56 protein-coding genes and 1 pseudogene are annotated in these 57,671 nt (G+C 32.9%); 28 read left to right on the top strand and 29 right to left on the bottom strand.

Annotated features, from left to right (window positions below):
- Positions 1-64: 64 nt before the first annotated feature.
- From Q0929_RS01455 to Q0929_RS01400, 12 genes are all read left to right on the top strand, one after another.
- Positions 65-1,102, top strand: a complete 1,038-nt coding sequence (locus Q0929_RS01455) for a rod shape-determining protein (RefSeq protein ID WP_299237813.1) — start codon at positions 65-67, stop codon at positions 1,100-1,102.
- Positions 1,103-1,115: 13 nt separating this feature from the next.
- Positions 1,116-1,898: a rod shape-determining protein MreC gene (mreC, locus tag Q0929_RS01450; protein WP_299237812.1), complete on the top strand. Its 783-nt coding sequence runs from the start codon at positions 1,116-1,118 to the stop codon at positions 1,896-1,898.
- Positions 1,895-2,371: a hypothetical protein gene (locus tag Q0929_RS01445; protein ID WP_299237811.1), complete on the top strand. Its 477-nt coding sequence runs from the start codon at positions 1,895-1,897 to the stop codon at positions 2,369-2,371. Before mreC ends, Q0929_RS01445 begins: the two co-directional genes overlap by 4 nt.
- Positions 2,368-4,167 carry a penicillin-binding protein 2 gene (gene mrdA, locus Q0929_RS01440; RefSeq protein ID WP_299237810.1) on the top strand — a complete coding sequence of 600 codons (1,800 nt, stop codon included), beginning with the start codon at positions 2,368-2,370 and terminating at the stop codon, positions 4,165-4,167. Before Q0929_RS01445 ends, mrdA begins: the two co-directional genes overlap by 4 nt.
- A complete protein-coding gene (gene rodA, locus Q0929_RS01435; protein ID WP_299237809.1) occupies positions 4,164-5,291 on the top strand; it encodes a rod shape-determining protein RodA in 1,128 nt (375 codons plus the stop codon). The genes mrdA and rodA overlap by 4 nt, the downstream gene beginning before the upstream one ends.
- A 39-nt stretch (positions 5,292-5,330) precedes the next feature.
- Positions 5,331-6,011 (top strand): endonuclease V, encoded by a 681-nt coding sequence (locus tag Q0929_RS01430; protein WP_299237808.1) that lies wholly within the window; start codon positions 5,331-5,333, stop codon positions 6,009-6,011.
- Between the two features lie 104 nt (positions 6,012-6,115).
- On the top strand, positions 6,116-7,813 hold the full coding sequence (locus Q0929_RS01425; RefSeq protein WP_299237807.1) for an IS200/IS605 family accessory protein TnpB-related protein: 1,698 nt from the start codon (positions 6,116-6,118) through the stop codon (positions 7,811-7,813).
- Positions 7,814-7,823: 10 nt separating this feature from the next.
- Entirely contained in the window at positions 7,824-8,207 is a 384-nt protein-coding gene (locus tag Q0929_RS01420; RefSeq protein ID WP_299237806.1) for an OsmC family protein, read from the top strand.
- A gap of 13 nt (positions 8,208-8,220) precedes the next feature.
- Entirely contained in the window at positions 8,221-8,451 is a 231-nt protein-coding gene (locus Q0929_RS01415) for a hypothetical protein (protein ID WP_299237805.1), read from the top strand.
- Entirely contained in the window at positions 8,448-8,738 is a 291-nt protein-coding gene (locus Q0929_RS01410) for a phosphohydrolase (RefSeq protein WP_299237804.1), read from the top strand. The genes Q0929_RS01415 and Q0929_RS01410 overlap by 4 nt, the downstream gene beginning before the upstream one ends.
- 12 nt (positions 8,739-8,750) lie before the next feature.
- Positions 8,751-9,044, top strand: coding sequence for a YtxH domain-containing protein (locus Q0929_RS01405; protein ID WP_299237803.1), 294 nt, complete (start codon positions 8,751-8,753; stop codon positions 9,042-9,044).
- Positions 9,025-9,933: a YhjD/YihY/BrkB family envelope integrity protein gene (locus tag Q0929_RS01400; RefSeq protein WP_299237802.1), complete on the top strand. Its 909-nt coding sequence runs from the start codon at positions 9,025-9,027 to the stop codon at positions 9,931-9,933. The genes Q0929_RS01405 and Q0929_RS01400 overlap by 20 nt, the downstream gene beginning before the upstream one ends.
- Before the next feature lie 166 nt (positions 9,934-10,099).
- On the opposite strand, the gene trpB is transcribed toward Q0929_RS01400, so the two are convergent.
- Both trpB and Q0929_RS01390 read right to left on the bottom strand, forming a co-directional pair.
- Positions 10,100-11,344, bottom strand: coding sequence for a tryptophan synthase subunit beta (trpB, locus tag Q0929_RS01395; protein ID WP_299237801.1), 1,245 nt, complete (start codon positions 11,342-11,344; stop codon positions 10,100-10,102).
- A gap of 14 nt (positions 11,345-11,358) precedes the next feature.
- On the bottom strand, positions 11,359-13,749 hold the full coding sequence (locus Q0929_RS01390; RefSeq protein WP_299237800.1) for a PBP1A family penicillin-binding protein: 2,391 nt from the start codon (positions 13,747-13,749) through the stop codon (positions 11,359-11,361).
- An 81-nt stretch (positions 13,750-13,830) separates the two neighbouring features.
- Between Q0929_RS01390 and Q0929_RS01385 the strand changes: the two genes are divergently transcribed.
- The 3 genes from Q0929_RS01385 (at position 13,831) to Q0929_RS01375 (ending at position 19,093) form a co-directional block, all read left to right on the top strand.
- Complete coding sequence (locus Q0929_RS01385) at positions 13,831-13,971, top strand: hypothetical protein (RefSeq protein WP_299237799.1); 141 nt, start codon at positions 13,831-13,833, stop codon at positions 13,969-13,971.
- A gap of 48 nt (positions 13,972-14,019) precedes the next feature.
- Positions 14,020-15,795, top strand: a complete 1,776-nt coding sequence (lepA, locus tag Q0929_RS01380; protein WP_299237798.1) for a translation elongation factor 4 — start codon at positions 14,020-14,022, stop codon at positions 15,793-15,795.
- 556 nt (positions 15,796-16,351) lie between these two features.
- The gene (locus Q0929_RS01375; protein ID WP_299237797.1) at positions 16,352-19,093 is read left to right on the top strand and encodes a DEAD/DEAH box helicase; all 2,742 of its coding nucleotides are present in this window, start codon (positions 16,352-16,354) and stop codon (positions 19,091-19,093) included.
- A gap of 149 nt (positions 19,094-19,242) precedes the next feature.
- On the opposite strand, the gene ffh is transcribed toward Q0929_RS01375, so the two are convergent.
- The 5 genes from ffh to dnaE form a co-directional block, all read right to left on the bottom strand.
- Positions 19,243-20,577, bottom strand: a complete 1,335-nt coding sequence (gene ffh / locus Q0929_RS01370) for a signal recognition particle protein (protein ID WP_299237796.1) — start codon at positions 20,575-20,577, stop codon at positions 19,243-19,245.
- Positions 20,578-20,591: 14 nt separating this feature from the next.
- Positions 20,592-20,978, bottom strand: a complete 387-nt coding sequence (locus Q0929_RS01365; RefSeq protein ID WP_299227457.1) for a hypothetical protein — start codon at positions 20,976-20,978, stop codon at positions 20,592-20,594.
- 17 nt (positions 20,979-20,995) lie between these two features.
- Positions 20,996-21,508 carry a 5-(carboxyamino)imidazole ribonucleotide mutase gene (purE, locus tag Q0929_RS01360; protein WP_299237795.1) on the bottom strand — a complete coding sequence of 171 codons (513 nt, stop codon included), beginning with the start codon at positions 21,506-21,508 and terminating at the stop codon, positions 20,996-20,998.
- The gene (locus Q0929_RS01355; protein ID WP_299237794.1) at positions 21,505-22,659 is read right to left on the bottom strand and encodes a 5-(carboxyamino)imidazole ribonucleotide synthase; all 1,155 of its coding nucleotides are present in this window, start codon (positions 22,657-22,659) and stop codon (positions 21,505-21,507) included. The genes purE and Q0929_RS01355 overlap by 4 nt, the downstream gene beginning before the upstream one ends.
- A gap of 222 nt (positions 22,660-22,881) precedes the next feature.
- Entirely contained in the window at positions 22,882-26,382 is a 3,501-nt protein-coding gene (dnaE, locus tag Q0929_RS01350; RefSeq protein WP_299237793.1) for a DNA polymerase III subunit alpha, read from the bottom strand.
- 222 nt (positions 26,383-26,604) lie between these two features.
- On the opposite strand from dnaE, the gene Q0929_RS01345 reads away from it, so the two are divergent.
- From Q0929_RS01345 to Q0929_RS01330, 4 genes are all read left to right on the top strand, one after another.
- On the top strand, positions 26,605-26,979 hold the full coding sequence (locus tag Q0929_RS01345; RefSeq protein ID WP_299237792.1) for a CZB domain-containing protein: 375 nt from the start codon (positions 26,605-26,607) through the stop codon (positions 26,977-26,979).
- A gap of 136 nt (positions 26,980-27,115) precedes the next feature.
- Positions 27,116-27,595 carry a BCAM0308 family protein gene (locus Q0929_RS01340; protein ID WP_299237791.1) on the top strand — a complete coding sequence of 160 codons (480 nt, stop codon included), beginning with the start codon at positions 27,116-27,118 and terminating at the stop codon, positions 27,593-27,595.
- Entirely contained in the window at positions 27,592-28,281 is a 690-nt protein-coding gene (gene radC / locus Q0929_RS01335) for a DNA repair protein RadC (RefSeq protein WP_299237790.1), read from the top strand. The genes Q0929_RS01340 and radC overlap by 4 nt, the downstream gene beginning before the upstream one ends.
- Positions 28,282-28,902, top strand: a complete 621-nt coding sequence (locus Q0929_RS01330; RefSeq protein ID WP_299237789.1) for a hypothetical protein — start codon at positions 28,282-28,284, stop codon at positions 28,900-28,902.
- Between the two features lie 235 nt (positions 28,903-29,137).
- Here the strand turns inward: Q0929_RS01330 and sucD are convergent, their stop codons facing one another.
- The 19 genes from sucD to Q0929_RS01235 all read right to left on the bottom strand — a co-directional run bounded on the left by sucD (position 29,138) and on the right by Q0929_RS01235 (position 45,747).
- Positions 29,138-30,019: a succinate--CoA ligase subunit alpha gene (sucD, locus tag Q0929_RS01325; protein ID WP_299237788.1), complete on the bottom strand. Its 882-nt coding sequence runs from the start codon at positions 30,017-30,019 to the stop codon at positions 29,138-29,140.
- 12 nt (positions 30,020-30,031) lie between these two features.
- Entirely contained in the window at positions 30,032-31,201 is a 1,170-nt protein-coding gene (gene sucC, locus Q0929_RS01320) for an ADP-forming succinate--CoA ligase subunit beta (protein WP_299237787.1), read from the bottom strand.
- Between the two features lie 24 nt (positions 31,202-31,225).
- Positions 31,226-32,335 (bottom strand): chordopoxvirus fusion protein, encoded by a 1,110-nt coding sequence (locus Q0929_RS01315; RefSeq protein WP_299237786.1) that lies wholly within the window; start codon positions 32,333-32,335, stop codon positions 31,226-31,228.
- Positions 32,336-32,380: 45 nt separating this feature from the next.
- The gene (locus Q0929_RS01310; RefSeq protein ID WP_299237785.1) at positions 32,381-32,944 is read right to left on the bottom strand and encodes a Fe-S-containing hydro-lyase; all 564 of its coding nucleotides are present in this window, start codon (positions 32,942-32,944) and stop codon (positions 32,381-32,383) included.
- Between the two features lie 10 nt (positions 32,945-32,954).
- The gene (locus tag Q0929_RS01305; RefSeq protein ID WP_299237784.1) at positions 32,955-33,800 is read right to left on the bottom strand and encodes a fumarate hydratase; all 846 of its coding nucleotides are present in this window, start codon (positions 33,798-33,800) and stop codon (positions 32,955-32,957) included.
- A gap of 28 nt (positions 33,801-33,828) precedes the next feature.
- Positions 33,829-34,827, bottom strand: coding sequence for a malate dehydrogenase (locus Q0929_RS01300; RefSeq protein ID WP_299237783.1), 999 nt, complete (start codon positions 34,825-34,827; stop codon positions 33,829-33,831).
- Between the two features lie 321 nt (positions 34,828-35,148).
- Positions 35,149-35,520, bottom strand: a complete 372-nt coding sequence (locus tag Q0929_RS01295; RefSeq protein ID WP_299237782.1) for a competence protein comp — start codon at positions 35,518-35,520, stop codon at positions 35,149-35,151.
- 1 nt (position 35,521) lies between these two features.
- Entirely contained in the window at positions 35,522-36,676 is a 1,155-nt protein-coding gene (locus Q0929_RS01290) for an SAM-dependent methyltransferase (protein ID WP_299237781.1), read from the bottom strand.
- Positions 36,677-37,369: an NADH-quinone oxidoreductase subunit I gene (locus tag Q0929_RS01285; RefSeq protein ID WP_299237780.1), complete on the bottom strand. Its 693-nt coding sequence runs from the start codon at positions 37,367-37,369 to the stop codon at positions 36,677-36,679.
- A gap of 12 nt (positions 37,370-37,381) precedes the next feature.
- A complete protein-coding gene (locus Q0929_RS01280; protein WP_299237779.1) occupies positions 37,382-39,112 on the bottom strand; it encodes an NADH-quinone oxidoreductase subunit D in 1,731 nt (576 codons plus the stop codon).
- A gap of 575 nt (positions 39,113-39,687) precedes the next feature.
- Positions 39,688-40,101: a secondary thiamine-phosphate synthase enzyme YjbQ gene (locus Q0929_RS01275; RefSeq protein ID WP_299228006.1), complete on the bottom strand. Its 414-nt coding sequence runs from the start codon at positions 40,099-40,101 to the stop codon at positions 39,688-39,690.
- 5 nt (positions 40,102-40,106) lie between these two features.
- Complete coding sequence (gene aroE / locus Q0929_RS01270) at positions 40,107-40,946, bottom strand: shikimate dehydrogenase (protein WP_299237778.1); 840 nt, start codon at positions 40,944-40,946, stop codon at positions 40,107-40,109.
- Complete coding sequence (locus Q0929_RS01265; RefSeq protein WP_299228010.1) at positions 40,943-41,197, bottom strand: NifU family protein; 255 nt, start codon at positions 41,195-41,197, stop codon at positions 40,943-40,945. Before Q0929_RS01265 ends, aroE begins: the two co-directional genes overlap by 4 nt.
- Before the next feature lie 11 nt (positions 41,198-41,208).
- Positions 41,209-41,430, bottom strand: coding sequence for a hypothetical protein (locus Q0929_RS01260; protein WP_299237777.1), 222 nt, complete (start codon positions 41,428-41,430; stop codon positions 41,209-41,211).
- The gene (locus Q0929_RS01255; protein WP_007547323.1) at positions 41,430-41,663 is read right to left on the bottom strand and encodes a sulfurtransferase TusA family protein; all 234 of its coding nucleotides are present in this window, start codon (positions 41,661-41,663) and stop codon (positions 41,430-41,432) included. Before Q0929_RS01255 ends, Q0929_RS01260 begins: the two co-directional genes overlap by 1 nt.
- Positions 41,635-42,702: a hypothetical protein gene (locus Q0929_RS01250; protein ID WP_299237776.1), complete on the bottom strand. Its 1,068-nt coding sequence runs from the start codon at positions 42,700-42,702 to the stop codon at positions 41,635-41,637. Before Q0929_RS01250 ends, Q0929_RS01255 begins: the two co-directional genes overlap by 29 nt.
- Entirely contained in the window at positions 42,702-43,163 is a 462-nt protein-coding gene (locus Q0929_RS01245) for an iron-sulfur cluster assembly scaffold protein (RefSeq protein ID WP_299237775.1), read from the bottom strand. The genes Q0929_RS01250 and Q0929_RS01245 overlap by 1 nt, the downstream gene beginning before the upstream one ends.
- 280 nt (positions 43,164-43,443) lie before the next feature.
- Positions 43,444-44,655 (bottom strand): cysteine desulfurase family protein, encoded by a 1,212-nt coding sequence (locus Q0929_RS01240; RefSeq protein WP_299237774.1) that lies wholly within the window; start codon positions 44,653-44,655, stop codon positions 43,444-43,446.
- 12 nt (positions 44,656-44,667) lie between these two features.
- Complete coding sequence (locus Q0929_RS01235) at positions 44,668-45,747, bottom strand: Mrp/NBP35 family ATP-binding protein (protein ID WP_299237773.1); 1,080 nt, start codon at positions 45,745-45,747, stop codon at positions 44,668-44,670.
- Positions 45,748-46,058: 311 nt separating this feature from the next.
- Here Q0929_RS01235 and topA point away from each other — a divergent pair, with 311 nt between their 5' ends.
- The 9 genes from topA to Q0929_RS01190 all read left to right on the top strand — a co-directional run bounded on the left by topA (position 46,059) and on the right by Q0929_RS01190 (position 56,521).
- A complete protein-coding gene (gene topA / locus Q0929_RS01230; RefSeq protein WP_299237772.1) occupies positions 46,059-48,092 on the top strand; it encodes a type I DNA topoisomerase in 2,034 nt (677 codons plus the stop codon).
- A 127-nt stretch (positions 48,093-48,219) separates the two neighbouring features.
- A complete protein-coding gene (gatC, locus tag Q0929_RS01225; protein WP_299237771.1) occupies positions 48,220-48,519 on the top strand; it encodes an Asp-tRNA(Asn)/Glu-tRNA(Gln) amidotransferase subunit GatC in 300 nt (99 codons plus the stop codon).
- A gap of 262 nt (positions 48,520-48,781) precedes the next feature.
- Positions 48,782-49,801 (top strand): recombinase RecA, encoded by a 1,020-nt coding sequence (gene recA / locus Q0929_RS01220; RefSeq protein WP_299237770.1) that lies wholly within the window; start codon positions 48,782-48,784, stop codon positions 49,799-49,801.
- A complete protein-coding gene (locus Q0929_RS01215) occupies positions 49,791-50,897 on the top strand; it encodes a type IV pilus twitching motility protein PilT (protein WP_299237769.1) in 1,107 nt (368 codons plus the stop codon). Before recA ends, Q0929_RS01215 begins: the two co-directional genes overlap by 11 nt.
- Positions 50,881-51,300 carry a regulatory protein RecX gene (locus Q0929_RS01210; RefSeq protein ID WP_299237768.1) on the top strand — a complete coding sequence of 140 codons (420 nt, stop codon included), beginning with the start codon at positions 50,881-50,883 and terminating at the stop codon, positions 51,298-51,300. The genes Q0929_RS01215 and Q0929_RS01210 overlap by 17 nt, the downstream gene beginning before the upstream one ends.
- Positions 51,297-52,217, top strand: a complete 921-nt coding sequence (locus Q0929_RS01205) for a bifunctional riboflavin kinase/FAD synthetase (RefSeq protein ID WP_299237767.1) — start codon at positions 51,297-51,299, stop codon at positions 52,215-52,217. Before Q0929_RS01210 ends, Q0929_RS01205 begins: the two co-directional genes overlap by 4 nt.
- Positions 52,207-55,005, top strand: a complete 2,799-nt coding sequence (locus Q0929_RS01200; RefSeq protein WP_299237766.1) for a tetratricopeptide repeat protein — start codon at positions 52,207-52,209, stop codon at positions 55,003-55,005. The genes Q0929_RS01205 and Q0929_RS01200 overlap by 11 nt, the downstream gene beginning before the upstream one ends.
- A gap of 4 nt (positions 55,006-55,009) precedes the next feature.
- Complete coding sequence (rimM, locus tag Q0929_RS01195; RefSeq protein WP_299237765.1) at positions 55,010-55,510, top strand: ribosome maturation factor RimM; 501 nt, start codon at positions 55,010-55,012, stop codon at positions 55,508-55,510.
- The gene (locus Q0929_RS01190; RefSeq protein WP_299237764.1) at positions 55,511-56,521 is read left to right on the top strand and encodes an LptF/LptG family permease; all 1,011 of its coding nucleotides are present in this window, start codon (positions 55,511-55,513) and stop codon (positions 56,519-56,521) included.
- A 28-nt stretch (positions 56,522-56,549) separates the two neighbouring features.
- Here the strand turns inward: Q0929_RS01190 and Q0929_RS01185 are convergent.
- The 3 genes and pseudogenes from Q0929_RS01185 to Q0929_RS01175 all read right to left on the bottom strand — a co-directional run.
- Positions 56,550-56,809: pseudogene (locus tag Q0929_RS01185) on the bottom strand (ZIP family metal transporter); the annotation flags it as partial.
- Positions 56,806-57,297, bottom strand: coding sequence for a TlpA disulfide reductase family protein (locus Q0929_RS01180; RefSeq protein ID WP_299237762.1), 492 nt, complete (start codon positions 57,295-57,297; stop codon positions 56,806-56,808). The pseudogene Q0929_RS01185 and the gene Q0929_RS01180, both read right to left, overlap by 4 nt.
- A 126-nt stretch (positions 57,298-57,423) precedes the next feature.
- Positions 57,424-57,671 (bottom strand): transposase (locus Q0929_RS01175; RefSeq protein ID WP_299237761.1); only part of this gene is annotated, 248 nt, incomplete at its 5' end.

Raw genomic sequence — 57,671 nt, 5'->3', positions numbered from 1 at the left:
ACGGTTCTCTTGGTACAATATTACCGTTTATATTAACTAAAAAATAAACAGTAAGGAGAAAGCAATGTTAGATAAACTGCTTGGATATTTTTCAAATGATATAGGAATAGATTTAGGTACTGCAAATACGTTAATATTTGTTAAAGGTAAAGGTATAGTTCTAACAGAACCTTCTATTGTCGCTATAGATAAAACTGCCAACAAAGTATTAGCTATTGGTAAAGAAGCAAAAGAAATGATAGGTAAAACGCCGGAGCATATACAAGTTATTAGACCGTTAAAAGATGGAGTTATTGCAGACTTTGATACTACACAAGCAATGTTGAAGTACTTCATACAAAAAGTTCACACAAGCTTTCCATTGGCAAGTTTGACAAATCCAAGACCAAGAGTAGTGGTCGGCGTTCCATCTGGAATTACAACGGTTGAAAAAAGAGCAGTTATAGATGCAGCAAAGCAAGCTGGAGCAAGAGAAGTATATTTAATTGCAGAGCCCATGGCGGCAGCAATTGGCGCCGGTCTACCTATAGACCAGCCCGGTGGTAATATGATTGTAGATATCGGCGGTGGTACTTCTGAAATAGCGGTTATATCTTTATCCGGCTTAGTAATCTCAAGCTCTATTAGAGTTGCCGGTGATGAGATGAATGAAGCTATAATAAACTATCTTAAAAGAAATTACCATATTTTGATAGGTGAGCAAACAGCAGAAAATGTAAAAATAAACTTAGGTTCTGCTACAGCATCAGACAGAGACGAGAAAAAAATGGAAATACGCGGAAGAGACATGACCGGAATGCCAAGAAGTATAGTGATTTATGGAAAAGACATTAGAGAAGCCTTGGAAGATGTTATTATACAAATAGTAAATGCGGTTAAATCAACCTTAGAAAAAACTCCACCTGAGCTTGCTGCAGATATTGTTGAAAGGGGAATAGTCCTTGCAGGTGGTGGTTCTTTAATATATAGTCTTGATAAAAGATTGATGGAAGAAACAAATCTTCCTGTTGTATACTGTGAAGACCCTCTTACTGCAGTAGCACGCGGAATAGGAAAAGCTTTACAGAACTTAGACCTTATAAGAAGAGTATCGATGAAGTAAAGATGGAAAAAACTTGAAAAGGATTGTTAATAAGAAATTATTATTAGTCATTTCTCTAATAACAGTTTTCTTCATTCTGTCATCAGACTTCTTTAAATCTAAAAGTTTAGATGCTTTATATCCAATTCAAAAGGGAATTTCTCTCGCCCATGATGTATGGTCTTACATACACCACTTTTTCTATGACAGAAACTTTACATATCGTAAAATAAAGAATCTTGAGGAAGAAAATCAAAAACTAAAAGCAGAAATATTAAAATATAAAAATCAAATTTCGGAAATAGAAAAAACCTATCCAATTTTAGATTTTGTAAAGAAGTATCAAATTCAAAATTATGAAATTGCAAAAGTTATAGGAATATCTTCAGACAACTGGTCTGATTTTTTCTTTATAGACAAGGGCAGAAAAGATGGAATAAAGATAGGTGATTTAGTTTTAAAAGATGGATTTTTGATAGGAGTAGTTAAAAATGTTGGAGATTTTTCTTCAGAGGTTTTAACGGTTTCGGATGAAAACTTTAAAATAACTGTAAGAACGAGAAAAACTCAAGAAATTAGCTTTTTCCAAGGTTTAGAAAAAAACAAAGGAATTTTAAAATACGTCCGTCCAGAGCAAGATATAAGAATTGGGGATATTGTAGAAACAACAGTAATTAATTCACAAGCCGTAGAAGGAGTTCCGATTGGTATTATAAGAAAAATATCTCCTAAGGAAGGAGAGTTTTTTAGAGAAGTGGAAGTTGAAACATTCTATTATCCATACAACTTAGACATCGTGCTGGTAGTTAAAAGATGATTTATTATTTAAAATATATTCTGATAGCTTTTATAATTGTTGCAATAGAATCTTCTCTAATTTTTAAAAACATGTTTAATTTATATATTACTCCAGACCTATTTTTAGTTTATATTTTTTGGCTATCTATCTATGATAAAGAAGATGTAGCTTTAATTACGACTTTGATCGGTGGCTTACTTTTGGATTTATTGATGCCATTTAAAAGTTTTGTAAATGTATTAATTTATTTATCTGTAGCATTTACAATCTTTCGGTTAAAAGAAAAGTTTTTAATATCAAACATACTTATGAAATTTTTGATAATAACAGGCATTAGCTTTTTTATAATATTGATAAAAGAATCGTATGGATTTATGACATCAAAGTTTTTTATTTTAGATACAAATCTTATAATCTTCTACTGGCTCAGTAATATAGTTTTGATATATCTTATTTACTATCTAAAGGAAATACTAGAAAGTAAGATATGATAAAGTTTAACAGATTAACTATTCTGATTTTAGTTCTAACAGGATTTTATTTTGCTTTGGTAGGAAGGCTGTTTTATCTTCAGGTCATTAAGGGAGAATATTACAGAGAAATTTCAGATAGAAACTATATAAAAATCTTCTATTCAAACCCACCAAGAGGTAAAATTTACGATAGAAATGGAGTCTTGTTAGCTTACGACGTTCCAACCTATAGCTTGATAGCATTCCCATACATAGTTAAGAAAAATTATACTGTGCAAGAACTAAAGGAAAATCTAAAAAATTATCTTAACATTGAATTAGACGAGAAAACTTTAAATATCATTGAAAAAAACTTATATCCAAGCGTTGTTATAAAAAAAGATTTAACTCAAAAAGATATAGAAAATTTTTATAACTATAACCATCTATTCAATGGATTCTATCTTGAAGTTGTTCCCAAGAGAGTTTACACAGAAGAAGCAAATTATCTTGCACATATAATTGGATACGTTGGATACCCTTCAGAGAAAGAGCTAAAAGAAAATCCAAATCTTTCTCCGAATATTCTTGTAGGAAAAGCGGGAGTAGAAAAAATTTACGATTCACTGCTAAGGGGTGAATCTGGACAAAAGGCAGTATTAGTTGATGCATTTGGTAGACAGAAAAAAGTTTTATGGGAAAAAGACCCGAGAAAAGGAAATGATATTTATTTATCAATAGATATAAGAATACAAAAAATAGCCTTTGAAGCCTTTAGCTCTTCAAAACATCCATCAGGAGCTGTTGTCTTGGTAGACCCAAACACTTATGAAATCTTAGCTTTATTAAGCTATCCAACCTATAACCTGCAAAAATTTTATGAAGGTTTTTCTCGGGAAGAATGGAAAGAATTAACGGAAAATAAGTATAAGCCTTTAATGAATAAAGTGTTCTTAGGGAAATATCCACCCGGGTCTATCTATAAACCTTTGGTAAGTATAGCTGCATTGGAAGAAGGTGTGATAACTCCTGAGACAAGGATAAGCAGTGGTTCTGAGTTTAGAATAGGAAAATGGGTTTATAGAAACTGGAATAAAAGGGGTTGTGGATTTGTAAATGTATCTGAAGCTTTGGAAACATCCTGCGACACCTTCTTCTATCAAGTTGGATTAAAGCTTGGTGTAGAGAATATTGTAAAATATTCAAAGCTATTTGGATTAGGAGAAAAATTGAATCCAGACTTAGAAGTTAAAGTTGCAACAGTTCCAAGCAAAGAATGGAAGAAAAAAGTTTTAAAGCAAAACTGGTTTCACGGAGATACAGTAAACCTTAGCATAGGACAGGGATACATTACAATAACACCTTTTGATGCAACAAAAATAGTTGTACCAATTGCAAATGGCGGATATGTACTAAAACCTCATATATTAAAGGCTTACTTTGACAATAAGTCTCAAAAATTGGTTCATACAAACCCAGAAGTGATAAGAAAGATAAATATAAAAAAATGGAATTTAAATGCGGTAAGGTATGGCATGTATCTTGTTGTTTATGGACCAAGCGGAACAGCAAAAGCTTTGAAAAGGGTTCCTGTACTAAATGCCGGAAAAACAGGAACAGCGCAAGTGTATTCTTATGACACGAGAAAAAAACGTCATCATGCATGGGATTTTAGAGACCATGCTTGGTTTATAGATTATGCACCATATAATAAACCTAAAATAGCCGGCGTGGTATTTATTGAACACGGTGAAAGTGGTGGAAAAGTGGCTGCTCCGTTAATGGCATACATATTAAAAAGAATTTTTAAAGAAAAAATCATCGAGACCGAATGATGTTTAATTTATTCAAAAAAATTAAGCAAACAGACCTAATTGTTTATTTATCTACAGCCTTTTTACTGATTTGGAGTGTTATTAACATTTACAGTGCATCTTATCATGAGTATTCAAATTTATACATAAAGCAGATTGTTTTCGTTTCTATTGCTTTCTTTATAATTACTTTTTTGCCTTTTTTGATAGAATACAGGAAGTTTGGATATATATCTTTTTATTTATACTTAGTAAGCGTTATTCTTCTTATCTTGGTCAAATTTTTTGGTGTTTCTATTCTTGGAGCTAAAAGATGGATAAATTTAGGTTTTTTCCAACTTCAACCGTCAGAAGTAGCAAAATTTTCAACGATCATCTTTTCAGCGTATTTTATATCTAACACAAAACTTCCTCTATCTTTTAAAGACTTTCTAAAAATAATGGGACTATCGGCTATCCCCTTCATGCTAATTTATTCTCAACCAGACCTTGGAAGCGCGATTCTTGTTGTTTTGCCAGTTTTGGTCATGGTATTTTTAGCAAAGTTTAACATTAAATATATAATTGGATTTGTATTGATAGGAATAATTTTAAGTCCTTTTATATGGACACATTTAAAAGATTATCAAAAAAATAGAATTATAGCTTTTTTAAATCCGGAAAGCGACCCAAAAGGAACAGCCTATCACATTATTCAGTCTAAAATTGCAATTGGTTCTGGAATGCTAACCGGAAAAGGATATCTTCAAGGCTCACAGTCTAAATATTACTTCTTGCCAGAACAGCACACGGACTTTATATATGCAACTATTGGAGAAGAGTGGGGCTTTGTAGTTTCATTTTTAATTTTAACAGTCTACTTTATTTTAAGTTTAAGAATTTTTTATATAGGAATGAAGACTAATGAACTATTTGGAAAGTTTTTGTGCTATGGAATTGCTTCAATCATCGGATTTCAAGCATTTATAAATATTGCGATGAATGTAGGAATGGCACCTGTTGTTGGCGTTCCATTGCCATTTTTAAGCTACGGTGGAACCGCCTTAATAATGTTTAGTCTAATGATAATGATTGTTTTAAACATTGAATACATAAACAAAAAAGAAGGTTTTAGATTTCACAGTCAAGACGCTTTAAATTATTAAAAGAAAATGGACAAGTTTAAGCATTTTGTGGAGTTAAAAATGGAAATAGATTTAGAAAGCCTGAAAAAACAACAAATAGAGCTGTCTAAAAAATTAAACTTAAAAGATAAAATAAATATTGACGAAATAAGATATATTGCAGGGATAGATACAACGTTTTTGAATCCTTATCAAAATCCAACCTTAGCCATTTCTTCGATTGTAGTAATAGATATAAAATCATTTGAGATTGTAGAAAAAGTATTGGCAGAGAAAGAGATGGATTTTCCTTACGTTCCCACTTTCTTAGCCTTTAGAGAACTGCCGGTTATCATAGAAGCTTATAAAAAACTTAAGATAAAGGTTGACGTTTTTATCCTTGATGGACAGGGAATATTACATCCAAGGAGAATGGGTATTGCATCACATTTTGGAGTTATTACTGATACGGTTTCTGTTGGATGTGGCAAAACACCTCTCTACGGAAAGTATCAAGACCCACCAAATCAAGATTTGGCATATAATTTTATATATGACCCAAAAACTAATGAAAAAATAGGCTATGTTTTAAGAACTAAGAAAAACACTAAACCAATATTTATATCACCGGGAAATAACATTTCAATAGAAAATTCTCTTTATGTTATAATAAAGTCATTGAATGGATATAAACTTCCTGAACCAGTCAGATTAGCACACAATTTTTTATCTGATTATAGAAAGAAGTTAATGGGAGGTTAACAACAGTTGCTATTTTCTGTAAAAAAGTGTAAAAAAGCGTATGTTGATAATATAAAAACAAAAAGTTTAAAATTGTAAATAGTAAGAAAAGAGAGTAATTAAAGATGACAACACTCCAATGCCTGATTGAATTTCAAAATATGCAAGACAAAAAGATTGTATTAGATTTGATGCGTAGATTTTCATCTGCTATGAGATATTCTTATCAAAGGTTATTAGAAGGTGAAAAAAGAAAAGATTTAAAAAAGCATTTATCAAGACTATTTAGCATAAACACAAGATACTCAGATGATGCTATATTTTTAGCACAATCAATGATTTCATCATGCGAAGAAAGAGGTCAAAATCCAAAAAAGCTTATCTTTGGCTCAAGGAAAGTGTTTGAGCAACTAAAGAAAAACCATTTGACAGGTAAAAGAAGAAAACAGCTAAAGACAAAATGGAAAGAAAGCAGACAGGGAAATTTGTATTCAAGAGGAGATAAATCTAAACAAGGAAATCTAAATTTAAGATTTCAGTGGATTGATAATGAGCTATATTTGAGAATAAATACAGGGAATAGACAATATATCTACGCAAAAGTAATTAGAGATGTTAAAAGAAAAAATGACAAATGGATATATTTTATGTTCATGCTTGAAAATGCATATAAATACAGAGAATGGTTTCCATACTCAGTCAGACTAAAAGTAAAAAACGGTAATGTATACGCTTTTATATCTATAGAAGAGAAAACACCACCTATCACAATCAAAAAAGACAATGGAATAATAGGCATAGATGTAAACGCATATCCATTTCATTTAGCGTTAGCTTTTACAAGTAAAGACGGAAATTTAGAAAAGTATAAAAGCATTAATTTAAACGAATTATTAGAAGCAAACTCAGAAAAAAGACAGTATTTAGAATGGCAAATAGCACATAGGATAATAGAGATAGCAAAGGAAGAGAAAAAAGCAATATCTATCGAAAACTTAAACAAACTACCAAAAGGCAAAAGAGGAGATGGATTTGCAAAATTAAGAAGAAGACTACAAAAATGGAGCTATAAAAGACTGTTAAACAAAATAGAGATACTGGCAAAAAGAAACGGGATAGAAATAATAAAAGTCAATCCTGCGTATACATCAGTAATTGGAAAACTCAAATACGCACCACAATACAACATAGACAAAGACATAGCAGGAGCTTACGTAATATCAAGAAGAGGATTGGGATATAAAGAGAGACTGCCTAAAAATTACAAAGAGCTGTTAAACGATACTGATTTTCTATCATACACTATAGCAAGAATTGAAGATAACATTAAAAAACTAAAACAAAAGTTAAAAGAAGAGAAAAACGAATACAAAAGAAACAAACTAAAAAGCACATTAGCAAAATTAAGAAAAAACCTAAAAACATTACAAAACCACGTCTCACGTCTCACGTTGAACGTTGAACGTTTCACGTTGGACGTTGAACGTTTAGAAAGTGGAAAGAGCAAGACAGCTACCCAACAGCCTGTCAACCAACGGAAGGAACAGGTGAGGGGTCTGCCTACAAGCGGACATAAAAGCTGGCAAGTTCTTTCCATAGCCTTAGCCTTCTGCTGTCTTGAAAGATTGTATAGAGATCTTTCTCCTTTGAAGCGTGTAATCGTTTCAAAGGATTGGATAGCAGTGGCTAACAGGTTAGTTCCTGTGCTTGGTACAGGGACTATGACACTTCCAAAATACCGCCTGTCAGGGTCGGAAGTGTCTGAAATGGCGGAATACAAATACCCTGACCCAAGCTGTGCAAGATTTGTACAGTTTGGTTGACCAGGTTAAAATGGCAGAAGAAAAAAAGGCAATAGTAGAACTGACAGATAAAGGTTTTTTAGGAAAAATGGAAAATAAAGATTTTGTTTTAAATTTATCAGATACTACTTTCAACGCAACAGATTTAATGCTAATATCCATCGGATACTGCTTTGGTATAACAGTTGATGCTTATGCAAAACATAAGGGGCTTAATATATCAAATTTGAAAATTAGTATTCATGGCAAAAAGCATGAAACAGAAAATAGATATGAATATATAACCTTAGAAGTATCATTTGATGGAGATTTAACACCGGAGCAAAGAGAGAGGGTTATTGTCATTGGAAAAAGAGGTTGTACTGTTAGCAACTCAATGTTAAAAGCACCAGAGATAGAAGTTAAATTAGTATAGAGGTTTTATTAAGATGGAAGCTGTATTTTTAGGAATAATTGCAACTTCAATGATATTTATGGCAATTTTTGCCTTAATAAGAACTATAGTTTGGATACTTGTTTTGATAAAACTAATGACCTTGATTAATGATATAAGGAATGATTATAAAACCATTTCTCCAAAAATTATAGGATTTATTCAAGGCTTTCAGGTTATGGGCAGATTTTTGGGGTTTATGAGAATGTTTAGGAGAAGGAAATGAAAAACAAAAACTTTCTATTAGGGTTAATTGCTTTTATTTTAGGAGCGTTATTTGGATATGTTGTTGCTGATAGAAAGAAAGAGATTTTAGAAAAAATAGGAAATCTTGAAAAGAAAATAAAAGATAACGATTTAACAAGTGAAATCAAAGACAAGGCAAAGGATGTAATAGAGTCAGTGAAGTCGTTTTTGGATAAATCTGAAAAGGTTGCAAAAGAGGAAGAAGAGGATATACTTAATATTGTGGAAGAAAAAATAAAAAAGTTAGAAAAGATATTACAATCATAGGAGGTAAGCAAAATGAAAAAGTCAACACTATTAATTGCGGTAGGTTCTGTTCTTGGAGCAGTAGGAGCATATTTTGCATACAAAAGAAAGGATGAAATTTTAGCAAAATTATCAGAAATCCAAGAAAATCTAAAAGAAGCTGAACTTACAGAAAAAGCAAAAACGGCGGTTAATGATTTAATTGAAAGGTTAACTTCTTTGATCAAAAAAGAAGAAACTTTAACAAAAGAAGAAAAAGAAAAAACCTTGGCTGAAATTGAAGAGAAAGTTAGAAAATTAGAAGAAGTTGTTAAAGCAGAAAGTTGATAACAAAGTAGGGGTTGTAAAAACCCCTTTTAAAATTCTGTATCTATCATTAAAAGACTATATAGCAAATAATTACGCTTACCATTCTTCAGCCTTAACATTCTATTTCTTAATGACAATTTTTCCTTTATTATTTTTCATAATATCTGTAATTTCTTTAATTGCAATTATCAATATTTCTGAAATTTATTTCATCCTTTATAAAATCTTTCCTAATTCTGCAGAAAGTTTTTTGAATACTGTTTTAAAACTCTCACAATATCAAGTTGCTCAAAAGTCTATCGTTATAACTATTCTTCTTTCTATATTTTTTTCAAAAGACTTGTTTGTAGCTATATCTCAAGCTTTTAGTTATATATACGAGGCAAAGGTTGCCGAGGGTAAAGTAATTTTAATCATATCCATGTTAGCCTTACCTTTCTTGGTTACATTAATTCTTGTCTTCTATGTTTTTTTATTTATCGTAAAATTTTTATTTTCTAATATAGAAAAAATTTCTTCCGATGTAAGTAAAGATATTCTTTTTATTGAAAGAATTAAAAATTTCCTTGAATTCATTAATAATAAATTAGGTTTGCTTCAGATAATTTTAAATCTTTCTGAAATATTTATTTTTGCTCTTATAATATGGCTTATTTACTATTTTTTTACGCCCGTCCAAGAAAAAAGGAAGAATTTTATTAAACATGTTCTAACAATTTCAATTTTTATAAGTATGCTCGTGTTTCTTTTAAAAATCGCATTTACTTTTTTAATTTTAAACTTTTTTTCAGCCAATCCTCTTTATTTGACCATGGGCTCTATCTTTACATTTATTATATGGGTAAAGTTATGTTTCGATATTTTATTGATTGGAGAAAGGATGATTTATTACTTAGAGAAAGTTTAGGTCTTGCAAAATGATTGGTGGATAGTTAAGAATTGATAAGTAAGCAAGTGCTTCTATTCTTTTCAAATCAACATTAGGATGATAAAGTTACCTAATGTTATCATTCTGCAGCCGTGCAAAGAATCTCATACTTTTATTAAATTTCTCATCCGACGTATAGAGAGTTTCAAACCCCATACTTTTCTTTTAATCTGCTTAGCAATCTTTCATACAACTCTTTATCTGTATCAAGAAGATTTTTTACCGATTGAACGTCTTTATCTCCTCTGCCTGATAGATTTATAACAACAGATTTAGATTTGTCTAAGCTTTTTGCAATTTCTACCGCTTTTATAACAGCATGGGAGCTTTCTAACGCAGGTATTATCCCCTCTGTTCTTGATAGCAATAAAAACCCTTCTAATGCTTCTTCATCTGTTGCGGTAATATACTCTGCTCTTTTAATTTCTTTCAAAAATGCATGCTCCGGACCAACACCAGGATAGTCTAATCCGGCAGAAATTGAATGGGTTGTTTCTATTTGTCCCCACTCATCTTGAATAAAGTAAGATTTCATTCCGTGAAGTACTCCAATGGTACCGCCGTTTATGCTGGCTGCATGCATGCCGGTTTCTATTCCATAACCGCCCGCTTCTACTCCAACAAGTCTAACCTGCGTGTCTTCAATAAAAGGATAAAAAATACCTATTGCATTACTTCCCCCGCCAACGCATGCAACTATAACATCAGGCAATTTTCCTTCTATTTCAAGTATTTGCTGTTTTACTTCTTCGCCTATCACAGATTGAAAATCTCTAACAATCATCGGAAAAGGATGGGGTCCAAGTGCTGAACCAATGATATAATGAGTTGTCTTAACGTTAGTAACCCAATCTCTCAATGCTTCATTAACAGCATCTTTTAATGTTCTACTGCCGGCTTTAACTATTTTAACTTCTGCTCCAAGCAGCTTCATTCTAAAAACGTTTAACGCTTGTCTTTCTGCGTCTTCTTCACCCATATAAATAGTACATTCTAAACCAAACAAAGATGCTGCTGTTGCCGTAGAAACACCGTGTTGTCCTGCTCCAGTTTCTGCAATGATTCTTTTTTTGCCAATTTTTTTTGTAAGCAAAACCTGTCCAAGTGTATTATTTATCTTATGGGCTCCTGTATGTAACAAGTCTTCTCTTTTTAAATAAATTTTTGCTCCACCAACAACATTGGTTAATCGTGATGCAAAATATAAAGGCGTTGGTCTACCTGCATACTCTGTAAGATAGTATAAAAGTTGTCTTTTAAAGTCCCCATCGTTTTTGATTTTTAAATACTGCTGTTCTAACTCTTCTAAAGCTGGCATGAGAGTTTCTGGTAAGTATTTACCGCCAAATATTCCAAAGTATCCCTTTTCATTTGGATATGCATATTTCATTTCAAAAGCTCCTTTTACTGATTTTTCTTTATTATATTGATTATCTCTTCACTATCAACCGTGTTCTTATCAGAAGGAGACGAACTTTTATCCTTTGGTGTTTCTGGATTTATAGTATCTGGTGGTGGAGTATTTTCTTGTGGTTGCTCAGGTTGTGTTTCAGTAGGATTTTCTGATGGTGGTTCTTGTGGTGGAGGTGGATAAATTTTGCTTAAATCTACAGGGTTTCCATCACAATCAACCTGAGGATATGTTCCATCGACAAAAAGGAAGAATCTTCCGGGACAGTTTCCATTAGATACTTTTAACGTAATTGGGTCAATTGGTATGTATATAGTTCCTTCCACCTTAGGAAATTGTTTGTAAGACATACCTCTATTTGCATACAGCATAACATCCATCCAAAGTGGTAAAGCTCCTTCTGCTCCTGCTATACCTTTTCCTATTTGCTTTCTTCTATCATAACCAATCCATACCAAAGTTGTTAAATCTGGGTCAAATCCTACAAACCATGCGTCTGCATAATCGTTTGTTGTTCCGGTTTTTCCTGCTGTTTGGAATGGTAAAGATGCTGCTCTTGCTGCTGTTCCTTCGGTTGTTACGGCTCTAAGTAAATCTACCATAACGGCGTTTTCTGGTTTTGGATATACGTCTTCACATCTTGGCTCTTGCTGATAAAGTATGTTTCCGTTTCTATCTACTACTTTCCTAATATAGTAAGGTTCGCATCTTGTCCCTTGATTTCCAAAGGTTGCATAAACAGTTGCAAGCTCTATGGGTGTTAGTTCTACAGAACCAAGAGCAAGAGAATAATATTTTGGTAGTTTTTGTTTTATTCCTAATCTATAGGCTGTAGCAATTACAGGGTCAAAATCTAACTGAGATAGTAAATAAACAGTTGCAGCGTTTAAACTTTTGGCTAATGCGGTTCTTAGTATTACGTTTCCTCTGTATATTCCATCGTAATTCTTAGGTACCCATTCTTTATTTTGACTGTAATCCCAAAACGAGATAGGCTCGTCTTTTAAAATGGAGATTTGGGTGTATCCGTTTTGTATCGCGGTTGCATATATAATCGGCTTTATAGCAGAGCCTGGCTGTCTTTTGCTTTGTAGTGCTCTGTTAAACTGGGACTTTCTAAATTCATATCCACCAACTATTACCCTTATGCCACCTGTTTTAGAATCTATACTTAACACTACTCCTTCTAAAAATGGTAAGACTTTAAACTTTCTATCCTCTGTATATTTTACATATACATAGCCGTCTTTTTGTAAATTTGCTGTGCTACCTTTAACAGATGCTTCACCCTCTACTTCGTCTATCGTGAAAGTTATTTTATTTTTTGAAACAGACTTTATTTTAGCTACATAGATACTATTTGCTATTAATGTCTCTGGACTGACATTTTGAGATTCGTATTTTTGTTTTAAACTTTCAATCTCATCTTTAAAAAGCTTTGGAAATCCAACACGTGCCTGCATCTCTTCAAGCCAATTTTGAAGTCTTTTTTGTGCATAATAATGTAAATCTCTGTCTATGGTTGTATAAATTTTTAAACCACCTTGAGAGATAGCATCTTCGCCGTACCTTTCAACAACCCACTGTCTAATAAGCTCTACAAAATAATCGTTAAATGTATCTGTCTTTACAATTCCAGCAAGCCTTATAGGTTTTTCAACGCATCTTTGATATTGATGCTCATCTATATAGCCTTCTTCTAACATTCGCATTAGAACGACTTTCTTTCTTTTTTCAGCAAGGTCTAAATTTTGGTATGGATTATACTTTGTGGGTGCTTTTGGAAGTCCGGCTAATACAGCAGCATCGCAAACATCCAACTGCCATACATGTTTTCCAAAATATGTTTGGGCTGCCGCTTCTACACCATAACTTCCTTGTCCTAAATAAATTTGATTAAGATACATCTCAAGTATTTTGTCTTTTGAATAAACTTTGTTTAATCTAAGCGCCAAGACTATTTCTTTAATTTTTCTGTTTATACTTCTTTCCGGTGTTAAGAATAAGTTTTTAGCAAGCTGTTGAGAAATTGTACTTCCACCTTCTACAACGCCGCCGCTGAAAATATTCCTAATAAAAGCTCTTAGTATTCCAAAAAAATCTATCCCAGGATTTTCGTAGAATGTTTTATCTTCTACGGCTATAAATGCTTTTTTTACATAGTCCGGAATTTTATCAATAGAAACGTAGTATCTTTTTTGAACGTAAAGCTCTGAAAATACTCTATCTTTATAATCGTAGATTACAGATGCTTCCGGAGGTTTCCAGTTTTCAAGCTCTTTTACATTTGGTAGGTCTCTTGTAATGATAAAAACGTACAAGCCAAAAATAAGTGTAAATAAAAAGATAAAGCCTATCAGCCCTAAAATAATTTTTTTCTTCAAAATCTGTCCTTTTAGTTGAAAGTTAATAGATTATAATATTATACAATTTTGCCAAAGAGGTGTAGGAATTTGAGCGAGATAATGGAAAAAATTAGAAACTTTTCTATAATAGCCCTGGTGGTCATTGGAAAATCAACCTTGGCATACGGCTTATTGAGTTTTAAAGGTGGATGCAAAAAAAGAGAAATGAAAGAGCAACTCTTAGATACTTTTATAGTATAGAAAGAGAAAGAGGAATTACTGTTGAGGTGTAGGAATTTGAGCGAGAGAATGGAAAAAATCAGAAACTTTTCTATAATAGCCCATGTAGACCATGGAAAATCAACCTTGGCAGATAGACTTATTGAGTTTACAGGTGGGTTAGAAAAAAGAGAAATGAAAGAACAGCTTTTAGACACCCTTGACATAGAAAGAGAAAGAGGAATCACTATAAAACTCCAAGCAGTTAGATTAAAGTATAAAGATTATACACTACATTTGATAGATACACCCGGACACGTAGACTTTGGATATGAAGTATCAAGGTCATTAGCAGCTTGCGAAGGAGCATTATTACTCATAGATGCAACCCAAGGAATTGAAGCCCAAACCATAGCTACATTTTGGCAAGCATTAAACCTAAACCTTGAAATAATACCGGTCATAAACAAAATAGACCTTCCATCTGCTGACGTAGAAAGAATAAAAACGCAGATTGCAGAAGTTTTAGGACTTGACCCAGAAGGAGCAATTTTAGCATCAGGGAAGGCAGGCATAGGAATAGAGGATATATTAGAAGCAATAGTCAAAAGAATACCACCACCAAAAGGCGATGAAAATAAACCATTAAAAGCTTTAATCTTTGACTCTTACTACGACCCATACAGAGGAGCTGTAGCATTCATAAGAGTTATTGATGGGGAAGTCAAAGTAGGAACAAGAATTAGATTAATGTCAACAGGAAAAGAGTTTGAAGTCACAGAGGTTGGAGCACAAACACCGAAAATGACAAAGCTTGATGGCCTAAAAGCCGGAGATGTTGGTTACGTTGCAGCAGCTATCAAAGACGTTAGAGATATCAGAGTTGGAGACACTATAACAGATGCAAAAAGACCAACAGATAAACCGGTTGAAGGATTTAGACCGGCAAAGCCTATGGTATACGCCGGATTGTATCCAACCGGAAACACAACCTTTGAAGATATGAGAGATGCATTAGAAAGATACTCTATAAATGATGCAGCATTAACCTACGAAGTAGAATCTTCTCCAGCACTTGGAATGGGATTTAGATGTGGATTTTTAGGTCTGCTTCATCTTGAAATTGTTCAAGAAAGACTTGAAAGAGAGTATGATATAGAACTAATCACAACTGCACCAAACGTTATTTATAAAGTAATCACAACAAAAGGAAAGGAAATAGAAGTAAGAAATCCATCTCAACTTCCAAATCCAAACGAAATAGACAAAATTTTAGAGCCATACATAGAAGCAAGCATCATTACACCAAATGATTATGTTGGTTCAATTATGCAGCTTGTACAAGAAAAAAGAGGAATTCAAAAAGGCTTTGAATACATAGACCAAAAAACAGTTTTACTTAGATACGAAATTCCACTTGGAGAGGTTTTGTTTGACTTTCATGATAAACTAAAAACAGTTTCAAGAGGTTATGCATCTTTTGATTATGAATTTATAGGCTATAGAGAAGGTGATTTAGTCAAAATGGACATTCTCATCAACGGCGAGCCGGTAGATGCTTTGTCATTCATAGTTCACAGAGATAAGGCATACAGAGTAGGAAGAAATTTAGTTGATAAAATGAAAGAAGTTATTCCAAGACAGCTTTTTGAAGTAAAAATACAGGCAGCGATAGGTTCAAAAATTATCGCATCAAACAGGGTAGCACCACTTAGAAGTGATGTATTGGCAAAATGTTATGGTGGAGATATTACAAGGAAGAAAAAACTCCTCGAAAAACAAAAAGAGGGTAAAAAAAGAATGAAACAGTTTGGTAAAGTAGAACTTCCACAAGAGGCATTTTTAAGCATACTAAAAGCAGATTGAAATGAGGAAGTTTTTTAAAGTTGTTTTAAAATTTTTAGAATGACGTCATCGGTTCTTTTGTCATCCAACAAGAAGTTTCGTGACGGCTTTAGAATGACAGCATGGATTCTTGCAAGCAGTTTCATCCTCCAAGAATATATTGGATTAAAAATGAGATTCATCGAACTGAAATCCTCAGAATTATAGGAAAAGGTTGAATGATAAGCATCAGGGAAAGGATAACCTTATTCTGCAGCCGGCAAAAAATCTCATTTTTTCTTATTTTTAAAAGAGGAGATCCTTCGGGCTAAAGCCCTCAGGAGGACACGAAAAGGTAAGCTTACGAAAATTTTTACAGCACTCTTATTGAGCTTTTTAAAGTCTTTTTAATAATGAAGAAAAAGGCGGAGATTCTTTGCTTGGAAAAGAGTTATACTCTCAAAAGATTAATCTTTAGACAATATAAATTTTTGATAAAATGCTTGTATTTAATGTATAATAGCATGTTATGAAAGTATACACAGGCAACAGTTCATATTGTGAATATTTGCTTACTCAAAAAGAGAAGCCTTTATTTTTGATAACAGGCTCTGAAAAGTCTGCAAAAGAAAGCTTTTTAAATCTTAAGGCTTATAAGGATTTCTTCAAAAAAGACTTTGAAATTATTCATTTTCCATCTTCTCAAGAAAAATTGGACCTTTTAAGTCAGATTGAGAGAAATTATGCTATCTATAAAATCTTAGCAGGAAAAAGTTGGATTTTGGTATTTTCCAAAGATGCTTTAAGTGTAAAGGTTAGAACAAAAGAAAATTTCTTAAAAAACATCATCAATATAAAGAAAAACGGAGAATTAAACAGAGAGTTTTTGATAGAAAAGCTTTATAAACTTGGATACATAAGAGAAGATTTTCCGGAAAATGAAGGGGAATTTTCTGTAAAAGGTGGCTTTTTATCTATAAACATTCCCAAGGTAGGTATAGTAGATATAGATTTTTTCGGTGATACAATAGAAAACATCTTTCTAAAATCAAAAATCTTAACAAGAAAAGAAATAGAAGAAATATTCATTTTGCCGCTTTATGACTTTAACATCAAATCACAAGCACCACTTATTTTTGAAGATCAGGAAAATAGCCTTTTTAGAGATTATTTAAAAAACGATGTTTATACCTTAGATATATATGAAGACTTAAATTTACCTGTCAAAAGCCAATTTTTCTCAAAATTTTCTAATCCTGAGGTTGGAACTATAAAAGATATTACACAAGAGTTTGCTGTCTATAAAATTCCGTTAAAAAAAGAGCTTGTACTACTTAACGAAAAAACAGCTTTCCTGCCAGAGGTTGAAGAGAAGTTAGAGTTAGACGTTGAGCCGTTAAAAGAAGGTGATTATATAATTCATGAGGATTTTGGGATAGGTATCTACAGAGGGATAGAGACAAGAGAGATTAGAGGAAAAGTTTATGATTTTATGATTCTTGAGTATGCAGGCGATGAGAAGGTTTATGTATCATACCTTCATTTTGATAAAATTCATAAATATAAAACCAACTCTATCATTCAGATTGATAAAATCGGTGGTACTTCTTGGAGAAATCTAAAGAAAAAAGTTAAAGAGTCTTTGAAAAATATTGCAAAAAATCTGTTAGAGATCTATTCAAAAAGACAAAATACATACAGACCCCCATTAAAAACAGATGATGAGCTAATAAGCAAGTTTGAAAGAGAGTTTCCATTTGTAGAAACACCAGACCAAATAAAAGCCATAAAAGACATAAAAAGCGATTTTTCAAAGCCAAAGCCAATGGAAAGGCTAATATGCGGAGATGTTGGCTTTGGTAAAACAGAAGTAGCCATCAGAGGTATTTTTATATCTGTAATAAATGGATACCAAGCTTTGCTTTTGGTTCCAACTACTGTCCTTGCTTATCAGCATTATAAAAAATTAAAAGAAAGGCTTGAACCTTACGGAATAATCGTAGAAAATCTTTCAAGATTAAAATCAAAAAAGGAAAATGATAGTACAATAAAAGCTTTTGAAGAAGGAAAAATAGACGTTTTGGTAGCAACTCATAAAATCTTACATACTAACTTATCTTTTAATAAGCTTGGGCTCCTTGTGATTGATGAGGAGCATAGATTTGGAGTAAAAGCAAAAGAAAAAATAAGACAGATAAGAGAAAGTGTAGATACTTTATACTTAACTGCAACGCCAATTCCAAGAACGTTAAACATGGCACTTTCAGGATTAAAAGATATATCAGTTTTAAACACACCGCCGGAAGGACGGTATGAGATAAAAACATATGTCTCAAATTTTGATGAAGAGCTTATAAAAAAAGCTATTGAATTTGAAATAGACAGAAACGGACAGGTTTTTTATCTACATAACAGAATAGAGACAATCAAAGAAACAGTAGATTTTTTAAAAAACTTAGTCAAAAAAGCAAAAATAGACTTTATACATGGTAAAATGAAGCCCTCCGAGATAGAAAAAAAGATTATCGATTTCTTAGAAGGAAAAACAAACGTTTTAGTTTCTACTTCTATTATTGAAACAGGAATAGACATTCCAACAGCTAACACGTTAATCGTAGATAGAGCTGATTTGTTTGGACTTGCACAGCTTTATCATTTAAGAGGAAGAGTTGGAAGAGGTAATATCCAAGCTTACTGCTATTTGATAGTTCCAAAAGAAATAACAAAAGATGCAAAAAGAAGAATCGATACACTTTTAAAACTAACAAGACCGGGTTCAGGCTTAAAAGTATCTATTGAAGATATGCAAATAAGAGGACCAGGAAATATTCTCGGGGTTGAACAAAGCGGTTTTATAAAATCCTTAGGCTTTGATTACTACGTTAAACTTTTAAAGGAAGCTATCAACGAGGAAATGGGAGAAAAAGAGTTTGAAACCGAAATAGAGATAGATTTTGATTATTACATTCCACAAGATTTTATTAAAGACCCAACAGAAAGGCTAAACATATACATGGCTGTATCAAAAGCAGAAGATTATGAAGAGATAGAAAAATTAAGAAAATACCTAAAAGAATTCTACAATGATTTACCAAAAGCATTCGATTTATACTTAGTTGCCTCGGAGATAAAAAAACTACTATCCCAGTTAAAAATAAAAAAACTTCATATGAAATCAGATTTAGCTTACTTACAACTATCAGACCAAACAAATCCGGAAGTAATATTAAAGCTTATAGAAAATCTAAATCCTATCAAAATTGAAAAAGAAAAAATCATTTTTCATGTAGAAAGCTTAGAAGAGCTAAAAGAGAAAATATTGGAAGGTGTAAAAAACTAAGAGTGATAGATATTCTGCAGTCAAGCGAAGAATCTCGTATTTTATCAATTTTTAAAAGAGGAGATCCTTCGGCTTACAGCCTTAAGATGACACGGAAAGGTAAACTTACAAAAATTTTAAATCTCCTACTTATTCTTTCTGTAAGTTAATCAAAATGGCAATTTAAACGGTAGATTAAGCCCTCCGCCTTTAGATATTTTTTTCATTTTCTTCATCATTTTTCTCATCTCTTCATACTGTTTTAAAACTTTGTTAACATCTAAAATCGTAGTTCCGCTACCTCTTGCTATTCTTCTCTTTCTGCTACTGTTTATTATGTATGGTTTCGCTCTTTCTTCTGGAGTCATTGAATTGATAATAGCTTCTATTTTTACAAGCTGTTTTTCATCTACTTTTAAATCTTTTATCTTACTTCCCACGCCTGGAATCATCTTTAAAATCTGCTCTATAGGTCCAAGATTTCTAATCATTCTAATTTGGTCTCTTAAATCTTCTAAAGTAAATTCTGCATTCATAATTTTTTCTGCCATTTGTTTGGCTTTGTCTTCTTCAATAGCAGCCTGCATTTTTTCAATCAATGTTTGTATGTCACCAAGACCAAGTATTCTTTGAGCTATTCTATCTGGATAAAATGGCTCTAAATTTTCAATTTTTTCTCCTGTTCCAATAAATTTGATTGGAACTCCAAGAACTTTCCTAACCGATAGAGCGATACCACCTTTTGCATCACCATCGAGCTTTGTTAGGATTACGCCGGTAAGTCCAACGGCTTTATGAAATTCTTCTGCGGTCGTGATTGCATCTTGACCTTGCATTGCGTCTGCTACGTATAAAACTTCAGCCGGTTTGACTTTTTCTTTTATTTTCCTTAACTCTTCCATTAATTCTTGGTCTATATGTAATCTTCCGGCAGTGTCTAATATTATGTAAGAAAATCCTTGTTTTTTAGCATCTTGGATAACTTTTTCTGTAAGTTTTAATACATCTTTTTCTTCCTCATCAACAAAACAAGGTATATCTATAGATTGGGCAAGGGTGCATAACTGCTTTGCTGCCGCCGGTCTTCTTACGTCTGTAGAAGCAACACCGACCCTATAACCTTTTGATTTAAGATATTTTGCAAGCTTACCTGCTGTTGTAGTTTTTCCGGTACCTTGCAGACCAACCAACATTATTATTGCCGGTGGATTGTCTGGTTTTGCAAGCGTTGGTGGCTCTTCTCCACCAAGAATTTTTATTGTTTCATCATAGATTAGTTTAATAATTGTCTCACCGACAGAAAGACCCTTTATAAGTTCTTGCCCAAGAACTTTTTGTTTTATATCAGAGATAAACTCTTTTACAACATCAACATTAACATCAGCCTCTAATAAAGCTGTTCTTATATCTTTAAGTGCTTCATCAAGAGTTTTTTCATCTATTTTTTTAACGCCTCTTAATTTTTCAACTACTGAGCTAAACTTTTCTGTTAAAAGTTCAAACATTTATAACCTCCTGTTTATTTTATAATCCCAAAAAGCTTTCCTAAAAGCTCTAAGGCGTTTGGATTAAAAATTATGTTTATTATTACTATTATAGCTATAAGTCTGATTTCCATAATCTTCATGTCTTTTCTTACTAAGTCAATTTCTTTCCTAACTAAATCAATCTCTTTTCTTACTAAGTCAATTTCTTTTTTAAGTTCAACTTCTGAAATTTTTAAATCATACTTAGTAGCAAGCTCTTTTTTAAGCTCTTCGGAAATTTCTACTTTTAAAGATTCCTTTGTGTTCATAAGCTCGTTGGAGATATGAGTTGATAAAACTTCTACCAATGCCTGGGCTTTCTCTTTTCCAAGTGCATCTTCAAGTATTTGATATGCTTTTAATGGAATTACATCACTCATAGTCCAATCCTCTATTTTCAAATTCCCATCTCTTCAATATATGATTTATAACCAATCTCTTCAAGTTTTTTGGCTTTTTCTTCTACTTTATTTTTTAGCTCTTCCTTATATTGCTTTAATTTATCTGCAATATTCTTATCAAAGGTAGATAGTATAGATAAAGCAAGTAATGCAGCGTTTTCTGCGTTGTTTATGGCTACTGTTGCAACCGGTATTCCTGCCGGCATTTGAACGATTGATAACAAAGAATCAAGACCATTTAAAGAAGAAGTTTTTACCGGAACGCCAATTACAGGAAGATGTGTTAATGATGCAACCATTCCAGGAAGATGGGCTGCACCACCTGCTCCGGCTATGATTACTTTAATACCTCTTTCTTCTGCTGTTTTTGCATACTGATACATTCTGTCCGGCGTTCTGTGAGCTGATACGATTGTTATCTCATAAGGAACTTCAAATTTATCTAATATAGCAGCTGCTTTTGACATTACAGGTAAATCTGAATCACTTCCCATGATAATTCCTATCATATCTGAACTTCTCCTTTTACTTTGATTAAATCTTTCACTACTTTTGCTTTTTCTATAAGTCTGTTTTTGTCATAATCTATTATTGTAATGTGCCCCATCTTTCTAAGCGGAAATGTTTCTAATTTTCCGTAAATATGAACGTATACACCATCTATCGCGAGAACTTTGTCTAAATTTTCATAAATTGGCTTTCCTTTGTAGCCTTTTTCTCCAAGTAAATTTATCATTACAGCCGGTAAATACTGATTTGTTAAGCCAAGGGGTAGGTTTGTTAATACTCTGACAAGCTGTTCAAACTGACTTGTCTCGCAGGCTTCTATTGTATAGTGTCCTGAGTTATGAACTCTTGGTGCTATTTCGTTTAAAAGTATTTTTCCATCTTTTGTAAGGAATAACTCAACACCAAAAACTCCAACACCTTCCAAAGCTTCAACAGCTGAAATTGATATTTCCTGTGCAAGTTTATAATGTTTTTCATCAATATTTGCCGGCACTAAAAGATATTCAAGCAGATTTCCCTCCGGATTAAATACCATTTCAACAACTGGATAAATCCTAATATCTCCATTAATATTTCTAACTACTATGACAGCAATTTCTTTTTCTATGTCTACTAATGATTCTATATAAGATTCTTCTTTTAACGCTTTATTTAAATCCTCTTCTGATTTGATAACAACTACACCTCTGCCATCATACCCACCTTTTTTTATCTTTTGAACGCACGGAATATGTTTTTTTATTTCTGAAATATCTTTTATTTCTAAAAATTCCGGCTGAGGAATGTTATATTTTTTAAAAAACATTCTTTGCTTGTATTTGTCTTGCAGGATTTCAAGAGTTGTTAGTGATGGATAAATTTTGTCTGTCGGAATTGTTTCTTTTAAAGAATCTATATTTATATGTTCAATTTCGTATGTGATAATGTTTGATATATTGTTTAATTTTGCCAGTTTTTCTTTATCATTTACACTGCCAACTATTTGTTTGCATACAGAAGAAGCTGGAGCTTGTTCGTGTGGGTCAAGGCATACAACGTTTAAGCCAAGTTTTCTACATTCAAAACCAATCATTTTTCCAAGCTGTCCACCGCCAAGAATACCAATAGTAAAATCTGTTGGCACAGTGAGCTTAAAATTTTTTAAATCCATTAACGCCAACGCCTCATTGGTCTTATGATTTTTAATATAATATGATATCATAGGGATAATGTGGGTCTATAATAAAAGAGATTGCTCCAAAAATTAACATTGTCATTCTGAGCAAAGCGAAGAATCTCCTTTTTCCCTCAATTTTTAAAAGAGGAGATCCTTCGGCTTACAGCCTGAGGATAACAAGGAAAGGTAAGCTTGCAAGAATCTTGGAACACTCTTTCAATACACCTCTATCTCCTTCTCAGAAAGATGATTAAGTATTTCATATTTAAAGTTTTCATCATAATTTATATGAAAATCGGAGTGTAAAACAATTTCACAGTATGGTTTTCTACCATTATAAAGAACAACTACAACCTCTTTATCTCCTTTGTTTTTAGTTAAAACATCCTTTATTTTTTCTAATACACCATTGGCCGCTTTTTCTCTTGAAAGTTTTATTTTAATGCCTTTAATCTCTCTTGTTAAGCTTTCTATCGATTCAATATTATTCGCCGTCATTGATATTTTCTCCTGTTCTTCATCTACTTCTAAAACGCCTTCTAAAATGACTATATTGTCATCTTGAAGTAATTCTTTGTTTTCAAGTTTTTCCGGAAATGCTCTTACATCCATCTGTCCGGTCTCGTCAGAAATCTGAAACACTACCATTGTAGCTCCGGATTTTGTTTTTTTGTATTTAATCTCATCTATTACGCCCGCAATTTTAACTTTTGAACCTGACTGGAAAGTTTTATCGCCAAAAGCAGACTCCACAATCTGGCTAATTTTTAATACTTTGCCCTTTAACTCATTTTTATAAGCATTCAATGGATGTCCAGAGAAGTAAAATCCAAGAACTTCTTTTTCTAATCTCAATTTTTCTTTTTCTGTTAATTTAGTTCCACCTTCGTATGTGTGTTTTACGTTTACGACAGGTGTTGTTGCAAGAGCAAAAAGTAAGTTTTGTCCTGCTGATTTGCTATCTCTTGCTTTTTGTCCTGCTGTGATTGCCTTTTCTACGTTTTCAAGCAAGATGCCTCTATCAATCCCTTCAAAATCAAAAGCTCCAGCCTTTATCAAAGATTCTAAAACTTTTTTGTTTGCTACTTTTGTATCAAATCTTTCGCAGAAATCAAAAATATCCACAAATGGACCATTTTTTTGTCTTTCTTCAACTATGGATTTTGCGACCTCTTCTCCAATACCTTTGATTCTTGATAATCCAAATCTGATTTGAGATTTTTCTTCTATGGCAAACTCAGGCATGCTTTTGTTTACATCCGGCGGCAAGATTTTTATGTTAAAGTTTTCCATGTCAAGAAGTAGGTTTAAGAATTTACTGTCGTTGTTTTCAGTTGATAGTTTTACTGAGAAAAATTCTTCAGGATAGTACGTTTTTACCCATGCTGTCCAGTATGTTAGATATGCATAAGCTGTTGAGTGAGATTTGTTGAACGAATAAGAAGCAAACTTTTCTATATCGTCCCAAAGTTTTTCTATTTTTCCTCTATCAAATCCTCTTTCTACTGCTCCATTAATAAATCTGTCTTTCATTTTTGCCATAACTTCAGGGTTTTTCTTACCTATAGCTTTTCTTAATGTATCAGCTTCTGCCATGGTAAACCCTGAAAGTATGTTTGACATAAACATTATCTGCTCTTGGTATACAATCAATCCGTATGTTTCTTTTAGTATATCCTTTACTTCTTCAAATGGGTATTCTATAGGCTTTCTACCATGCTTTCTTTCTATGTATTCGTCTACCATTCCACTCATAAGCGGTCCGGGTCTAAATAGTGCAAGAATAGCTATAATTTCGTCTAAGTTTGATGGCTTTAATCTTACTAACAGGTCTTGCATACCTTTACTTTCTAATTGGAATACACCGGTAGTTCTTCCTGATTGTAAAAGTTTAAAAACATTTTCATCATCAAAAGGTAAACTGTTATAATCAACATCTACTCCATGTCTTTCTTTGATTAATTTTTTCATATAATCAAGTTCTGTTAGAGTTTTTAGACCTAAAAAGTCCATTTTTACAAGTCCAAGCTGTTCTAAGGTTTTCATCTCAAACTGGGTTGCCCTGTTTCCGTCTTTATCTCTGTATACAGGCACGTATTCATCCAGTGGTCCAGGAGCTATAACAATACCGGCTGCATGGATTCCTGTGTGTCTTGCTGAACCTTCTAACTTTCTTGCAAGGTCTAAAAGCTCCCTTACCTTCTCATCAGTTTCATACAGTTTTTTAAAGTCAGGATGGGCTTCTAAGTTTTCATCTATTGTTAGCGTTGAGCCTTGAGTTGGTCCAGGCAGTATCATTTTTGCGATTTTATCTGCTTCTTGATAAGGAAATCCAAGGGTTCTTGCAACATCTCTTATAACCATTTTAGATTTCATAAAGTTAAACGTGATAATCTGGGCTACGCTATCTTCTCCATACTTTTGTTTAACATAATCAATAACTTTCTCTCTTCTTTCCATGCAAAAGTCTACGTCTATATCCGGCATTGAGATTCTATCGGGATTTAAAAATCTTTCAAAAAGTAGTCCGTGTTTAAGAGGGTCTACTTCTGTTATTCCTAAGCAGTATGCAACCAATGAACCGCCAGCTGAACCTCTGCCAGGTCCTACCGGTATTCCGTTTTTCTTTGCATAGTTAATAAAATCTTGAACTATCAAAAAGTATTCTGCAAAACCCATTTGGTTTATAACATTTATCTCATAATCCAATCTTTCTCTGTATTCTTTGAGTTTTTCAGGGGTTAGGTTTTTTATGTTCTCCAATCGTCTTTCCAATCCTTCTCTTGCAAGTTTTTCAAAATACTGGGCAGGGGTCATTCCTTCCGGAGTTTCAAACTTAGGGAATAAGTATCCTCTTGTTTCAGCTGTATCTATCTCTAAATTACATTTCTCTGCAATTTCCACTGTATTTTTTAAATACTCTTCATAGCCTTTAAATTTCTCATACATCTCTTCCGGTCTTGTAAAATGAAGACCTTTAACTCTAAAAGCCTTGCCTTCTGAGTATAATTCTTTTAGTGTTTTCTTCATTTGTAATGCTTTTACTACATCGTGAGCTATATGGTCTTCTGGGTTTAGATAGTGAGAATCGTTGGTTCCCACAACCTTAACACCAAGCTCTTTTGCAAGCTTTATTATTCCTTCGTTAGCTATATTTTGCTCTTCTAAACCATTTACCTGAATTTCAAAATATAAATCATCTCCAAAGATATCCTTTAATCTTTTTGCATATTTTTTAGCTTCTTCGTATTTACCCTGTGCAAGGAGATTTGGAACAAATCCTTTTAAACAAGCTGTTTGACAGATGAGTCCTTCATGATACTTTTCAAGAAGTTCCCAATCTATTCTTGGTTTATAGTAAAATCCTTCAGTGTATGCTATGGAAGATAGTTTCATCAGATTCTTAAATCCTGTTTTATCTTTGGCAAAAAGGATTAAATGATAGTTTTTATCTGTAAGAATATCGTCTGAACCTTCACCTTTTTTCTCAAATCTGTTGTTAGTAAAGTAGCTTTCCATACCTATAAGCGGCTTAACGCCGACTTTTCTCATTTCTTCATAAAACTCGACAGCTCCAAAGATATTTCCATGGTCAGTAAGACCAACTGCTTTATATCCATATTCAACCGCTTTTTTTGCAAGCTCTTTTGGCTTTATCATTCCATCAAGTAGTGAATAATGAGAGTGTAAATGTAAATGAACAAAATCTTTCGCCATTTTGACCACCTTGGCATAATAATTAGGCAAAAATTTTATATCGGTGGTTTATAAAACTTCAAATTTTTAATTTTTGATTATAAATTTAATATATGGTAAAATTAAGCAGATTATATGCTCAAACAAGGAATTACCTTAGGTATTTTTAAAAAGTGCTATTGGACTAGAAGCTTTTAAATTAGAAACAGACTTATAAGAAGTCTTTAAAGAGAGGGCGTAAAGATGTCATTAGCAAGAATAAAAGAGTTTCTTGATGAAGCGGATATGTTGATTGCTCAGCATGCTATTTGCATATCTAATTTAGAAAAGGCTATAGAAAAAGGTGAAAAATTTGAACATAAATCCTGTCATGAATGTAAGTTTGGTTTAGAGTGGGACAGTCATATGGCACCTTTAAAGAATGAGTTTCCTGATGAATTGAGGTCTTTGGTGGAAAAGATAGAAAAGATTCATTGCGAATTTCATGAAATTAGCATGCAAATAGACACAAAAAACCCTCAACCCTCAGATAGGGAAAATCTTGACAGAATGGAAAAACTAAGCACTTTACTGCTTCAAAATCTTTTAGCCTTCAGAAGACTTTTAAATTTGGAATAATTTAATATAGATATGGAGTTTTATTAACTTCTTGGTAGGAATTTTGATATTAAAAATTTTACTACCATCAACGAGCTTTTATTTGACTCATTTAAAGTATGTTATTTGTTAAATAAGAAACAAAGGAGAGAAAATCATGAAAAGAATGGATAAACTAATTCAAGAGTACATTCACGACCCATACTTTACAAAGGAAAAATATCACGACCCATCTGTATGTGAAAGATGTGGCGTCGTTTTTCACGATGGAATTTTTGAATGGATAAATCCACCGCCGGCAAACGCAGAAAAATTTATCTGCCCGGCATGCAGAAGAATTGAGGATAAATACGAAGGTGGAGTAGTTTATTTAAAAATATCTCCTTATTTACAAAAACATAAAGAAGAAATCTTTAATCAAATCAAAAATGTAGAAGAAGAGGAGATGAGATACAGACCATTAGAAAGAATTATCTCTATAGAAGAACAAGATGACGAAATTGTAATTAAAACAACTTATGAGCATCTTGCAAGAAGAATAGGTGAAGCTATCCATAGAGCACATAAAGGAGATTTAAAGCTAAGCTATCCAGAAGGCAAAAAGTATGTGAGAGTTTACTGGCAAAGAGAAGAATGAAACAAGATAGACTTATTTATAAAAAACGTATAAAAGAACTTCCAAAAGATATGCTTCCAAGGGAGAAAGCCCTTAAAGAGGGTTTTTCTTCCCTTTCTGATGAAGAGCTTTTAGCAATATCTCTTGGCAGTGGAACGAAAGGAATAAATGTCATAGGACTTGCACAAAAAATACTCAATGGAAAAAGCTTTAAAGACCTAAAAGATATAACCTTAGATGATTTGAAAAAAATAAAAGGCATTGGTGAGGCAAAAGCTTTACAAATTCTTGCAATCATAGAAATTGCAAAGAGAATGGACGACCATGCTGAAAAAATAAAAATCTCTTCCGTGTCTGATGCTTTTAATTATCTAAAATTTTTATCAAAAGAGACCCAAGAGCATATGGTAGCTCTATATTTAAACAGCTCTAACCATCTAATAGCTCAAGAAGTTATAGCAAAAGGCTCTTTAAACGTAGTTAGAGTGCTGCCAAGAGACATTTTATACTATGCAATAAAGCATAACTGTAATGGAATTATAATAAGCCATAACCATCCGAACAATGACCCAACTCCATCGCAAGAAGATATTGAGTTTACTAAAAAGCTTCAAACCCTTGCCAACGAGCTTGGATTTGATTTACTTGACCATATAATTGTTGGTAAAAAAGATTTTTACAGCTTTGCAAAAGCAGGTTTGATTTAAATGAACGAAATCTTAATCACAATAATAACTATCTCAATAATTTTAACTGGACTTAAATCTTCTAAATCTGATGAAGAAATAGTTAGAACAGAGCCTTTTTATGTCGTAACATACGAAGGTAAAACAAAGAAGGAAGAAGATTATACAGCTGTATATAAAGTGTATGCATTGGGAATAGGAGTTGGTGAAGTTTACTTTATTAAAAAAGACAACAAAATCGAAGCAAGAGGGCAAACTTACCCATCATTAAGATTTTTGTACAATTATGACTTTGTTTATTTAGAACAGAATGATTACAAAGCTCTTTATGAGAAAGAAAAAGAAAAGGAAAAAATATATGAAAACCAAGAAATATATGAAAAAAAACCTTGGCTACCAATAATATCCCAGTTTTTTAAAGGTAGATTAAAAGAAGATGATATTTTAAACATGAAAATTGAAGTCAACGATACACCCCTAAGAATATCAAAGCAAGATACAGCATCAGAATATGTTTACATATTTGAGCCACAAAATAGTAAAACAAAAAGGATTACGATATACATAAATAAAAATGAAGATGTACCGTATCTTATAGAAATTGAAGGAAAGGTAAATATAACGCTAAAAAGGATTAAATGATAGTTGTTAAAGTAAAATTGGGTATGTTCCAAAAATTAGCATCTTCATTCTGTAGCTGACGAAGAATCCCTTACTTTTCTCTTCAAGTCAAAAAACCAAAAAAGAAATCCTTCAGCCTTCGGCCTCAGGATGACAAGGAAAGGCAAATTTACAAAAATTTTGGAACAGCCTAACGTCTATTATTTTCATAAAAAAGTGATCCCTCGGCTTTACAGCCTCGGGATGAATTAATTTATTAGTTTCCTTTTAAAATCTTCTCTACAGTCTCTCCAATTATTGATGGGTTTTTAACCGTTATTGCTCCTGCAGATTCTAAAGCTTTGTATTTTTCTGCTGCTGTTCCCTTTCCACCGGAAATAATAGCTCCAGCATGTCCCATTCTTTTTCCTGGTGGTGCTGTTACGCCGGCTATATATGCAACAACCGGTTTTTTAACATAAGATTTTATGAATTCTGCAGCCTCTTCTTCTGCTGTTCCACCAATTTCACCAATCATAACGATTGCCTCAGTTTCTGGGTCATCTTGGAACCATTTTAAAACATCGGCAAAAACTGTTCCCGGAATTGGGTCTCCACCAATACCTACAGCCGTTGATTGACCAATTCCTCTTGTTGTAAGCTGATATGCAGCTTCGTATGTTAATGTTCCGCTTCTTGAAACTATTCCAACGTTACCTTTTTTAAATATATGACCAGGCATAATTCCGATTTTTGCCTCTTCCGGTGTGATTACGCCCGGACAGTTTGGCCCTATTAAAACTGTGTCTGGATAATATTTTTTGATGTACTGTTTTACCGGCAGCATATCATTAACTGGGATACCTTCTGTAATACAGATTACTGTTTTTATTCCTGCATCTACTGCTTCTAAAATTGCATCTGCTGCAAATGGTGGTGGAACGAAGATTAGTGAACAGTCTGCTCCGGTTTCTTTAACCGCTTCATTTACAGTATCAAATACAGGTATTCCTTCTACATTTTCACCTTTTTTACCGGGAGTAACTCCACCTACAACCTGTGTTCCGTATGCTTTACATTGTATAGCATGAAAGCTTCCTTCTCTTCCGGTTATTCCTTGAACAATTACTTTTGTATTTTTATTTACTAATACGCTCATCTTAAACCTCCTTTACTGTTGTTTATTTGCTGCTTCTACTGCTTTTAATGCACCTTCCCACATTGTGTCAGCAGTAATTAATGGTAATCCTGATTCTTGAAGCATCTTTTTACCAAGCTCTACGTTTGTTCCTTCCATTCTAACGATTACAGGAACGTTTATAGATACTTCTTTTGCAGCAGTGATAATACCTTCTGCAAGTCTATCACATCTTAAAATACCACCAAAAATATTTATAAATATTGCTTTTACGTTAGGGTCTGATAGGATTATTTTAAATGCGTTTGCTATTTGGGTTGCGTTTGCAGAACCACCTACATCTAAGAAGTTTGCAGGTTCTCCACCAGCAAGCTTGATTGTGTCCATAGTTGACATTGCAAGACCTGCACCGTTAACCATACATGCAATGTTTCCATCTAATTTTATGTAGTTTAAGTTGAATTTTTTAGCTTCTACTTCTAACGGCGAAATTTGAGTTGGGTCGTCCATTTCCATAATTTCTGGATGTCTAAACAATCCGTTATCGTCAAACTCTAATTTTGCATCAAGAATAACAATATTTCCATCTTTTGTTAAAACTAATGGGTTTATTTCAACCATTGAAGCATCTAATTCTATATAAATCTTATAAAGAGTTGTAAAAATTGATGCAGCTTTGTTTAATAGATTTTTTGGAAGACCAAGTTTTAAAGCAAGCTCTCTTGCATGATAGCTTCTTAATCCTATGAACGGTTCTATTGTTTGAGTGATGATTGCCTCCGGATTTGTTGCTGCTACTTCTTCTATTTCCATACCACCAGCAGCAGAAACCATGATAATTGGCTTAGATTTACTTCTGTCAAGTGTAATAGCCACATAAAACTCTTTGTCTATTACTGTAGCTTCTTCTATATATAATCTGCTAACCGGTAAACCCTCCGGTCCTGTTTGGAATGTAGCAAGTTTTTTACCAAGTAATTCTGATGCTATTTGCTGAACCTCTTCTATAGATTTCGCAAGTTTAACACCACCGGCTTTTCCTCTACCACCTGCGTGAATTTGGGCTTTCACAACAACAGGCCATGTTCCAAGCTCTTCTGCTGCTTCAACAGCCTCTTTAACATCAAAAGCTGGATAACCTCTTGGTACTGGCAGACCATACTTTCTAAAAATCTCTTTTGCCTGATGTTCATGGACCTTCATCTACGTCAACCTCCTTGTATTGATTTAGTCAAAGTCATATGAGTAGTAAATCTTTACTCCTTTTTCTTCTGCATATCTATCTACTTGTGGCAATGTTTGATAAGTAATCATGATAGGTATAATCTTCTCTGCAAAAAAACTTTTAATCATTTCAATCGTTTTCAAAAATTTATCTACATCCATCTTTTTAAGCTGACTTTTACCTTCACCTATGATTACAACTTGTTTATCTTTCTGTCTTCCTTTTCCAAAAATATTAATTTCAATAAACTTTTCTTTACCTAACTCTAAGTAAGTTCTTATAAGTTTTCCCTCTATATCTATATCAAAGTCTTTTTTCAATAGTTTTGGTAGAGATTTATAAGCTCTATCCTCTAATGTGTATCCAACAGTATGAGCTAACCCACCAACTTCTTTTCTTGTTAGTTTTAAACCTTCTTCAACCTTAATAAGCCTTTCTTCTAATTTCTTTTGATTCTCTGTAAGTTCTTTTACCGATATCGTTAACTGTTCAACTCTCTCAGTGAGCTGATCTAATCTTTCAGTAAGCTTGTCAACCCTTTCAGTGAGCTTATTTAACCTTTCCTCTGTTTGTCTTTGCGCTTCTGCAAGTTGATTAACCCTTTCCGTGAGCTTATTCAACCTTTCTTCTGTCTGTCTTTGAGCCTCTGCAAGCTGTTCAACCCTTTCCGTGAGCTTATTTAATCTTTCCTCTGTTTGTTTTTGTGCTTCTGCAAGTTGATCTACTTCTTCTGTAAGCTTATTTAATTTTTCTTCCGTCTGTTTTTGTGCTTCTGCAAGTTGATTAACCCTTTCTGTTAGCTGGTCTAATCTTTCGGTTAACTGTTCAACTTTCTCAGTGAGTTTATTTAATCTCTCCTCTGTCTGCCTTTGTGTATCAACTAACTGCTGAAGTTTTTCTTCTAACTTTTTTTGATTTTCTGTAAGTTCTTTTACTGATGTTGTTAAATCTCTTACTGATATGGTAAGTTTTTCTACCTCTGTTTTTAACGCTACGAAATCTTCTCTGTTTACAGTTTCACCTAAAAACTTTACAAGCTTTATAATTGCATTTTTTGTTTTTGGGTCTAACTCTTCCAAAACTTCAAGAAAATCTATCGGTATAACTTGCATTCCACCTTTTCCTCAATGATTAGCTAAGGACATTTTTAATTGAATTTAAATCACCAGCTTCCTATACTTCTTTTGACCTTCTTCAAAGACATCTCCACCATATATATCATTAGCAACAATCACAGGAAAATTCTCAAAATATAGCTTTCTGATTGCCTCCGGTCCTAAATCTTCGTATGCTACCATTTCTACCTTTGTAATATGTTTAGATAAAAGTGCTGCCGTTCCACCGTAAGCAGCAAAGTATACTGCTTTATATTTCTTTAAAGCCTCCTTTACTTCCGGACCTCTCCAGCCTTTACCGATAGTTCCTTTTAGTCCAAGCTCAAGAAGTTTTGGAGTGTATTTGTCCATTCTGTAAGCTGTTGTAGGTCCTACCGAACCTATTACTTGACCCGGTTTTGCCGGTGTAGGTCCAACGTAATAAATGACCTGACCTTTTACGTCAAAAGGCAATTTTCCAGTTTTTTCATACTCTTCAAGCATTCTTTTATGTGCTGCATCTCTTGCTGTATAGACCCAACCGTTTATTAAGACTTTATCTCCGGCTCTTAGATTTTCTATAACTTCGTCTGTTAAAGGTGTTGTAATTATTTTAGCTTCTACCATAGTCAAACTCCTATATTTCTATCTCTTTATGTCTTGCTGCATGACATTGGATATTAACAGCAACCGGCAAGGAAGCAATATGACAAGGTGCGATTTCAATTTTTACGTCCACAACCGTTGTTGTTCCACCAAATCCAAGTGGTCCAACCCCAAGCTGGTTTGCAAGCTCTATAAGCTCTTCTTCTAATTTTGCTATTCTTGGGTCCGGATGACGTTCTCCAATATGTCTAAAAAGAGATTTTTTAGCCAATACTGCAGAATAATCAAAAGTTCCGCCTATACCAACTCCTACTGTAAATGGTGGACATGCATTTGGACCTGCATTGGCTATAGATTGAAGAATAAATTTTTTAACCCCTTCCAATCCATCTGCCGGCTTTAACATAGCTTGTTTACTTTGATTTTCAGACCCGCCACCTTTTGCAGCAAATTTGATATTTATTTTATCTCCCGGCACAATATCAAAGTATATTAAAGCCGGAGTATTGTCTCCTGTGTTTTTTCTGTCAAAAATTGGGTCATAAGCTAAGGATGCTCTTAGATAACCTTCTTTTGTAGCTCTTCTAACACCTTCATTTATAGCTTCTCTCAAACTTCCGCCAACAATCTTAACATCCTGACCGACTTCCACAAAAAATACAGGATATCCAGTATCTTGACAATAAGCTACTTGCTCTTTTTCTGATACTTGCGCATTCTTTAAAATTTCATCTAATATTTCTCTTCCAAGTGGAGATTCTTCTTTTTCTTTGGCTATTTTTATTGCTTGAATAAAATCCTCTGGAAGCTTGTATTCACTATCCATTACAAGATTTTTAACTTTATCTATGATTTCATTAACGTGTATTTCTCTCAAAGGTTTCTACCTCCAATATAAGCAAAGCTTATATTAATTTTAACTCTTTTATTCTCTCAATTCCTGATTTTACAGATTTAACTGAAGATTCCCACATTGCTTTTTCTTCTTGGCTTAACTCTACTTTTAGCACTTCCTCCCATCCATGGGCACCAACTTTAACCGGTAAACCAATACAAATATCGTAAGCTTCATAAAATCTTGCATCTTCTCCTTCTAAATAAATAGAACATGGCATAATCTCTTTTTTATCTTTTAAGATTGCTTCTACCATTTCAACGACAGAAGCGCCGGGTGCATGGTAGGCAGAGGTTCCCATTAAGTTAACAATCTCCCCTCCCCCATATTTTGTTCTATCTATAAGCTCTTTCAGTTTTTCTTCTGTAAATAATTTCTTGAGCGGAATCCCTCCAACGTTTGAAACAGAAATTAAAGGAACCATATCGTCTCCATGGCTACCAAGAACAAAGCAGTTTATATTAGATACAGAGACCTTAAGCTCTTGAGATATGAAAGTTTTAAATCTTGCTGTATCAAGAACTCCAGCCATTCCTAAAACTCTATGCTTGCTAAAACCGGTGATTTTTAACGTTGCATAGGTTAAAACGTCAACCGGATTTGAAACTACTATAACAACGGCGTTTGGTGCATACAATGCTATTCTTTCTGCTACTGTTCTTATGATATTAACGTTTGCTGTAAGTAAATCATCTCTACTCATTCCAGGTCTTCTTGGAAATCCGGCTGTTATTACAACTATATCTGAATCTTTCATTGGCTCATAACCTTGACCATCCGGAGTAACATTGTATCCTTTTATATCAACATCAACTCCAAGAGCTGCAGCCATTTGTTTAATATCAAGAGCTTTTCCTTTTACAACTTCAAAAGTTCTGTCTTCTGTTTTCCTAGGTAAATCAAAAAGTTTTATATTTGCTAATTCTTTGATTGCTATTAAATTCGCTACATGCTCCCCAACATTCCCCGCTCCCACGATGGAAACAGTTGGTCTTTTATACTCTCCCATTTTAAAGCCTCCTTGAGCAAAAATTTGTATAATTAGGATATAACGACATTTGAATTTTGTCAATCAAACAGTGTTTGATTTTTTGAAAAGAAAAACAGGAGATTCCTTGCTTCGCTCGGAAAGAAGATATGGATTTTTAGAACAACTTTACCCCCTGAATAAGTTAGAGGTAAAAGGCAGAGATTCTTCTCATGGTTTTAAAATGACGACAAAAGGTCAATTAATTTTTCGATTTAATTAGAATTTTAAAGCACTCTCTTATAGTAGATTATAAAGTTTGTAGACGATGCTCTGCCGTTGTGATTAAATGATTTTTTTATTCTACCCCTGTTTTATATTAAGATAAGTCAAAGCTATCCCAGCCAAAACAAGAATTGGTAAGCCTATGATGATGGTTACCACAATGGATAAAATACTTGCAATAGCTGACTTTTTAAAGTTTTCTTTGAATAAAATTTTACCAAGATAAATCTGCACAAAAATAAGTAGTGTAAACATCAAAATAAGTGAGTAATGAGATAAATATTTTTCAGACAGAAGCTTAAAAGAGCCTGCTATCGTATAGCTTATTAGCACAACTAAAAAGGACAAAAAGAAAGAAGTATTTTTATAGACAGCAAGCTTTGAAGAGTACCAGTAAGAAAAGGTAGCAATCAGTAAAAACGAAAAACCAACTATAAAATTATAAAGCATTTTACACCTCTATTTTGTACCTATCGCTTTCATATGGAAGGTTTTTAAGTCCTGTAAGATTTGGATTTTGTATATTTTTTGATTGAATCAAAATTTTAAACTTTTCTCCCATTCCCTTTGGTAAGATTAAGGTTTTTAATCTGTTTAATCTCTCGTAAGATTTGTAATCTCCTTTTTCTTGCAGCTCTTGAAAAATATCCATCAAGCCAAGACTGATTAAAAAGTGTGCTTGGTCTGTAAAGCCTACAAAATCAAGCTTGGATTTTTTACCATAGTAAACCAGTGCAGAAAAATTAACATGAGATGTTATATCTTGAAGACCAACATTTTGATAAAAGTTTTCATTGTATGTGTGTTTATAATAACAAAGAAGCGTTCCTCTCATTCTGTATGGTTTATAGAGTTCTTTTGATGGATAGCCATAATCTACTGTAAAGACAAAGCCTTTTTCTAATTTATTTCCAATTTCTTGTATTAAATCCTTAGCATACAGATTTATTTCTGTTGTCATTCCTTCCGGAATATCAATGTTTAAATCTTTTAAATACTGCAAAATCTCCCTCTGTAGCTCTTTTAAAACTTCTTTTATGTCATCGCCTTCCAATGTTATATAAACTTCAAATATTTTGCCGTTTATTTTCCTAATTAGATGAACAGGTAATGCATCAAAAAGCTCGTTTGAGTATATGATGCCATTGATATTGTCAATTTCTGTTAAATCTTCATAGAAAGATACATTATCAAAATCTTTTAAAAGCTTTTTCTGATAGTCTCTGTGGTATGGAGATTTTTCAACTGAGATGAATTCTAAAATTTTATACAAATTTGGATAGTTATTTTTTATGTAAGATAAAACATCATAAGCAAGATATCCTTTTCCAGAACCTACTTCAACTATCTGAAATTTTTGATTTTTAAAGTAATTTTCATAAATTTCATTAAACTGTTTTGCAAGAAGATTTCCAAAGGCAGGGTCTAACTCGCTTGATGTATAAAAGTCTCCATGTCCTCCGATTTTTTCTTTTTCTGATGTGTAATATCCAAGATTTGGATAATAAAGAGCCATCTCCATAAAATCTTTAAAGGAGATAGCCCCTTCTTGCTGAATTTTTTGTTTAATTATATTGATTAACTCTTCTTTTCCGGTTAATTGCATCTAAGCTGTTTGGTCTTGGTAGTTAGGACCAAGCCTTGGCATGTTAAAGTCCCAAAGTCTTTCTCTTGTTTTATCGTATTCCGGCCATAATTTTTGGTCTTCTCTCCATGCTGATTTTTCATCAAACTTTTCTTTTCCTCTTCTTGCAACAAAATCATTTGCTATCTGAGTTAGTACATCTTTATCTAAAACCCAGCTTTTTCTTGTGTAAGATGAAAGGTCGTATATATCCGTCATGATGATACAATCGGTCGGGCATGCTTGGGTGCATAAACCGCAGAATGTACATTTAGATAAATCCATGTTAAAAACTGTCATTACTTTTAAACCATAATGTGGATGGTCTTCTGGAACATCAAGTTTTTCCGATTGAATATCAAAAAGCTCCGGTACTGGACAAGCTGCCTGACAAAACTTACAAGCAATACATCTCGTTTCTCCCGGTTCTGGTGGCTTAATCTTCAATCTTTTAACCCAGCTATCAAACTCAGGATTTTCTGTTCCATCCACTGTTCTAAGTCCGTGAATTCCTCTAAATCTTATCGGTGGAGTAACAACTTCGTAAGGAAAGTCAACAGTTATTACCTTTTTCCAAAGATGCTTTATTGTAGTTTTTAATCCTTTTATAAAATCTAAGAAAAATATTTTTTCTACAAGTGTTTGCGGTTTTGCTCCTACTTTTTTAATTCCCATGTTTAAAACCTCCTATCTATCCGTTTCTCCAACGACTGGGTCTATAGTTGAAAGTAAAGTAATTGCGTCTGCAATCGGTCTTCCAATGATAGCTTTTGTAAATACTTGTAGATTATAAAATGCTCCAGACCTAATTCTCATTCTGTGAGCTTTTAATCCATCTTTTTTATTGTAGATATAAAATCCAAGCTCACCTCTTGGGTTATCTGATGATGCGTAAGTTTCACCAGCCGGAAGTTTCATTCCTCTACCATCTATTGTTACTTTTAGCTTCTTCTCATCCGGTGTTTGGAAGAAGTAAGGGTCATTTTTAGACATTTTTCTAAGTTTAGCTATACATTGCTGTATTATTCTTATGCTTTGTCTCATCTCTTCCATTCTTACTAAGTATCTATCGTAAGAATCACCTTTTTCTCCAACGGGAATATCAAACTCAACTTCTCCATAGGCATCATACTTATCTATTTTTCTAACATCATAAGGGACGCCAGAACCTCTTGCTACCGCTCCAGTTAAACCATACTGATACACATCCTCTTCTGTAATAACACATACATCTTTATTTCTGGATAGCCAAATTCTGTTTCTTGTTAAGAGTGTTTCGTAATCATTAATTCTTTGCGGAAGGTCTTTTATAAGATGCTCGATAGCATCTAAAGCTCCATATGGTAAATCTGCAAACACTCCACCAATTCTAAAGTAATTTATTGTAAACCTTGCTCCAGTAATTCCTTCTATAATATCCATTATTTTTTCTCTTTCTCTGAATGTATATAAGAACATTGTCAAAGCACCAAGGTCAAGGGCATAAGTTCCAAGCCAGAGAAGATGGCTATTGATTCTTGAAAGTTCTGCCATCATAGTTCTAATCCATTTTGCCTTTTCTGGCACTTCTATCCCAAGCATTTTTTCTGCTGCTAAAACATAAGCATGGTTTTCATTTATTGCTGCGATATAGTCCATTCTGTCTGTGTAAGGTATAAACTGCTGCCAGTTGACATTTTCGCCAAGCTTTTCAACACCTCTATGAAGCTGACCGATAATAATATCACATTGTTTTACATATTCACCATCTAAGTCAAATAAAAACCAAATTGTACCGTGTGTTCCAGGGTGAAGCGGTCCCCAGTTTAACACTATTTGAGATGTTTTTGCCGGCATTCTTTTTTTCTGTGTTATTTCTAAATCTTCCATTGTTGGAAGAGCTGTATGCATTCTATCGTAATTAAATAAACCTTCTAAATTTTCCCCTCTTAAAGATTCATTTAGAGATGGTAGCTCAGTATCTTTTATACCTTCAAGCGGAAAGTCTTTTCTAAGTGGATGGTATGGATAGGTCTCCCAAAGTAGCATTCTGACTAAATTTTCATGACCTTCAAACTTTATACCAAACATATCCCAAGCTTCTCTTTCAGCCCATTTTGCACCTTTCCAAAGGTTTGTAAGGGTTGGAAGTGTTTCGTTTTCCGCCCATGTTTTGACGATTATTCTTTCTTGATTTTTTGGAGAAAATAGAATAACTACTCCTTGAAATCTTGGATCTTCTTTTTCTCCATGGTCTATTATAGTAAGGTCTATAAACATTTTGAATTGATATTCCGGGTCTTCTTTTAAGAATGTTAGAAATTCTATGAATTTATCTTTTGGCACTTCTACAGATACAACACCTTTTCCCTCTGAAACCTTTGGATATCCAAATCTTTCTTCCAACTTTTTAGCTTTTTCTAAGCTTATCCATGCCATACCTTTCTGCCTCTCAAAAAATTTTTAAAACAGTGTTATAAAATCTTAACCTTTTTTTTGAAAATTATCAAGTATTTGTATAAGTCATACCGATTTGGGAAGGTTTCTATTTACATGAATTTATGATATCACAAAAGTGCTCCACAGTTAATTTTTTGTTTAAGAAGTGTTCTAAAATTCTTTTAAGCTTACCTTTCTGTCATTATGAGCAAAGAGAATGATTTTCGTTCTTTCTAACTCTCACTTATTAACTATCATGGCAGTTTATATTCTTACCATGTTTAAAAAAGGAGAACCTTTGGACTTACATCATTAGGAAAATGACAGGAAAAGCTGGCTGATAAATATCAAAAAAAGAGAACTCTATTTAACATTCTGCAGCCGGCGAAGAATCTCATTTTTTGATCCTTCGGCTTACAGCCTCAGGATAACACGGAAAGGTAAGCTTATAAAAATTTTGAAACACCCGCCAACATATATAAAAACATTAATCTTTTTTAAAATTCATTATTTCGATGGTTTTTAGATTTTAATTCAATGCTTAGCTTATTTAAAAGTGAGGCATAATACTTTAATCACATTCCAATTATCTTTATAATAACACGCTTTGGTCTTTGGCCATCATATTCTACATAAAAAACCTCTTGCCATGGACCAAGGTCTAATTTGCCATTTGTGATGGGAAGTACTACCTGCAGATGAGTTAAGAGATTTTTTAGATGTGCATCTGCGTTATCTTCACCTGTTAAATGGTGCTTATAATCCTTTTTGAACGGTGCTAAGTTATCAAGCCAATTCCAAATATCCTCATGAAGCCCTTCTTCATCATCTTGAACAATTACGGAAGCAGTCAGATGCATTGCAGATACAAGACAAAGCCCTTCTTTAACCTCAGATTCTTTAACTGCTTTTTCTACCTCTTCAGTAATTCTTATTATTTCACGCCTGTTTTTTGTATTAAAAGTCAAATACTTAGTATAGCTTTTCATAAGCTTTATACCCCAATAGCCTTTTTCATAACTTCTATTGGTGCCGGTTTGCCAGTCCAAATTTCAAAAGATTTTGCCCCTTGGTAAATTAACATAGGATATCCATTTTGATATTTAGCATTTTTTTCTTTTGCTTTTTGTAACAGTTTAGTATCTTTATAGATAATATCTACGACTGTATGGCTTGAATTAATAAGATCATAATCAAAAATTTCTGGGTCATCTTCATTTAGACCCACGGAAGTTGTATTTACTATAAGTTCAACCTCGTTTAAAATACGGTTTATCTCCTCTAAACTGATTGGCTTTATAATCATTTTAACAATCCTATAAAAGTTAGAAAAATCTTCTATCAAATTCTCTGCTCGTTGGATGTTTCGGTTGGCTAAATAAATTTTCCCGGCTCCTTGGTTTAACAGTCCATAGATAATTGCCCTTGAAGAACCACCTGCACCAATGACTAAAACTCGTTTACCGGCTATATCCGGCATAATTTCTTTTAAACCTTCAATAAATCCATGCCAATCTGTATTGTACCCAATAAGATATCCATCAATATTTTTGATCGTGTTGACAGCTTTGATTACTTTGACTTCTTCTGAGATTTCATTAAGATATGGAATTACATTTTCTTTGTGTGGAATTGTGACATTGACGCCTTTGATATCCAAAACTCTTAAAGATTCTACCGCTTTTTCTATATCTTCAGGTTTTACCTGAAATGGTACGTATACAGCATTTATACCAAGATGTTGGAATGCTGCTGTTTGAAACGTAGGAGACTTTGAATGTTTTACAGGATAACCAAATATTCCATAGACTAAGGTATTTCCGTCTAAAGTCATGTTATTTGATATTTTTCTTCTCCAATGTTTACAGCCTTAACCCATGGAAGAGATTCTTTTATAGTATAAATTACCAAATCTTTCATTGTCATATCAGCAACCGGGCATGTTTGACATGTGCCGTATAATTTTAAAAACACTTCGTCGTTTTCAACTTTAACAAGCTCAATATTGCCGGCATCTGCAAGTAAAGCAGGTCTTACTTTGTCTAAAATCTCTCTGACCTCTTGTTCTTTGTCAAAAGCCACCATCTTACTACCTCTTAATGTTTGTTTACTATTTTATAAAAATCTTGTATGATTTTTTCTCTTTCTTCTTCAGGCACGTTTAAAAGTTTTAACGCCCCAATTAAGCTCAACTTCTTAAAAAGTATTGTATCTAATCTTTCTTCATAAAAATATTTTAAATACGGTTTGTACCTTTCTTCAAGCTTAGGAAATTCTTTAAAAATGTCTGAAATTTTACTTTCTATTGTCAACCTCATTACACCTTCCTGATATAAAAGTGTAATATTCCGTCTTCTTCTTTGTACCCTAAGAATTCATTTCCAGTGGTTTGACACCAAGCCGGTACATCTTGGATAGCTCCTTCATCGTCTGCTAAAAGCTCTATAATCTGACCTTTTTCTGCTTTTTTTGCTACTTTGGCAAGTTCTGTTATAGGGATTGGACAGTAAGTCCCTGTTGCATCATGGACTATGTCTGCTTTTATTTCCATTTAAGCTAACCCTCCATTGATTGATTGTTTCATCATCAAAAGGAAATCCAGTCAAAATTTCCTCTCTATCCATGAAAGAATATTTTACATCAATTTTACCGTCAATTGTCTTTGAATATCTTGCAATTATATTGGCAATTATTTGTTTATCATCCTCATCTAAGATTTCGCCGTTTATGGTTTTTGCAATTGCCACCGGACCTTTTCCAAGTGGTTCAAAAAAATGATAGCTTTTCTTAAATCCTAATAAGAAATTGTTTTCTCCTTCATTTCTTGATACGATTAACTTAGTTCCTGAGTCTAATCTGAAATGTCTTCCTACTGTGAATAAAACTAAATCCTCTTGTGTAATTTTCCCTTCAACTGCCATTGTCTCCTTGTATTTATATGCATAGTTTTCATCAGTAAGATAACAGCATCCGCCAGCCGGTGATTCATACTCATCTATTCCAAGCTCTTTTGCAAGCTCTATTTGTCTTTTTCTGCTTCTTCCGACGATGCCTTCTAACTTTTCTCTATCTACCCATCCGTTTATTTCTGGAATTGTTGGGGGAAGCTTTTTAGCTGATAATGGTCTAAGAATAAGACCCTCTAAACCTGCTTCTTTTTCTATGATTTTTAAAGGAATAGATTTTTGACTTTTTGGTCTTTGTCCAAGAACTTCACCTGAAATTACAAAATCTGCCCCTACTTCTTGCATAATTTCTTTTGCTTTTTTAAACATATAGATTCTACAATCTATGCATGGATTGATATTTGCCCCATATCCATATTTTGGATTTAGGATAACATCCATATAACCATCTGATATGTCCACTATTTCTAAAGGAAATCCATATTTTGCAGCATATTTTAAGGCAGGATTCATATAGTGGGAGCCGTCTTCTTTTTTCTCGCCTCTCCTTCTTTTGGTTTCTGTTATACAGAATCCTGTGTAGAAGTGAAGTGCTAAAACATCAATACCTTGGTTTTGAACGAGCTTGATAGCAAGGGTACTATCAAGCCCACCGGAATATAACGCTACCGCCTTTCTTTTCATTATCCTATATGCTCTAAGGATACTGTTTCTTCTTCGTGGTCTTCTTCTATACAGTCAGGTATTTTGCTTGCCTCTTCTACTCTACCTTGTTTTAAAAGATAGTCTTTAATGGCTACATGAAGAGTTTCTAATCCTAAGTTTGTGCAGTGAATTTTTTGTGGTGGTAGTCCGCCAAGCTCTTCAAAAATTTCTTTATAAGTTAAGTTTAAAGCATAATCAATAGGCTTTCCTTTTACCATTTCTGTTAAAACGGAAGATACCGCTATCGCTGAACCACAACCAAATGTTTTAAACTTAACATCTGTAATCGTGTCTGTCTCTTTATCTACTTTTATAGTAAAGAGCATAGCGTCACCACAAGATGGATTACCACATTGTCCTATTCCATCCGGATTTGGAATCTCTCCCAAGTTTCTTGGATTCATAAAGTGATCCATTACTTTTTCTGTATATTCAAACATGTTTAAAACCTCCTGATAGATTTTAAATTAAAATAAGCTTTTACTACTCTTATTCCAATGATATTAATCACGTAAATCGTAAGGGTGTTCCATATTTTAACTAAGTTTAAAAATTAATTAACACTTTTGATCGTCATTCTGAGCGAAGCGAAGAATCTCTCACTTTTACCCAATTTCTCATACAAGGTATGTTTACATATAATTTCTACAACCAACAAAAATTTTAGAATGCTCTCCGTAAAACGTAAAAAGTGATGAATAAATAAAACTACTCATTTTCTTACTTAAACTTTGATGCTTTTTTTGTAAACTCTTCCCAGTTTTCTGGGCTAAACGGAGATATCTCTCTAAGTCTTGCAACTACTTTTGGAAATTCTTCAATAATATAATCTATATCCTCTTCTGTGTTGTCTCTTCCAAGGGAGAAAACGATAGAACCGTTTGATGCTTCCTTTTCTACTCCTATTGCTGCTAAAACGTGAGACTGTTTTAACGCATAAGATACACAAGCAGACCCCGAAGCTGTGTATGTCTTTTTAATATTTAACATTAAAAGCATTGCTTCACCTTCAATATACATCACGATCAATGAAAGATGGTTAGGAAGTCTTTTTTCTGGATGGCCTGTAAACCTTATGTAAGGTATTCTTTCTTCAATACCTTTTTTAAGTTTGTCTCTTAAGTATCTTAATCTGTTTACTCTGTCATCCATTTCTTTTATTGCAAGTTCAGCTGCCGCACCCATTCCTACAATTCCAGGCACGTTTTCTGTTCCTGCTCTTCTTCCACCTTCTTGTATTCCACCTTCTATAAGCGGTTTTAATCTAATTCCTTTTTTAACATACAATCCACCTACACCTTTTGGAGCATAGAAGTAATGACCTGTAAATGAAGCCATATCAAGACCCCATCCTTCAACATCAACAGGCATATGACCAACTGCAGCAGCTATATCTGAATGGAAAACTACTCTCGGATTTTTTTCTTTCACTGCAGCAACCAATGCTGGCATATCTTGAAGGGTTCCAATTTCTCTGTTTGCAAATCCAACAGATACAAGAATAGTATCTTCTCTAACAGCAGCGGCTAATTTTTCTGGGTCTATGATTCCATACTCGTCAGGCTGAACTTCTGTAATTTCAAATCCTTCTTTTTCAAGTGTTTTACAAGAGTGCAAAATAGAATGATGCTCTATTGCAGAAACAACAATATGTTTTCCTCTTCTTCCTGGTGCTTTTGCATATCCTTTTATTGCAAGGTTATTAGCCTCTATAGCCCCTGAAGTAAAAACTATATCTTCTGGATTTGATACATTTAAAAGCTGTGCTACTTGCTCCCTTGCTCTGTTTATAGCTTTTTTTGCTTCTATTCCCATTTCATGGAGAGATGTGGGATTACCAAACTTTTCTTTAAAATAAGGCATCATTGCTTCTATGGCTTCATCGCAAACTGGCGTAGTTGCCAAATGGTCTACATATATTCTTCTGTTCATAATTAATACCTCCTATTTATTAAGCTTTTCTACAACTTTTTTGGCGATGTTTATAAACTCTTGTGCTGATTGTGAATCCTCCTTAGCAAATACTATTGGTATTCCTAAGTCTGAAAACTCTGCTACCTTTGGCTCTATTGGTATCTTTCCAAGCAGTTCCACACCGTAATTCTTTAACAATTCTCCCGTTTTGCTTTTTCCAAATATTTCATAAGCTTTACCACTGTCTGGACATACAAAATAGCTCATATTTTCTACTACACCAATTAATGGAATTTGGACTTCTTTAAACATTTGTATACCTTTTTTAACGTCAATCAATGCTACGTCTTGAGGTGTAGTTACGATAATAGCTCCATCTACTTCTGCTGTTTGTCCTATGGTTATTTGAACATCTCCTGTTCCTGGTGGTAGGTCTATAACTAAGTAATCAAGCCCTTCTTCTCCCCAATCAATATCAAATAAAAACTGTGTTAGAGCTTTAAATAATACTGGACCTCTCCAAATTACAGGCGTATCTTCTGACGGCAATAAAAATCCGATAGACATAACTTTTACGCCGTGAGCTTCCGGTGCAATAATTTTATCCCCTTGTGGAGTTTGTCTTGCCATAACTTTTTTATCTTTGGCTCCAAACATAGTTGGACCGCTTGGACCATACATATCAGCATCTAAATAACCTACGTTATAACCAAGTTTTTTTAATGCAGATGCTAAATTTACTGCAACCGTTGACTTTCCAACGCCACCTTTTCCGGAGGCTACCAGTATAACCTTATCAACATTTGGAATTCTTCTTCTTGTTTCAAAAGGATTTGCTTGCGGTGGAGGAGGAGGTGGTTGCTGTTGTTGTCTTTGAGGTGGTTGGTCTGAAAACTCAACGTTAACATTTTTTGCACCAATAGACCTTAATGCTTTTTCTACCTTTTCTCTTAAAAATTGATGGTATCTTTCACTTGGAAAGAAAATAACTAAATATACATCATCTCCATCTATTCTTAAATCCTTTAACAAATCAGCTAAAGAAAAACTAACACCAATTTCTTCTAAAGTAGTTTTTTTAAGTACGTCCATTACTCCTTGTAGAGCCATAAGCAACCTCCGTTTTTATTATGATATAATATTCGAATAAATAAAGTTATTATACTATGATAGTAATCACTTTGAGCATCTAAATATCTTGTGAGAGTGTTCCAAAATTTTTGTAAATTTACCTTTCCTTGTTATCCTGAGGCCGAAAACCGAAGGATCTCTTTTTTGATTTTTTGACCTGGAAAGAAAAACAGGAAATTCTTCGCCGGCTGCAGAATGACAGTGTGGATTTTTGGAACACCCTTTACATCAACTTGAGAATAATCAAAATTGAACTTATAATTATTTTAAAAACTCACAGAGGTTAAAGTTTGAGTGAAAAGAAAATAGTTATCGTAGAATCGCCAAAAAAAGCAAGAGAGATATCACACTTTTTAGGAAAAGATTTTATTGTAAAAGCAACGGTAGGACACTTTAAAGACCTTCCAGAAGATGAAATGGGAGTTGACCTAAACACGTATGAGCCAAAATTTGTAATAAAATCTCAAAACCATAAAAAAATCTTATCAGAAATAAAAAAATTAGCAGAAAAATCGGAAGTAATCATAGCAACTGACCCGGATAGAGAAGGATACGCTATAGGATATTTTATGTATGAAGAATTAAAGAAAAAAGCAAAGGAAGTAAAAAGAGCTGAATTTCATGAAATAACCAAAGAGCATATTAAAGAAAAGATAGAAAAAGCTATTCCCTTTGAAAAAACAAACTTTGGATTGTTTAATGCGTTTCTCGGAAGAAGGGTTGGAGATAGAATTGTTGGTTATATACTATCACCAATAGCATCAAGAGAGATAGGTGGAAGATTCAGCGTCGGTAGAGTTCAGTCTCCGGCTGTAAGATTGATAGTAGAAAGAGAGATAGAAATTCAAAATTTCAAACCAACGCCTTACTACGTGTTGTCTGCTGTTTTATCCAAATCTACTGCTAAATTTACAGCCACCTACGAAAATCCAAAAATAGAAAACAAAGAAGAAGCAGAAAAAATCTATGAAGATATAAAAGATGAAAAAACAGCTACTATAAAAAAAGTAGAAAAAAAGCAAGTAAAACAATCTCCAAAACCACCATTTACAACTTCTACACTCCAGCAGTCGGCAAGTACAGTTTATAGATTCCCGCCAGAAAAAACGATGATGTTAGCCCAAGACCTTTTTGAAAGCGGGCTTATCACATACCACAGAACAGACAGCGTAAGAATAAGCGAAAAGGCTATAGATGGAATTAGAAATCTAATAAACAAAGAGTTTGGTAAAGATTATCTGCCGGAAAAAATAAGAGTTTACAAATCAAAAAATACACAAGCAGATGCCCATGAAGCTATAAGAATCACTCATTTTGTAAACTTAGAAGGACAAAAAAAGCTCATTCAAGAGAAAGGCTTATCAGAAGACCATTTCAAACTATTAAAGCTTATTTATGAAAGAACAGTGGCATCTCAGATGGCTGATGCAATCTTTGAAAGAACAAATGTAACTGTTGATATAAAAGGCTATACATTTAAAGCCAGCGGCTCAATCTTAAAGTTTAAAGGTTATAAGGCTGTTTATGATTTAGAAGAAGAACAAGAAGAAACCCAAAATTTACCAGATTTAAAAAATAAAGATGTTTTAAACATTGAAAAAATGGATTTAGAAGAAAAATTTACAAAACCACCGGCAAGATACACAGAAGGCGGGCTTGTCAAAAAATTGGAAGAGCTTGGTATAGGCAGACCCTCAACCTATGCAACGATAATAAAAACTATAAAAGAAAGAGGTTATGTAGTTAAGGAAAATGGAAGTTTAAGACCAACAGAAAACGCTTTTCATCTGATTGAATATTTAAACAATCGCTACAATTGGGTGATAGACTACTCTTTTACAAAGAAAATGGAAGATTTTCTTGATAAAGTAGAAGAAAATAAAAAAGATTGGAAAGAGTTTGTAAGACAGCTTCATGAAAAATCAGCTACAAAACAAAATGTGAAAATATCAAAGAAAATGCTTGATTATGCAAAAGATTTAGCAGAAAAACATGGTAAAAGCATAGAAGAGATAAAAGATGACCCAGAAAAACTAAAAGAGTTTATCGATGCTCATGCTGAAAAAAATCCATCTCAAAAACAAATAGAATACGCAAAAAGTTTGGCTGAAAAAACAGGGTTGAAATTAACAGATAAAGAGCTTTCAGATAGAAAATTGCTTACAAAATGGATAGATAAAGCGAAAAAAGAAATGATGAAAAATTACCAGTTGTCAGAAAAACAAAAAAATGTTTTAATAAAGTATGGCAGAGAAGATTTGATTGACAATCCGGCTCAAGCTTTAAAGTTTATAAAAAGTAAGCTTTCAAGATATAAAAAATAAAAAGGGTCGGGATTGCTCCCGACCAGGTATGGAGGGGGGGGGAGGGGGATGCGAACCGAGTAATAATAATATATTAACATTCGAATATATTTAAAATGACTAAAATCATATCTTAAAGAGGTGAAAAATGACAAATCAAATAGGAAAAGAGTTAATTGAAAAGGTGGCAAAATTATCAAACTTGAAATTAAAAGAAGAAGAGATAGAACTATTTTCAAATCAATTTAAAGATATTTTAAGCTTTATAGATAAGCTAAATGAGGTTGATGTAAAAGATACATTGCCGTTTTACGAACTTCAAATTGAAGAAAAATCAGAAAGGGAAGATATTCCTACAGGCTCAATAACAAACGAAGAAGCATTAAAAAACGCACCACAAGCAAAAGGTGGATTTTTTGTTGTTCCAAGGGTTGTTGGCGAAGAATAAAATTATAACCTTGTATTGTTATTCAGCATCAATGGTATAAATTATATTTGGCAGAAATACCTTGGATGGGAAATTAGTGATTTTTATAGAATTTAAAAAGGAGATTCTTCGGACTAAAGTCCTCAGGATGACAGAGAAAGCGAAAGTATGTTAAAGATTGCCTTATTTGTCATTCTGAGTGAAGCGAAGAATCCCATGCTTTTATTGAATTTTTCATACAACGTATGAATGATTTTATAAGTTTATATTTTAGGAGGCATCAATGGCTGTAGAAGAAAATTTAGAAGCAAAGAAGAAGGCTCTTGAAAGTGCTATTCTTCAAATAGAGAAAAGGTACGGAAAAGGCACACTTATGACATTGTCTTCTGAGGGCATAAAATCTGTAGAAGTTATTCCAACAGGTTCTTTATCCTTAGATATAGCAACAGGGATTGGTGGAGTGCCAAAAGGCAGAGTGATTGAAATATACGGTCCAGAATCTTCAGGAAAAACAACCTTAACGCTACATATAATTGCAGAAGCACAAAAAAAGGGTGGAAGAGCGGTATTTATTGATGCAGAGCATGCTTTTGACCCCAAATATGCAAAAGCTATAGGCGTAAATCTTGATGAGCTAATAATTTCTCAACCAGACTATGGCGAACAAGCTATAGAAATAGCAGAGACATTAGTAAGAAGTAATGCTGTAGATGTAATAGTTATAGATTCTGTGGCTGCATTGGTTCCTAAAGCGGAAATAGAAGGAGATATCGAAGATTCTAACGTAGGTCTTCATGCAAGACTTATGTCTAAAGCCATGAGAGTACTAAAAGGAGCTGTAAACAAAAGTAATACTGCCCTTATTCTTATAAACCAAATCAGAGAAAAAGTCGGTGTTATGTTTGGAAATCCAGAAACTACAACAGGTGGTAGAGCTATCAAATTCTTTGCAGATATGAGAATGGAAGTTAGAAAAAGTGATATAAAAACCGATGGTGAAAAAGTTGGCAGCAGAGTAAAGGTTAAAATTGTTAAAAATAAATTGGCACCCCCATTTAAAGAAGCAGAGTTTGATGTTATATACGGAGAGGGTATTTCAAAAGAAGGAGAAATTCTTGACTTAGGTGAAGAACTCGGTATAATTAAAAAAAGTGGAGCTTGGTATTCTTATAAGGATGAAAATGGCGAAGAAATAAAACTTGGTCAAGGTAAAGAAAAGGCAAGAGAATTCTTAAAACAAAATAAAGAATTAACCGAAAAGTTAGAACAACTAATTAAGGAGAGAACGTTAAATGGAGCTTGATGAAATTCTTACTAAAGCTGTAAAGTTAGGTGCATCAGACATACATTTAAAAGTTGGAAGTGTGCCAAAAGCAAGGATAAAAACAGTTGTAAGACCTATTGAGGGTTTTGATATAATAAAACCTGAAGATATGGTGAAGTTTATCTCCAAAATACTAGCAGGATCTGAAAGTAAAAAAAACGAGTTAATAAAAAATGGCGAAACAGACCTGTCTTACTCTATCCAATCCTTAAGCAGGTTTAGAGTTAACATTTTTAAGCAAAGAGGAACATATGCTATCGTTTTGAGAGTTATAAAAACAGAGCCACCAAAGTTTGAAAACCTTATACTGCCAGAAGTGATAAAAAAAATAGCCGAAGAACCGATAGGATTGGTGCTTGTTACTGGTCCAACAGGTTCAGGTAAATCTACTACCTTAGCAGCCATGATAGATTATAGAAATGAAAACTTTGAAGAAACAATTATTACAATAGAAGATCCTATAGAATATGTCTTTAAAGATAAAAAAGCTTACATAGTTCAAAGAGAAGTTGGTATGGATACCCAAAGCTTTAACAGCGGCTTAAGAGCTGCATTGCGTGAGGACCCGGATGTTATTATGATTGGTGAGATGAGAGATTTAGAAACAATCCAAACCGCTTTAAGAGCTGCAGAAACGGGACACTTTGTTTTATCCACATTACACACTCAAGATGCAAAAGACACAATTAGCAGGATAATAAACATGTTCCCCGGAGAAGAACAGAATCATATAAGGATACTTTTAGCTGCCGTGTTGAAAGCTGTTATATCTCAAAGATTGATACCAAGAAAGGACGGTAAAGGAGTTGTTCCGGCAGTTGAGGTATTAATCAATACTGGAGCAATAACAGAATGTATTATAAATCCAGATAAATTCCTTTTGATAAATGATTACATGGAAAAAGGGAAAAAAATATATGGAACGCAAACCTTCGACCAATCTGTTATAGAGCTTTACAATAAAGGATTTATCTCTTATGAAGATGCACTTATGTACGCTTCAAACCCATCGGACGTTGAATTAAAGTTAAAAGGTATCGGCGGAGAAGACGACGAAGGTGGATTCACGTATTAAATCTTACGCTTTAAAACTATTATCGAGAAGAGATTACTTTGAAGAGGAGTTAAAACAAAAATTATTAAAAAAAGGTTTTGATAAAGAAAAAATTGAAGAAGTTTTAGCGTATCTAAAACAACAAAATCTTTTAAATGATGAAAAATTAAAAGAAAGACTTAAAGAGAAAAGCATCAACAAAGGTAAAAGCTCTTTAAAAATAAAACAGAAAATCTATCAGAAAACAGGGGAATTTATAGAAATTTCTGAAGACGAAGAGTTAGAATCAGCCATAAATCTTCTTAAAAGGTCATTTAAAAAAGAAAAGACTTTTGAAAATGTGGTAAAATTTCTAAAGAACAGAGGATTTAGATACTCTGTAATTTCTAAGGCTACCAACAAATTCCTTAACGAGGAGTTATGATTTTAAGATTAACAGACCTTCCTGTAAAAGAAAAAACAGTATGCACTATTGGGAACTTTGATGGCGTCCATAAAGGACACAAAGAAATCCTTGACAAGCTAAAAAAGATTGCATTAGAAAAAAATCTTAAAACAGTTGTAATAACATTTTATCCCCATCCAAGAAAAATTTTAAACCCCCAGCAATATAAATGCTCTATTGTAAATCTTGAAACAAAGGTTCAACTTTTAAAAGAAGCAAAAATTGATTATATCTTGGTTGTAGATTTTGATAAAAACTTTTATGAAAAACAACCGGAAGATTTTTTAAATTTTTTAAAAGAAAAAATAAATTGTAAATATTTGGTTGTTGGTAAAGATTGGAGGTTTGGATACAAAAGGTCCGGAGATATAAACCTTGCAAAATCCTTAGAAGAAAAATTAGATTATAAAGTCGTCATTATAGAAGATATTACACAGGAGAATAAAAGAATAAGTAGCAGTGATATAAGAGATTTTTTAAAAAATGGAAATCTTGAAAGAGCTGCCCAACTTCTTGGAAGAGATTATTATCTTATTGACAAAGTTGTGGAGGGAGACAAAAAAGGTAGAGAGCTTGGATTTCCAACGATAAACCTTAAGCCGGAAGATGACCTTTGTCTTAAAAAAGGTGTCTATGCCGGATTTATATGCTATGAAAATGTATGTCAAAAAGCAGTTATAAACTATGGAAACAGACCAACGGTTGATGGAACAAAAACATTTATGGAAGCACATATTATTGAAGATTTAAAAATACATCCAAAAACAAACGATTATGTAAAATTGATTTTTAAAACATATTTAAGAGAAGAGAAAAAATTTAACTCTATAGATGAGCTTAAAAATCAGATAAAATTAGATATACAAAAAGCTTTAGAGGTTTTGAATGAAATATAGATTCTTGATACCCTGTCCTGACTTTTTAATCTCAAAACTAAATATTATTTTAGTACTATCCTTGACTCTTTTCTTTTGTTCTTATGCAGAAGTAAAAGTTCCTGAGGTAGTTTTTCCGTTAGAAATAACGACAAAAATTACAGAAGAAAAACCTTATTTAGAACCACCCAATACTCTTGAATTAAAAACTTTAAACGAAGAATTAAATATTACACAATACATAAAACCAAAAAAACCGACAGACGTAAAACTTCCAGTCCTTACCATAGAAAAACCTACAGCTTACTTAGGAATCCCTCCATCAAATGCACTGTTATCTGATGCGATAGATTACTACATCAAAGGAGATTTATTATTTGCTGAAAGTAGTCTTGAAAAATTTATAGAAAAATATAAAGACCATAAAAACCTGTTTTATGCTTATTATCTACTTGGAGTTGTTAAATACAATCTTGGAAAATACTTAGAGGCAGAAAGTAATCTATCAAAAAGCTGTGATACATTAAAAACAAAAGAGGCATGCCTATCTTCAGCTATCGTTAATATAATGCTTGACAATCAAGAAAAAGCCAAATCTTTATTATCACAATTAGACAAAGATATAGATGTTAGCTTTTATAATCAAGTGATAAATCTACTATCAGGCAGTAAAGCTGATTTTAACAATATAAAATGCGATAATTTAGACATTGGAAGCATAGAGTACTGTCAATACATTCAAAAATATTATAATTTTTCAGTAGGAAACTTTTTAAAGGCTTTAAAAACAAAATACACAGGTAAAAATAAACAACTAATGTATGATTCTATCTTAATGGATGGATTTTCTTATTATTACACAGATGATTATCAAAATGCTTTGGAAAAATTTAACTTTATTCTCAAAGAAAACACAAATGGATACGTTTATAATCTTGCTTTATACGGTAAAGCTTTAATAGATTCAAACAATATTGATGACTACGCAGGCGTTTTACAATCAAGAGATGAGCTTTTAGCACATTATCTTTACATAAAACTTGCAAATGATAAGTTTAAAAAAGGAGATTATTTAGATGCATTTATATACTTCCAAAATGCCATAAAGCTTACAGACAAAAATAAAACATACTTAAAGCTTGCCATTGCAACATCTTTATACAATCTTAAGAACTACGACTACGCATTAAAACTATTTTCTGATTTAACGACAGAAACAAACGACCCGGAAGTATTTTATTATGCAGGAATAACTGCTTACGCAGATAAAGATTTTGTAAAAGCAGAGAAATTTCTAAACAAGGCGTTAGAATCAAAAGACTTAGAGATTAGAAAGACAGCTTTGATGTATTTAGCAGAAATCTATTTAATGAATAAAGATGATGAAAATTTTGTCAATACAGCTTCACAGCTAAAAGAGTTTGACCAAATCTATGCATATGATTTACTTGGTTGGTACTTTTATTTAAACGGAGACTATCAAAACGCTTTTAAAGCCTTTAAAGACCCATACATGAAAGCAGTATCAGCCTTTAACGCAGGAGATTTAGAAGCTGTTAAAAACATAATTCAAAATAGAAACGATAGAAAATCAAAGTTTTTATTAGTTTATGTTTACATCAAAGAAAACGACCTTGAAAAAGCAAGAGAAGTGTTAAAAGAGCTACTAAATGGTGATGATTTAATCGCAAAAAAAGCATACTATCTTTATGCTTACACATTTTTCTCTTCAGGAGATTTTGTAAGAGCATCCCAGGAGTTTAACAAATTTTTAGAAAAATATAAAAATGATGATGATATATACACAAGGAAAGCACTTCTTAGACTTGCAGATAGCTACTACAACCTTGGAGAAAGAGATTTAGCAGTAAATATATACAAAGATTTTATAACCAAATACTCAGGTACTAAAGATAGCATCGATGCTGCTTACAATTTAATCATTCTTGAATCTAAAGGTTCTTCTGAAGATGTGGAAAGTATGATTAAAAACTTCTTGGCTAAATATCCAAACTATCCTTTAGCAAATATTCTAAAAATCCAGCTTGCAGAGATTTATCAAAATAAAGGAAAAATAGAAGATGCTATCAAAATTTATCAAGAAGTGGCAGCATCAAACAGCGAAGAATTAGCCCTTGCTACTTACAAGCTTGCAGAAAGCTACTATAAACTAAACCAGCTTGACAAAGCAAAACAAGTTTTAATAGATTACTTAAATACAAACAACGAAGAATATAAAGTTCCAAGTAAATTACTTTTAGCAGAAATCTATGAAAAAGAAAACAATTTAGACAATAGCATAAAAATCTACGAAGAGCTTAAAGAAAATGATGACGTTAAATTTAAACTTGCAAAAATCCTACTTCAAAAAGGGGATTATGATAAAGCGTTAACGTACTTTAAAGAACTTTTAGAAAAACACCCGGAAAAGGTTAATGAACTTAGCTTTTATATTGGAAAATCATATTATCTTATGAACAATGAAAAAGATGCTGTAAGTTATTTAGAAAATGGAACAAAATCCTCAAACTACAACGACGCGGCAGAAAGTTATTACCTCCTTGGTATGATTTATAATAAAGAAAATCCTAACAAAGCTTTAAACTACTTTTTAAACGGAATATATCTATATCCAGAAGCAAAGGATATTACAGCAAAATCAAGAATCGAAGCTGCAAAAATCTTATTAAAAGCTGAAAAAAGAAAAGAAGCATCCTGCCTACTTACACCTTTACAAAATTACGAAGATGAAAATATTAAAAATACAGCCATAAACATCTTAAAAGATTTACCAAAATGTGTGAGGTAGGCAGATGAAAAAAGACCTTATAGCCATTGGAAAGATTCACGGAACCCATGGCGTAAAAGGCAATTTAAAATTTGAGATATTTGTTAAAAATTTTTACCTACCGGAAGAAATATACATAAAAAATGAAGAAAATCAGCCGCAACCGCTGAACATAGAAACCGTAGACAGAAGAAAAGGTTTGATAAAATTCAAAAACTATGACACACCAGAAAAAGCAAAAGAAATTAGCCATAGGCTAATTTATGTACCAGAAGAGTTACTGCCAAAACTTGGAGAAGATGAGTTTTACGAATTTCAGCTAATCGGAATGGATGTTTATTATAATGACAAGTTAATTGGAAAGGTTGAAAAAATAGACGATAGATTATCTCAAGCGTATTTGATAATAAAATGCACAGATGAAAAAACAAGACACTTGCCATTTATTAATGAATTTGTGAAAGATGTAAATGTGGAAGAAAACAAAATGCAAATAACACCGCCGGAAGGATGGTTTAGCTTATAGATGAAAATTCTTGATAAGTATCTGATAAAGTTATTTTTTAAAAACTTTATACTGCTTATCGGACTATTTTCGCTGATCATAACATCTTCTCAGCTTTTGCATCTTCCATCTTTTGCCTACAGTATGAATATAATAGACTTTTCAAAGCTACTGTTTTTGATAGACATATCTTTTATAAAATATCAACTTCTTTTTGCTTTTTTTATAAGTTGGCTACTTGTTGGGATATCTTTAAGAGATAAAAACGAAATCTACGCTGTATACTCTGCCGGCATATCAAAAAAACAGCTCTTAAAACCTGTTTTTATCATGACTGTTATTTTTGTAATCATTGCGTTTGTTTTTTCTACGGTTATAGTCCCATCAGCAAACAGAGAAAGATATAAATTTTTAACGTATAAAGTCAAAAGCTACATTTTAGAAAATGTTTCTCCAAAAAACTTTTCTAAGATAAACGACAATGTCTCTGTATACGTTGAAAAGAAGGAGAAAAACACTTTTTATAATATCTTGATTTATAACGCTTCTAACGGCTATCTTATCACAGCCAAAGAAGGTATGTTTATATCAAACAATCTAATTTTAAAAGATGGCTACATACAGCTACCATCCGAAAAATCCTTTGACACAATAAAATACGAAAAATATACATTTAGCTTAGATGTTTCTTATATAAAAGAGATTTCTATGCAAGATTTTAGAACAAAAGATTTATTAAAACTTGCCGTTGAAGAAGATAGTAAAGTTTTATCAATTTTGGCTGATAGATTTTATTTTGTAATACCTTTTATGTTCTTAGGATTTATTGGTTTTTTATCAGGGATAAATACTTATCGTTCGAAAGAAACACTTTTAACCTTTGCCGTTAGCCTATCTATTGGCTATATGGTATTAAACTACTACTTTTTAAAAATCATTGAAAAAATACCTGTACTGTTTTTTGTTTATCCAATTCTATTGATAGTTATTTTTTACTTGGTTTATAAGCTTCAAGAGAAGATAGGAAGTTAAACATAAGTTGATTTCAAAGCTACTTATGAGACATACCCTCAGGAAAGTTGTGAATTGTGATTGCCAAAACAAAAAGCCACATTTTCTTTAAAGCTTTTTCTGAGTGCTTAAAGCTGGAATTATCAAAGAGAAAACAGATGCTGCTAACATTATTCCAGCGCTAAACCCAAGGAAAACATCTTGAATTTTTGGACTTATTTTTTTACCAATCAAAACAGGAAAGGCACCTATAACAGTAGCCAGTCCTGCAAACAAACTTCCTAAGAACGCATAAAAATAAAGACTCATTTTATTAGGTTTTTAATGTTTTCCTCTATTTTCTTTAAGTCTCTTGCAGTTACCATTATGTTTTTTATCGTTCCATCTTTATCAATAAATACAATGTAAGGAACGTCTACTTTTTCTATAGAATATGCTTTAATTGAATCACTTCCAGCCAGCCATACTGGAAAATCAAAATGAATCAACTTTTTAGCTTCCTTTACTTCTTTGTCATCAGATACACTGAGTAGTGGTGCAATAAGAATGATTTTATCCTTATATTTTTTACCAATTTTATTTATTTCTGGTAATACTTTATAAGTATCCACATCGCCAATAGCCCAGTAAACAACCACTACTGGCTTACCTTTTCCTGCCACATCAGAAAGCTTTACAATTTTACCCTTTTCATCTTTTCCATACACATCAATAAACTTTTTGCCTTTCAAATCTTCCGGCATTGCTGCAAAAGCTGATACAGCAACAAACAGTAGCATGATAAAAACTTTTTTCATGGTATATCTCCTTTATTAAAAATTATTATTATTATTATAATACCTTGGGTGAAAAATTACCGGTTTTTGTAGAATTTAAAAATGAGATCCTTCAACCTTCGGCTTCAGGATGTTCTATGTTAAATGTCAAGTACAAAAATTTTCATCAAATGGTTTTCTACTTTTTAATACACCATATGCCTGCCTTAATAACTTATGTGCTACAGCCACTAATGCTAATTTTTTAGTCTTACCTTTACTTACTAATCTTTCGTATAATTCTCTGCAGTATTTGTTAAACCTTATTGCTGATAATGCTGCCATGTATAGTATCTTTCTTGCATATGGATTTCCCATTTTCTTTATCTTGCCACTTTTCTTTACACTTGATCCAC

This window comes from Sulfurihydrogenibium sp. (genome assembly GCF_028276765.1).
Classification (GTDB): domain Bacteria; phylum Aquificota; class Aquificia; order Aquificales; family Hydrogenothermaceae; genus Sulfurihydrogenibium.
The sequence above is the reverse complement of the archived record's forward strand: the minus strand, read 5'-3'. Positions and strand labels throughout refer to the sequence as shown.

Coding starts and splice junctions, on each gene's coding strand:
- Q0929_RS01455 (WP_299237813.1), top strand. CDS start 65: ATGTTAGATAAACTGCTTGGATATTTTTCAAATGATATAGGAATAGAT.
- Q0929_RS01445 (WP_299237811.1), top strand. CDS start 1,895: ATGATTTATTATTTAAAATATATTCTGATAGCTTTTATAATTGTTGCA.
- mrdA (WP_299237810.1), top strand. CDS start 2,368: ATGATAAAGTTTAACAGATTAACTATTCTGATTTTAGTTCTAACAGGA.
- rodA (WP_299237809.1), top strand. CDS start 4,164: ATGATGTTTAATTTATTCAAAAAAATTAAGCAAACAGACCTAATTGTT.
- Q0929_RS01430 (WP_299237808.1), top strand. CDS start 5,331: ATGGAAATAGATTTAGAAAGCCTGAAAAAACAACAAATAGAGCTGTCT.
- Q0929_RS01425 (WP_299237807.1), top strand. CDS start 6,116: ATGACAACACTCCAATGCCTGATTGAATTTCAAAATATGCAAGACAAA.
- Q0929_RS01420 (WP_299237806.1), top strand. CDS start 7,824: ATGGCAGAAGAAAAAAAGGCAATAGTAGAACTGACAGATAAAGGTTTT.
- Q0929_RS01415 (WP_299237805.1), top strand. CDS start 8,221: ATGGAAGCTGTATTTTTAGGAATAATTGCAACTTCAATGATATTTATG.
- Q0929_RS01410 (WP_299237804.1), top strand. CDS start 8,448: ATGAAAAACAAAAACTTTCTATTAGGGTTAATTGCTTTTATTTTAGGA.
- Q0929_RS01405 (WP_299237803.1), top strand. CDS start 8,751: ATGAAAAAGTCAACACTATTAATTGCGGTAGGTTCTGTTCTTGGAGCA.
- trpB (WP_299237801.1), bottom strand. CDS start 11,344: ATGAAATATGCATATCCAAATGAAAAGGGATACTTTGGAATATTTGGC.
- Q0929_RS01385 (WP_299237799.1), top strand. CDS start 13,831: ATGGAAAAAATTAGAAACTTTTCTATAATAGCCCTGGTGGTCATTGGA.
- lepA (WP_299237798.1), top strand. CDS start 14,020: ATGGAAAAAATCAGAAACTTTTCTATAATAGCCCATGTAGACCATGGA.
- ffh (WP_299237796.1), bottom strand. CDS start 20,577: ATGTTTGAACTTTTAACAGAAAAGTTTAGCTCAGTAGTTGAAAAATTA.
- Q0929_RS01365 (WP_299227457.1), bottom strand. CDS start 20,978: ATGAGTGATGTAATTCCATTAAAAGCATATCAAATACTTGAAGATGCA.
- purE (WP_299237795.1), bottom strand. CDS start 21,508: ATGATAGGAATTATCATGGGAAGTGATTCAGATTTACCTGTAATGTCA.
- Q0929_RS01355 (WP_299237794.1), bottom strand. CDS start 22,659: ATGGATTTAAAAAATTTTAAGCTCACTGTGCCAACAGATTTTACTATT.
- dnaE (WP_299237793.1), bottom strand. CDS start 26,382: ATGGCGAAAGATTTTGTTCATTTACATTTACACTCTCATTATTCACTA.
- Q0929_RS01345 (WP_299237792.1), top strand. CDS start 26,605: ATGTCATTAGCAAGAATAAAAGAGTTTCTTGATGAAGCGGATATGTTG.
- Q0929_RS01340 (WP_299237791.1), top strand. CDS start 27,116: ATGAAAAGAATGGATAAACTAATTCAAGAGTACATTCACGACCCATAC.
- radC (WP_299237790.1), top strand. CDS start 27,592: ATGAAACAAGATAGACTTATTTATAAAAAACGTATAAAAGAACTTCCA.
- Q0929_RS01330 (WP_299237789.1), top strand. CDS start 28,282: ATGAACGAAATCTTAATCACAATAATAACTATCTCAATAATTTTAACT.
- sucD (WP_299237788.1), bottom strand. CDS start 30,019: ATGAGCGTATTAGTAAATAAAAATACAAAAGTAATTGTTCAAGGAATA.
- sucC (WP_299237787.1), bottom strand. CDS start 31,201: ATGAAGGTCCATGAACATCAGGCAAAAGAGATTTTTAGAAAGTATGGT.
- Q0929_RS01315 (WP_299237786.1), bottom strand. CDS start 32,335: ATGCAAGTTATACCGATAGATTTTCTTGAAGTTTTGGAAGAGTTAGAC.
- Q0929_RS01310 (WP_299237785.1), bottom strand. CDS start 32,944: ATGGTAGAAGCTAAAATAATTACAACACCTTTAACAGACGAAGTTATA.
- Q0929_RS01300 (WP_299237783.1), bottom strand. CDS start 34,827: ATGGGAGAGTATAAAAGACCAACTGTTTCCATCGTGGGAGCGGGGAAT.
- Q0929_RS01295 (WP_299237782.1), bottom strand. CDS start 35,520: ATGCTTTATAATTTTATAGTTGGTTTTTCGTTTTTACTGATTGCTACC.
- Q0929_RS01290 (WP_299237781.1), bottom strand. CDS start 36,676: ATGCAATTAACCGGAAAAGAAGAGTTAATCAATATAATTAAACAAAAA.
- Q0929_RS01285 (WP_299237780.1), bottom strand. CDS start 37,369: ATGGGAATTAAAAAAGTAGGAGCAAAACCGCAAACACTTGTAGAAAAA.
- Q0929_RS01280 (WP_299237779.1), bottom strand. CDS start 39,112: ATGGCATGGATAAGCTTAGAAAAAGCTAAAAAGTTGGAAGAAAGATTT.
- Q0929_RS01275 (WP_299228006.1), bottom strand. CDS start 40,101: ATGAAAAGCTATACTAAGTATTTGACTTTTAATACAAAAAACAGGCGT.
- aroE (WP_299237778.1), bottom strand. CDS start 40,946: ATGACTTTAGACGGAAATACCTTAGTCTATGGAATATTTGGTTATCCT.
- Q0929_RS01265 (WP_299228010.1), bottom strand. CDS start 41,197: ATGGTGGCTTTTGACAAAGAACAAGAGGTCAGAGAGATTTTAGACAAA.
- Q0929_RS01260 (WP_299237777.1), bottom strand. CDS start 41,430: ATGAGGTTGACAATAGAAAGTAAAATTTCAGACATTTTTAAAGAATTT.
- Q0929_RS01255 (WP_007547323.1), bottom strand. CDS start 41,663: ATGGAAATAAAAGCAGACATAGTCCATGATGCAACAGGGACTTACTGT.
- Q0929_RS01250 (WP_299237776.1), bottom strand. CDS start 42,702: ATGAAAAGAAAGGCGGTAGCGTTATATTCCGGTGGGCTTGATAGTACC.
- Q0929_RS01245 (WP_299237775.1), bottom strand. CDS start 43,163: ATGTTTGAATATACAGAAAAAGTAATGGATCACTTTATGAATCCAAGA.
- Q0929_RS01240 (WP_299237774.1), bottom strand. CDS start 44,655: ATGAACAGAAGAATATATGTAGACCATTTGGCAACTACGCCAGTTTGC.
- Q0929_RS01235 (WP_299237773.1), bottom strand. CDS start 45,747: ATGGCTCTACAAGGAGTAATGGACGTACTTAAAAAAACTACTTTAGAA.
- gatC (WP_299237771.1), top strand. CDS start 48,220: ATGACAAATCAAATAGGAAAAGAGTTAATTGAAAAGGTGGCAAAATTA.
- recA (WP_299237770.1), top strand. CDS start 48,782: ATGGCTGTAGAAGAAAATTTAGAAGCAAAGAAGAAGGCTCTTGAAAGT.
- Q0929_RS01215 (WP_299237769.1), top strand. CDS start 49,791: ATGGAGCTTGATGAAATTCTTACTAAAGCTGTAAAGTTAGGTGCATCA.
- Q0929_RS01205 (WP_299237767.1), top strand. CDS start 51,297: ATGATTTTAAGATTAACAGACCTTCCTGTAAAAGAAAAAACAGTATGC.
- Q0929_RS01200 (WP_299237766.1), top strand. CDS start 52,207: ATGAAATATAGATTCTTGATACCCTGTCCTGACTTTTTAATCTCAAAA.
- rimM (WP_299237765.1), top strand. CDS start 55,010: ATGAAAAAAGACCTTATAGCCATTGGAAAGATTCACGGAACCCATGGC.
- Q0929_RS01190 (WP_299237764.1), top strand. CDS start 55,511: ATGAAAATTCTTGATAAGTATCTGATAAAGTTATTTTTTAAAAACTTT.
- Q0929_RS01180 (WP_299237762.1), bottom strand. CDS start 57,297: ATGAAAAAAGTTTTTATCATGCTACTGTTTGTTGCTGTATCAGCTTTT.